Annotated in this window: 58 protein-coding genes and 1 pseudogene (1 of these 59 running past the window's edge); 25 read left to right on the forward strand and 34 right to left on the reverse strand. The window is 72.8% G+C overall.

Annotated features, from left to right (window positions below; all coding sequences use genetic code 11):
- Positions 1-205 precede the first annotated feature (205 nt).
- Entirely contained in the window at positions 206-1045 is an 840-nt protein-coding gene (locus tag ABZ858_RS28855; RefSeq protein WP_361384816.1) for an arylamine N-acetyltransferase, read from the forward strand.
- Between the two features lie 33 nt (positions 1046-1078).
- On the opposite strand, the gene ABZ858_RS28860 is transcribed toward ABZ858_RS28855, so the two are convergent.
- The 5 genes from ABZ858_RS28860 to ABZ858_RS28880 all read right to left on the reverse strand — a co-directional run bounded on the left by ABZ858_RS28860 (position 1079) and on the right by ABZ858_RS28880 (position 5193).
- Positions 1079-1861: an ABC transporter permease gene (locus ABZ858_RS28860; RefSeq protein ID WP_361384819.1), complete on the reverse strand. Its 783-nt coding sequence runs from the start codon at positions 1859-1861 to the stop codon at positions 1079-1081.
- Positions 1858-2931 carry an ATP-binding cassette domain-containing protein gene (locus ABZ858_RS28865; protein ID WP_361384822.1) on the reverse strand — a complete coding sequence of 358 codons (1074 nt, stop codon included), beginning with the start codon at positions 2929-2931 and terminating at the stop codon, positions 1858-1860. Before ABZ858_RS28865 ends, ABZ858_RS28860 begins: the two co-directional genes overlap by 4 nt.
- A gap of 109 nt (positions 2932-3040) precedes the next feature.
- A complete protein-coding gene (locus ABZ858_RS28870) occupies positions 3041-3883 on the reverse strand; it encodes a DUF4097 family beta strand repeat-containing protein (RefSeq protein WP_361384825.1) in 843 nt (280 codons plus the stop codon).
- Between the two features lie 124 nt (positions 3884-4007).
- Positions 4008-4544: a hypothetical protein gene (locus ABZ858_RS28875; RefSeq protein ID WP_361384828.1), complete on the reverse strand. Its 537-nt coding sequence runs from the start codon at positions 4542-4544 to the stop codon at positions 4008-4010.
- 82 nt (positions 4545-4626) lie between these two features.
- Positions 4627-5193: an NAD(P)H-dependent oxidoreductase gene (locus tag ABZ858_RS28880; protein ID WP_361385215.1), complete on the reverse strand. Its 567-nt coding sequence runs from the start codon at positions 5191-5193 to the stop codon at positions 4627-4629.
- A gap of 361 nt (positions 5194-5554) precedes the next feature.
- Here ABZ858_RS28880 and ABZ858_RS28885 point away from each other — a divergent pair, with 361 nt between their 5' ends.
- Entirely contained in the window at positions 5555-6124 is a 570-nt protein-coding gene (locus ABZ858_RS28885; protein WP_361384831.1) for a hypothetical protein, read from the forward strand.
- A 124-nt stretch (positions 6125-6248) separates the two neighbouring features.
- Positions 6249-6869, forward strand: a complete 621-nt coding sequence (locus ABZ858_RS28890) for a class F sortase (RefSeq protein ID WP_361384834.1) — start codon at positions 6249-6251, stop codon at positions 6867-6869.
- Between the two features lie 43 nt (positions 6870-6912).
- Here ABZ858_RS28890 and ABZ858_RS28895 read toward each other — a convergent pair whose 3' ends face one another.
- The 4 genes from ABZ858_RS28895 to ABZ858_RS28910 form a co-directional block, all read right to left on the reverse strand.
- Positions 6913-7695, reverse strand: coding sequence for a TSUP family transporter (locus tag ABZ858_RS28895; RefSeq protein ID WP_361384837.1), 783 nt, complete (start codon positions 7693-7695; stop codon positions 6913-6915).
- Between the two features lie 80 nt (positions 7696-7775).
- The gene (locus tag ABZ858_RS28900; RefSeq protein ID WP_361384840.1) at positions 7776-8429 is read right to left on the reverse strand and encodes a response regulator transcription factor; all 654 of its coding nucleotides are present in this window, start codon (positions 8427-8429) and stop codon (positions 7776-7778) included.
- A 29-nt stretch (positions 8430-8458) separates the two neighbouring features.
- The gene (locus tag ABZ858_RS28905; RefSeq protein WP_361384843.1) at positions 8459-9883 is read right to left on the reverse strand and encodes a sensor domain-containing protein; all 1425 of its coding nucleotides are present in this window, start codon (positions 9881-9883) and stop codon (positions 8459-8461) included.
- Between the two features lie 64 nt (positions 9884-9947).
- Positions 9948-10460: a hypothetical protein gene (locus ABZ858_RS28910; protein ID WP_361384846.1), complete on the reverse strand. Its 513-nt coding sequence runs from the start codon at positions 10458-10460 to the stop codon at positions 9948-9950.
- Positions 10461-10654: 194 nt separating this feature from the next.
- Between ABZ858_RS28910 and ABZ858_RS28915 the strand changes: the two genes are divergently transcribed.
- Positions 10655-11239, forward strand: a complete 585-nt coding sequence (locus ABZ858_RS28915; RefSeq protein WP_361384849.1) for a TetR family transcriptional regulator — start codon at positions 10655-10657, stop codon at positions 11237-11239.
- Positions 11240-11266: 27 nt separating this feature from the next.
- On the forward strand, positions 11267-12091 hold the full coding sequence (locus ABZ858_RS28920; protein ID WP_361384852.1) for an SDR family oxidoreductase: 825 nt from the start codon (positions 11267-11269) through the stop codon (positions 12089-12091).
- Positions 12092-12134: 43 nt separating this feature from the next.
- Here the strand turns inward: ABZ858_RS28920 and ABZ858_RS28925 are convergent, their stop codons facing one another.
- The 4 genes from ABZ858_RS28925 to ABZ858_RS28940 form a co-directional block, all read right to left on the reverse strand.
- The gene (locus tag ABZ858_RS28925) at positions 12135-12968 is read right to left on the reverse strand and encodes a carbohydrate ABC transporter permease (protein ID WP_361384855.1); all 834 of its coding nucleotides are present in this window, start codon (positions 12966-12968) and stop codon (positions 12135-12137) included.
- On the reverse strand, positions 12961-13863 hold the full coding sequence (locus ABZ858_RS28930; protein WP_361384858.1) for a sugar ABC transporter permease: 903 nt from the start codon (positions 13861-13863) through the stop codon (positions 12961-12963). Before ABZ858_RS28930 ends, ABZ858_RS28925 begins: the two co-directional genes overlap by 8 nt.
- Positions 13864-13988: 125 nt before the next feature.
- Positions 13989-15260 carry a sugar ABC transporter substrate-binding protein gene (locus tag ABZ858_RS28935; RefSeq protein WP_361384861.1) on the reverse strand — a complete coding sequence of 424 codons (1272 nt, stop codon included), beginning with the start codon at positions 15258-15260 and terminating at the stop codon, positions 13989-13991.
- A 144-nt stretch (positions 15261-15404) separates the two neighbouring features.
- Positions 15405-16340, reverse strand: a complete 936-nt coding sequence (locus ABZ858_RS28940) for an oxidoreductase (protein WP_361384864.1) — start codon at positions 16338-16340, stop codon at positions 15405-15407.
- A gap of 182 nt (positions 16341-16522) precedes the next feature.
- On the opposite strand from ABZ858_RS28940, the gene ABZ858_RS28945 reads away from it, so the two are divergent.
- Positions 16523-17260, forward strand: a complete 738-nt coding sequence (locus ABZ858_RS28945) for a PepSY domain-containing protein (RefSeq protein WP_361384867.1) — start codon at positions 16523-16525, stop codon at positions 17258-17260.
- Between the two features lie 146 nt (positions 17261-17406).
- On the opposite strand, the gene ppdK is transcribed toward ABZ858_RS28945, so the two are convergent.
- On the reverse strand, positions 17407-20154 hold the full coding sequence (gene ppdK, locus ABZ858_RS28950) for a pyruvate, phosphate dikinase (protein WP_361384870.1): 2748 nt from the start codon (positions 20152-20154) through the stop codon (positions 17407-17409).
- Between the two features lie 722 nt (positions 20155-20876).
- Here ppdK and ABZ858_RS28955 point away from each other — a divergent pair.
- On the forward strand, positions 20877-22472 hold the full coding sequence (locus ABZ858_RS28955; protein WP_361385218.1) for a CDP-alcohol phosphatidyltransferase: 1596 nt from the start codon (positions 20877-20879) through the stop codon (positions 22470-22472).
- A 67-nt stretch (positions 22473-22539) separates the two neighbouring features.
- Here ABZ858_RS28955 and ABZ858_RS28960 read toward each other — a convergent pair whose 3' ends face one another.
- Both ABZ858_RS28960 and dusB read right to left on the reverse strand, forming a co-directional pair.
- Positions 22540-23067, reverse strand: coding sequence for a hypothetical protein (locus ABZ858_RS28960; RefSeq protein ID WP_361384873.1), 528 nt, complete (start codon positions 23065-23067; stop codon positions 22540-22542).
- Between the two features lie 58 nt (positions 23068-23125).
- Positions 23126-24262, reverse strand: a complete 1137-nt coding sequence (gene dusB / locus ABZ858_RS28965) for a tRNA dihydrouridine synthase DusB (RefSeq protein ID WP_361384876.1) — start codon at positions 24260-24262, stop codon at positions 23126-23128.
- A gap of 132 nt (positions 24263-24394) precedes the next feature.
- Between dusB and ABZ858_RS28970 the strand changes: the two genes are divergently transcribed.
- Positions 24395-25840 carry an MFS transporter gene (locus ABZ858_RS28970; RefSeq protein WP_361384879.1) on the forward strand — a complete coding sequence of 482 codons (1446 nt, stop codon included), beginning with the start codon at positions 24395-24397 and terminating at the stop codon, positions 25838-25840.
- A gap of 6 nt (positions 25841-25846) precedes the next feature.
- Here the strand turns inward: ABZ858_RS28970 and ABZ858_RS28975 are convergent, their stop codons facing one another.
- From ABZ858_RS28975 to ABZ858_RS28985, 3 genes are all read right to left on the reverse strand, one after another.
- Positions 25847-26347, reverse strand: a complete 501-nt coding sequence (locus ABZ858_RS28975; RefSeq protein WP_361384883.1) for a hypothetical protein — start codon at positions 26345-26347, stop codon at positions 25847-25849.
- A gap of 62 nt (positions 26348-26409) precedes the next feature.
- On the reverse strand, positions 26410-26997 hold the full coding sequence (locus ABZ858_RS28980) for a hypothetical protein (protein ID WP_361384886.1): 588 nt from the start codon (positions 26995-26997) through the stop codon (positions 26410-26412).
- Positions 26998-27309: 312 nt separating this feature from the next.
- Positions 27310-27570: a hypothetical protein gene (locus ABZ858_RS28985; protein WP_361384889.1), complete on the reverse strand. Its 261-nt coding sequence runs from the start codon at positions 27568-27570 to the stop codon at positions 27310-27312.
- A gap of 103 nt (positions 27571-27673) precedes the next feature.
- Here ABZ858_RS28985 and ABZ858_RS28990 point away from each other — a divergent pair, with 103 nt between their 5' ends.
- The 5 genes from ABZ858_RS28990 (at position 27674) to ABZ858_RS29010 (ending at position 30091) form a co-directional block, all read left to right on the forward strand.
- Positions 27674-28501, forward strand: coding sequence for a helix-turn-helix transcriptional regulator (locus ABZ858_RS28990; protein WP_361384891.1), 828 nt, complete (start codon positions 27674-27676; stop codon positions 28499-28501).
- Positions 28501-28713 carry a DUF397 domain-containing protein gene (locus ABZ858_RS28995; protein WP_361384893.1) on the forward strand — a complete coding sequence of 71 codons (213 nt, stop codon included), beginning with the start codon at positions 28501-28503 and terminating at the stop codon, positions 28711-28713. Before ABZ858_RS28990 ends, ABZ858_RS28995 begins: the two co-directional genes overlap by 1 nt.
- A 54-nt stretch (positions 28714-28767) precedes the next feature.
- Positions 28768-28977: a DUF397 domain-containing protein gene (locus ABZ858_RS29000; RefSeq protein ID WP_361385221.1), complete on the forward strand. Its 210-nt coding sequence runs from the start codon at positions 28768-28770 to the stop codon at positions 28975-28977.
- A gap of 51 nt (positions 28978-29028) precedes the next feature.
- Positions 29029-29241, forward strand: a complete 213-nt coding sequence (locus ABZ858_RS29005) for a DUF397 domain-containing protein (protein WP_361384895.1) — start codon at positions 29029-29031, stop codon at positions 29239-29241.
- 64 nt (positions 29242-29305) lie between these two features.
- A complete protein-coding gene (locus ABZ858_RS29010) occupies positions 29306-30091 on the forward strand; it encodes an alpha/beta fold hydrolase (RefSeq protein WP_361384898.1) in 786 nt (261 codons plus the stop codon).
- 8 nt (positions 30092-30099) lie between these two features.
- Here ABZ858_RS29010 and ABZ858_RS29015 read toward each other — a convergent pair whose 3' ends face one another.
- Complete coding sequence (locus ABZ858_RS29015; RefSeq protein WP_361384902.1) at positions 30100-31044, reverse strand: helix-turn-helix transcriptional regulator; 945 nt, start codon at positions 31042-31044, stop codon at positions 30100-30102.
- 101 nt (positions 31045-31145) lie between these two features.
- Between ABZ858_RS29015 and ABZ858_RS29020 the strand changes: the two genes are divergently transcribed.
- From ABZ858_RS29020 to ABZ858_RS29030, 3 genes are all read left to right on the forward strand, one after another.
- The gene (locus ABZ858_RS29020; protein WP_361384905.1) at positions 31146-32579 is read left to right on the forward strand and encodes an MFS transporter; all 1434 of its coding nucleotides are present in this window, start codon (positions 31146-31148) and stop codon (positions 32577-32579) included.
- Between the two features lie 122 nt (positions 32580-32701).
- Entirely contained in the window at positions 32702-33841 is a 1140-nt protein-coding gene (locus ABZ858_RS29025) for a serine hydrolase domain-containing protein (protein WP_361384908.1), read from the forward strand.
- Between the two features lie 242 nt (positions 33842-34083).
- Entirely contained in the window at positions 34084-34515 is a 432-nt protein-coding gene (locus tag ABZ858_RS29030) for a hypothetical protein (RefSeq protein WP_361384911.1), read from the forward strand.
- A 60-nt stretch (positions 34516-34575) separates the two neighbouring features.
- Here the strand turns inward: ABZ858_RS29030 and ABZ858_RS29035 are convergent, their stop codons facing one another.
- Both ABZ858_RS29035 and ABZ858_RS29040 read right to left on the reverse strand, forming a co-directional pair.
- Complete coding sequence (locus tag ABZ858_RS29035) at positions 34576-35166, reverse strand: TetR family transcriptional regulator (RefSeq protein WP_361384914.1); 591 nt, start codon at positions 35164-35166, stop codon at positions 34576-34578.
- 49 nt (positions 35167-35215) lie between these two features.
- Positions 35216-36226 carry an aldo/keto reductase gene (locus ABZ858_RS29040; RefSeq protein WP_361384917.1) on the reverse strand — a complete coding sequence of 337 codons (1011 nt, stop codon included), beginning with the start codon at positions 36224-36226 and terminating at the stop codon, positions 35216-35218.
- 184 nt (positions 36227-36410) lie between these two features.
- On the opposite strand from ABZ858_RS29040, the gene ABZ858_RS29045 reads away from it, so the two are divergent.
- Entirely contained in the window at positions 36411-37499 is a 1089-nt protein-coding gene (locus ABZ858_RS29045; protein WP_361384920.1) for a chitinase, read from the forward strand.
- 106 nt (positions 37500-37605) lie between these two features.
- Here ABZ858_RS29045 and ABZ858_RS29050 read toward each other — a convergent pair whose 3' ends face one another.
- Positions 37606-38988 carry a glycine--tRNA ligase gene (locus tag ABZ858_RS29050; protein WP_361384923.1) on the reverse strand — a complete coding sequence of 461 codons (1383 nt, stop codon included), beginning with the start codon at positions 38986-38988 and terminating at the stop codon, positions 37606-37608.
- 184 nt (positions 38989-39172) lie between these two features.
- Between ABZ858_RS29050 and ABZ858_RS29055 the strand changes: the two genes are divergently transcribed.
- The 4 genes from ABZ858_RS29055 (at position 39173) to ABZ858_RS29070 (ending at position 42302) form a co-directional block, all read left to right on the forward strand.
- Positions 39173-40132 (forward strand): metal ABC transporter substrate-binding protein, encoded by a 960-nt coding sequence (locus ABZ858_RS29055; RefSeq protein WP_361384925.1) that lies wholly within the window; start codon positions 39173-39175, stop codon positions 40130-40132.
- Between the two features lie 20 nt (positions 40133-40152).
- The gene (locus ABZ858_RS29060) at positions 40153-40920 is read left to right on the forward strand and encodes a metal ABC transporter ATP-binding protein (protein WP_361384928.1); all 768 of its coding nucleotides are present in this window, start codon (positions 40153-40155) and stop codon (positions 40918-40920) included.
- On the forward strand, positions 40920-41810 hold the full coding sequence (locus ABZ858_RS29065; protein ID WP_361384931.1) for a metal ABC transporter permease: 891 nt from the start codon (positions 40920-40922) through the stop codon (positions 41808-41810). Before ABZ858_RS29060 ends, ABZ858_RS29065 begins: the two co-directional genes overlap by 1 nt.
- A 72-nt stretch (positions 41811-41882) precedes the next feature.
- A complete protein-coding gene (locus ABZ858_RS29070) occupies positions 41883-42302 on the forward strand; it encodes a transcriptional repressor (protein WP_361384934.1) in 420 nt (139 codons plus the stop codon).
- Positions 42303-42756: 454 nt separating this feature from the next.
- Here ABZ858_RS29070 and ABZ858_RS29075 read toward each other — a convergent pair whose 3' ends face one another.
- Genes ABZ858_RS29075 through ABZ858_RS29090 form a run of 4 tightly spaced genes read right to left on the reverse strand, consistent with a single transcriptional unit; the run spans position 42757 to position 44871 of the window.
- On the reverse strand, positions 42757-43596 hold the full coding sequence (locus ABZ858_RS29075) for an isoprenyl transferase (RefSeq protein WP_361384937.1): 840 nt from the start codon (positions 43594-43596) through the stop codon (positions 42757-42759).
- Between the two features lie 37 nt (positions 43597-43633).
- Complete coding sequence (gene recO, locus ABZ858_RS29080) at positions 43634-44380, reverse strand: DNA repair protein RecO (RefSeq protein WP_361384940.1); 747 nt, start codon at positions 44378-44380, stop codon at positions 43634-43636.
- A gap of 51 nt (positions 44381-44431) precedes the next feature.
- Positions 44432-44656, reverse strand: coding sequence for a hypothetical protein (locus tag ABZ858_RS29085; RefSeq protein ID WP_361384943.1), 225 nt, complete (start codon positions 44654-44656; stop codon positions 44432-44434).
- Entirely contained in the window at positions 44653-44871 is a 219-nt protein-coding gene (locus ABZ858_RS29090; protein ID WP_361384946.1) for a hypothetical protein, read from the reverse strand. The genes ABZ858_RS29085 and ABZ858_RS29090 overlap by 4 nt, the downstream gene beginning before the upstream one ends.
- A 139-nt stretch (positions 44872-45010) precedes the next feature.
- Here ABZ858_RS29090 and ABZ858_RS29095 point away from each other — a divergent pair.
- Positions 45011-45842 (forward strand): annotated as a pseudogene (locus ABZ858_RS29095) (helix-turn-helix transcriptional regulator); the annotation flags it as partial.
- Complete coding sequence (locus ABZ858_RS29100; protein ID WP_361384949.1) at positions 45827-46111, forward strand: DUF397 domain-containing protein; 285 nt, start codon at positions 45827-45829, stop codon at positions 46109-46111. The pseudogene ABZ858_RS29095 and the gene ABZ858_RS29100, both read left to right, overlap by 16 nt.
- 50 nt (positions 46112-46161) lie before the next feature.
- Here ABZ858_RS29100 and ABZ858_RS29105 read toward each other — a convergent pair whose 3' ends face one another.
- Complete coding sequence (locus ABZ858_RS29105) at positions 46162-46614, reverse strand: protein phosphatase (protein WP_361384952.1); 453 nt, start codon at positions 46612-46614, stop codon at positions 46162-46164.
- A 188-nt stretch (positions 46615-46802) separates the two neighbouring features.
- Between ABZ858_RS29105 and ABZ858_RS29110 the strand changes: the two genes are divergently transcribed.
- The gene (locus tag ABZ858_RS29110; RefSeq protein WP_361384955.1) at positions 46803-47000 is read left to right on the forward strand and encodes a hypothetical protein; all 198 of its coding nucleotides are present in this window, start codon (positions 46803-46805) and stop codon (positions 46998-47000) included.
- Positions 47001-47295: 295 nt separating this feature from the next.
- On the opposite strand, the gene ABZ858_RS29115 is transcribed toward ABZ858_RS29110, so the two are convergent.
- The gene (locus tag ABZ858_RS29115; protein ID WP_361384958.1) at positions 47296-47865 is read right to left on the reverse strand and encodes a TetR/AcrR family transcriptional regulator; all 570 of its coding nucleotides are present in this window, start codon (positions 47863-47865) and stop codon (positions 47296-47298) included.
- Positions 47866-48070: 205 nt separating this feature from the next.
- Here ABZ858_RS29115 and ABZ858_RS29120 point away from each other — a divergent pair, with 205 nt between their 5' ends.
- A complete protein-coding gene (locus ABZ858_RS29120; RefSeq protein ID WP_361385224.1) occupies positions 48071-49477 on the forward strand; it encodes an MDR family MFS transporter in 1407 nt (468 codons plus the stop codon).
- 10 nt (positions 49478-49487) lie between these two features.
- Here ABZ858_RS29120 and ABZ858_RS29125 read toward each other — a convergent pair whose 3' ends face one another.
- From ABZ858_RS29125 to ABZ858_RS29145, 5 genes are all read right to left on the reverse strand, one after another.
- Positions 49488-50708 (reverse strand): hypothetical protein, encoded by a 1221-nt coding sequence (locus ABZ858_RS29125; RefSeq protein WP_361384961.1) that lies wholly within the window; start codon positions 50706-50708, stop codon positions 49488-49490.
- A 74-nt stretch (positions 50709-50782) separates the two neighbouring features.
- The gene (locus tag ABZ858_RS29130) at positions 50783-51814 is read right to left on the reverse strand and encodes an SCO2521 family protein (RefSeq protein WP_361384964.1); all 1032 of its coding nucleotides are present in this window, start codon (positions 51812-51814) and stop codon (positions 50783-50785) included.
- Position 51815: 1 nt separating this feature from the next.
- Positions 51816-52781, reverse strand: a complete 966-nt coding sequence (locus ABZ858_RS29135; RefSeq protein WP_361384967.1) for an SCO2522 family protein — start codon at positions 52779-52781, stop codon at positions 51816-51818.
- Entirely contained in the window at positions 52778-53695 is a 918-nt protein-coding gene (locus ABZ858_RS29140) for an SCO2523 family variant P-loop protein (RefSeq protein WP_361384970.1), read from the reverse strand. The genes ABZ858_RS29135 and ABZ858_RS29140 overlap by 4 nt, the downstream gene beginning before the upstream one ends.
- Before the next feature lie 3 nt (positions 53696-53698).
- Positions 53699-54800, reverse strand: the 3' portion of a protein-coding gene (locus ABZ858_RS29145; protein WP_361384973.1) for an SCO2524 family protein. It continues 743 nt past the right edge of the window; 1102 of the gene's 1845 nt are visible here — the last part of the coding sequence; the start codon falls outside the window, past its right edge; its stop codon occupies positions 53699-53701.

Below are 54800 nucleotides of genomic sequence, written 5' to 3' on the forward strand. Positions count from 1 at the left end.
GGTGGGGCACGAGGGCCTTTCGGTCAGGTGTAGACGTCGCAATCCACACCGAACCGGAAGGCCCTCACCCATTCAAGACCCCTCAGCCGCGACCTACCTCACCCGTCCACAACCTCCCGGGGCAATACACCTAGGGCCACAGGAGGAGGGCGGGCCGGTCCGTGGGGGGCGGCGGGGGCGGGGCGGCCGGGCGTAGGTTCGAAGCATGTTCGACACCGAGACCGGCACCACCGCGCCCTTCGACCTCGACGCCTACCTGAAGCGGATCGGGTGGGAGGGCGACCGGCGGGCGGACCTCGCGACCCTGCGCGGGGTGCACCTGGCCCACTCCCTGTCCCTGCCCTTCGAGAACCTGGACCCGCTGTCCGGCACGGCGCCCTCCCTGGCACCCGCCGACCTGACCCAGAAGATGGTCCACGGCCGCCGCGGGGGCTACTGCTACGAGCACAACTCGCTCCTCGCGGCGGCGCTCGGCGCCCTCGGCTTCCGGGTGTCCGGTCTCGCCGGGCGGGTGCTGGTGGGCGCCGTCAGTCCGGAGAGCCGGCCGCGGACCCACATGATGCTGCGGGTCGAGGCGGCGGGCGGCCCGTATCTGGCGGACGTGGGCTTCGGGGGGACCGGCGCGCTGCTGGAGCCGGTGCCGCTGGTGCGCGGGGAGGAGTTCGAGGACGCGGGGCGCCGGCACCGGTTCACGCGCCTGCCGCACGAGGGGCCGCTGGAGCTGTGGGCCCTGGAGGCGTACGACCGGCGGGCGGCGGACTGGGCGGGCCAGTACGCCTTCACGCGGGAGCCGTTCACCGCGGCCGACTTCGAGGTCTTCAACTGGCATGTCGCCACCAACCCGCGCTCCCCCTTCACCCGCCGCGCCTTCCTCCAGCGGACCGTGCCCGGCCGCCATCTCCTCCTCGACGGGGGCCGGTTGACCGAGACCCGCCCCGACGGCACGGTCACCGAGCGCACGCTCAGCACCGAGGCGCAGGCGCGGCGCGTGGCGGAGGAGGAGTTCCGGATCACCGTGCCCGAGGGGCTGCGGCTGCTGGGCTGATCCCGCCGGAAGACCGGCGGGGGGGCGGCGCGCTCAGCGCTTGGCGGTGCTGTTGAACAGCGCGCGCGACCAGCCGTAGCCGACCAGCGCGATGCCGGCGCACCAGGCGAGCGAGAGCCAGCCGTCGTCGCCGACCGGCGTGCCGCGGAGCAGACCGCGCAGTGTCTCGGTCATCGGCGTGAACGGCTGGTTCTCGGCGAACCAGCGCAGCCCCGGCGACATCGAGCCGGCCGGTACGAACGCGGAGCCGAGGAACGGCAGGAACTGGATCAGCAGCGGCTTGTTGCTCGCGGACTCCACGGTCTTGGAGATCAGCCCGAGCGCCACCGACAGCCAGGTCACCGCGAACGCGATGGCCGCGAGCAGCCCGGCCGCGGCGAGCCACTCCAGTACGGTCGCCCCGGACCGGAAGCCGACCGCGAGGGCGACACCCACGACCAGGACCATGCACGTCATCGTCTGCAGGACGCTGCCGACGACATGGCCGGTCAGGAAGGACGAGCGGGTGATGGGCAGGGTGCGGAAGCGGTTGATGATGCCCTCGGTCATGTCGGAGCAGACGGCGATCGAGGTGGACATCGACCCGGCGGCCACGCCCATGACGATCACGCCGGGGGTGAGGTAGTCGACGTATCCGGCCCGGCCGCCGCCCACTTTCGCGCCGATCGCGTCACCGAAGGCGTACACGAACAGCAGCAGCATCAGGATCGGCATCATGGCGCTGCCGAAGCCCACGGCGGGGTAGCGGATCGCGTGCTTGAGGTTGCGCCGCAGCATCGTCGTGGAGTCGTGCACGGCGTGGGCGAGGGTGCTCATCGCGGGGTCTCCTTCATGCGCGGCGGGCTGTCGGTGGTGCCGTCCATGCGCAGCGGGCTGCCGGTGGTGCCGTCCATGCGCAGCGGGCTGCCGGTGGTGCCGTCGCCGGTCAGGGCGAGGAACACGTCGTCGAGGTCGGGGGTGTGCACGGAGAAGCCGGCGGCCCGGATGCCCGCGGCGTCGAGCCGGTCGAGCAGGGTGCGCAGCGCGTCGATGCCGCCGTCGCCCGCCACTCGCAGGGCGAGGTTCTCCTCGTCCCGGGCCGCGCCGGGGAAGGCACCGGCCGCGCGCTCGTACGCGGCGGTGTCGGTGAACCGCAGCCGTACGTGGCTGCCGGGGATCCGCGCCTTGAGTTCGTCGGCGGTGCCCTCGGCGACGATCCGGCCGCCGTCGAGCACGGCGATCCGGTCGGCCAGCTGATCGGCCTCCTCCAGGTACTGGGTGGTGAGGAAGACGGTGGTGCCGCCCGCGACCAGTGAGCGCACCGTGTCCCACATGGTGCGGCGGCTGCGGGGGTCGAGGCCGGTCGTCGGCTCGTCCAGGAAGATCACCCGGGGGTCGCCGACCAGCGTCATGGCGAGGTCGAGCCGGCGCCGCATACCGCCGGAGAAGGTCGCGGCCCGCTGGTGCGCGACGTCCGCGATGCCGAACCGCCGGAGCAGGTCCGCGGCGCGGGCGCGCCCTTCGCGTCTGCCCAGGCGCAGCAGGTCGGCCATGAGGAGCAGGTTCTCCTCGGCGGTGAGCAGGTCGTCGAGCGCGGCGAACTGCCCGGTGACGCCGATCGCGGCGCGCACCCCGTCCGGTGCCGTGGTCACGTCGTGGCCGGCGACCTGGGCCTGCCCGCCATCGGCGGCCAGGAGCGTGGACAGGATCTGCACGGTGGTGGTCTTGCCTGCGCCGTTCGGCCCGAGCAGCGCGAACACGGACCCGGCCGGGATGCGCAGGTCGATGCCGTCGAGGACGGTCTTGTCGCCGTACGCCTTGCGCAGGCCGAGAGCGGAGACGGCGATGGTGTCGGCGTCGGCGGGCGGCTGCGCGCCGCCGCCCGACACCGGCGTGGAATCAGGCATGGGCATGACAGATGAAGGCATGGAGTCCCCCGTTCGGAGGTGAGGTGAGGTGAGATGGCGTGTGAAGGCCGGGGCGGCCGAGAAGCGGGCTGCCCGGTGGGGGCGGCGTTCAGGCCCGGGCGCGGCGCACGTCGATGTTGCCGTAGCGGGTCCGGGCGTGGATCTTGACGGTGTCCACGGCGTCCTCCGGGGGCGCGGAGTCGGCGAGCGCGTGGTGCACCTGGCCGCGCTCGGAGCTGACATCGAGCCAGGCCGCGGTGCCCTCGCGGACGCCGATGTCGATGGCACCGGAGGCGGTCTCCAACTGGACCGTGCCGCGCGCGACTTCCATGACGCGCAGCGTCCCGTGGGCCGTGGTGGCGACGACCGAGCCCTCGGCGCGGGCGATGTCGATCTCGCCGTTGGCGCCGCTCACCCGCAGGTCGCCGAGTGCGACGCCGACGCTCGTGGTGCCGTGCGAGTTCTTCAGGACGGCCGGACCCTCGACGGTGCCGACGCGCAGGCTGCTGAAGCTGGAGGTGATCTCGGCCGCGCCCGCGATCCGGTCGACGGTGATCGAGCCGTGCGCGACGGTCAGCCAGAGCGACCCGGTCGCGTCGAGGCGGACGTCACCGCCCGAGGTCTTCACCCGGACCTCGCCGAGCCGGCCCTCGCCGACCACCTGGGCCCAGGAACCGGTCATGTCGACGCGTGAACCCGCGGGCAGTTCGACCGTCACGCCGACGGCCCCGGAGGGCCCGATGATGCGGCGCTCCTTCGTCCTGACGGTCAGCACCTGGTTCGCGTACGTGACCTCGGTCTGCTCGGCGGCCCGTACGTCCTTGTCGCGCTTCGGGTCGGCGGGCCGTACGTCGACGACGGTGTCGTGGCGGTCACTCGCGAGGAACCGGAGGGAACCGGCGCCCACATGGGCGGTGACCGCGATCGGTCCGGGAGTGTCGTAAGAAGGCATGGCTGTACCGTCCTCATGGGTCCGTGGAACGTCCCCGCCGGTGGGACGTGGTGTGGGTGAAGCGGTGCGGACGCGGGCGGGCGCGGCCGCGGGGGGGCGCGTGGGCGAGCCCGGGCGCGGTCGGTCAGCGCACCCAGCCCGTGAAGTTCTGTCCGACGGCGCGGGTCCTCTCCCGCGTACGCGGCTGCGTGCCGTCGTCGACCGCGGCCGAGACCGCCCGTACCAGCCAGGCGTTGACCGACAGGCCCTCGCGGCCCGCGGCCTCCTCGGCACGCGCCTTGAGCGGGGCCGGCAGCCGCAGATTGACGCGCGCGGTGGCCCCCTCGTCACTGTCCACGGGCGCCTGCGCCGGCGTGGGCGCCGGCGCCCGGAACGGTTCGGCGTGGGCGGCCGCCGGCTCCGTGACACCGCTGCCCGCGGGCGGTGGCGTCACCACGAAGTCCGGGTCGAGGCCGCGCAGCCGTACGTCGACCGAGCCGGGGGCCAGCTCGCGGGTGATCTCGTCCATCGCGGCGGAGAGCACGTTGAGCAGGGTCAGCCGGGCCGCCGACTCCAGCGGGGCGGTGAGCCGCTCGGCCAGCTCGCGCGCGTCCTCTCCGCCGGCTTCGGCGGCCACCGCCAGCTCACGGCGGAGGGTGTCGACATACGGGGTGAGGTCCATAGCGCCATCATGGCACCACTATGGCGCTATACACAAGAGAGGGTGGCACCTGGAGTGGTGCCACCCTGAGCGGAGCCGCCTCTCACCCGCCGTACGGCCTGCGCTCCCTGGCCTCCCGCAGGGCCTGGCCCCACCACACCAGTTGGTCCAGCATCGCCTTCGCCGCCGCGTCCGGTGCCGCCGCGTCCTTCGGGCGGCCCGCCTCGTCGAAGGAGTCGCCCGCGCGGTGGAAGGAGACCGTGTCGCGGACGGTGACCGCGTGGAGTTCGGCGAAGACCTGGCGCAGGTGCTCGACGGCGCGCAGGCCGCCGGAGACCCCGCCGTAGGAGACGAGGGCGACGGGCTTGGCCTGCCATTCGGTGAAGTGCCAGTCGATGAGGTTCTTCAGGCCGGCCGGGAAGGAGTGGTTGTACTCGGGGGTCAGCACCACGAAGGCGTCCGCCGCCGCCAGCTTCGGCGTGACCTCGGCGAGCGCCGCCGTGGCCGCGGGGGTGCGCTCCAGCGTGGTGGGCAGCGCGGCCGTCTCCGCCACGTCCACGACCCGTACGGCCAGGTCGGCGCGGCCTTCGAGGTGGCCGCGCAGCCAGTCGGCGACGACCGGGCCGAAACGGCCGTGGCGGTTGCTGCCGACGACGAGAGTGACGTTCAGGGGGGGCGGCGACGGGAGCGGTGGGCGCGGTCGGTGTGTTCATGCGGTACAGCCTGATACCTCGACCTTGCTTGAGGTCAAGCCCGGCCCCGCGCGCGGTGATCACCCGTTCACCCCCGCGCCCTGCGCCCTTCGGGTACTTTCCGACGCCCCGTCAGCACGGCCGCGCTGACCTGCCGAAACGTCCGCCGGCGGCCGTCCGCGCCCGGTGGTCCGGCACCCGTTCACCGTATTTCTGACGCTCCTTCAGGAAGCGGGCGGGCGCCGGTGCCACTTACCTCGGAAGGGCAAGGACGCGACGACGGCGGCACATGCGGGTGCCGCGGGCCGGGTCCCGACCGCCGAGCTCTAAGGAGCACCGATGCGACGTACCGCCCGACTGCCGGCCGTGACCGGGGCCGCGCTCGCCGTCGCCGCCGTGAGCGGGCTCGCCGCGCCCGCGTACGGCGCGGACACCGCCGCCGTCGCGGCGCGTCCCCTGGGCTCGGCCGCGGGGAACCTGGAGGTGTACCCGTCCTCGGCGGTGCCGGGCGGGCAGGTCAGCGTGAACACCAAGGCGTGCGGTGAGAAGTCTTCCGCCGCCGGGGACGCGAGCGCGGTGGGCGCCGGGCCCTTCCCGCTGGCGCCGAGCGCGCACGAGGGCGACGCGATCGGCCAGTTCCGGGTGCCGGAGAGCGCGCAGCCGGGGACGTACGAGATCGTCGCGCAGTGCGCGGAGGGCGGCCGGGAGGTCCGGGGCGATCTGGTCGTCACGCTGGCCGCCGTACAGGAAGGGGCGCAGGTGGAGCCCCGGGGAAGTGTGAAGACGGGGGTCGGCGGCGCCCTGGGCCGCGACCCCGCGCAGACCGCGGCCGGTGTGGCGGCGCTCGCCGTCGCCGCCGCGGGCGGTACCTGGCTCCTGCATCGCCGGGCGAGAGGCGACGGGATCTGACGGACACCCTCCGCTGTCCGTCCGCCGGTACCGCAGGTCCCCTCCCCCTCCGGGCGCGACGCCCCTCGCTGCCCGGAGGGGGCCGGGGACACGACCGCAGTGCCAGTTCGGAAGAGGGGTTCACATGCCCAGGATCGGCAACTCCGCGATAGCCGCCGTCACCGTGCTCAGTCTGTGCTGCGGCGCCTGGCTCCTGCACGGCGCGGGCACCACGCACGCCCCGCCGCAGCCCGCCGCGGCCGAGGGCATGCCCGACCCCGGTGAGGAGCGGCTCGCGGCGCCCGCGCTGCCGCCGTCCCCGCCCACCCGCGTCCGCATCCCCTCGATCCGGGTGGACGCGCCCCTGACCGGCCTGAGCCTGACGGCGTCCGGCAGCCTCGCCGCCCCGCCCGCCGCCGACAAGAACCTGGCCGGCTGGTACGAGGCCGGCACCACCCCCGGGGAGCGCGGCACCGCGGTCGTCGCCGGCCACGTCGACAACGCGCAGGGCCCCGCCGTCTTCTACGACCTCGGCGCCCTGAAGAAGGGCAGTGCCATCGAGGTGGACCGGCGCGACGGCGGGGTCGCGGTGTTCACGGTGGACGCGGTGGAGGTGTACGAGGCGAAGGACTTCCCCGACAAGAAGGTCTACGGCGCCGCCGGACGCCCCGAGCTGCGGGTGATCACCTGCGGCGGCGGCTACTCCAGGAGCACCGGCTACCAGGGCAACGTGGTCGTCTTCGCCCACCTGACCGGCAGCCGCTGAGCAGGGGGCCCGGGCGCCCCGGTGCCCCGCTGTCCCGGTGTCCCTAGGCCATCCACTGCTCGTACGCCAGGTTCACCACCAGGGCGGACACCACGGTCAGCAGGACGATCCGGACGAAGCCGCTGCCCTTCTTCATCGCGGTGCGCGCGCCCAGGGTGCCGCCGGCCAGGTTGAAGACGGCCATGACGGCCGCCAGTTGCCACAGGACCGTGCCCTGCCAGGCGAAGGTGGCCAGGGCACCGACGTTGGTGCAGCAGTTGACGATCTTGGCGGTGGCGGAGGCGGTCACCAGGTCCAGGTGCAGGACGGCGGTCAGCGCCAGCACCAGGAACGTACCGGTGCCGGGGCCGATGAAGCCGTCGTAGAAGCCGATGCCCAGGCCCGCGAGGCCGATCGCCGCGAGCACCTGGCGGCGGGTGGCGGGGCCGGGCGCGGGGGCCGTGCCGAACGCGGGCCGCAGGATCACGAAGGCTCCCACCACCAGCAGCACCACCATGATCACCGGCTTGAGCACGTCGGTGCTCATCCCGGCCGCGAAGAAGGCCCCGGCGCTGGACCCGGCGAGCGCCGCCAGGCCGATGCGCACGGCCGTACGGACGTCCACGGGCGCCCGGCGGGCGTAGGTGACGGCCGCGCCCGTGGTGCCGACCAGGGCGACCGCCTTGTTGGTGCCGAGCGCGGACGCGGCCGGGGTGGCGGCGGGCAGCCCGAGCAGCAGCACCGGCAGCAGCAGGAGCCCGCCCCCGCCGACCACCGCGTCGATCCATCCGGCCGCGAGCGCGGCGAGGCACAGCAGGACGAGTGTGGTCAGCGATATGTCGGGCATGATCATGACCCTAGGGAGCGGGCCCGCCCGTGGACCACGCATCTGAGGTACTTCTGAGGGACTTCCGGGGTACGCGGGGCTCAGGCCGCGCCCACGCTCTCCAGGTAGCGCAGCACCGCCAGCACCCGCCGGTGGCCCGTCTGGGACGGCGGCAGGCCGAGCTTGGTGAAGATGTTGGCGATGTGCTTCTCCACGGCGCGTTCGGAGACCGTGAACGCCTCGGCGATGGACTGGTTGGCGCGGCCCTCGGCCATCAGCGCGAGCACCTGCCGCTCGCGCGGGGTGAGCGCGTCCAGGGCGCAGGGCCGGCGGCTCGCGCCGAACAGCTGGGCGACCACCTCCGGGTCGAGCGCCGTACCGCCGGCCGCGACCCGTTCCAGCGCGGCGACGAACTCCCCGATGTCGACGACCCGTTCCTTGAGCAGGTAGCCGAAGCCCGCGGGTTCGCCCAGCAGCCGGGCCGCGTACGCCGTCTCCACGTACTGCGAGAACAGCAGCACCCCGGTGCCCGGGTGCTCGGCGCGCAGCCGCAGCGCCGCCCGTACGCCCTCGTCGGTCTGGGTGGGCGGCAGCCGGATGTCGACGACGGCGACGTCCGGCGCGTGCTCGGCGACGGCGGCGAGCAGCGTCTGCGCGTCGGCCACGGCCGCCACGGTCTCCACCCCGCGCAGCGCGAGCAGCTGGACCAGGCCCTCGCGCAGCAGCGCGGAGTCCTCGGCGACGACGACGCGCATCCCCGCTCCCCCTTCCCCTCGTATGCCCCTCACGGCCGCGCCAGCGGCAGGTCGACGGTGACCACCGTAGGCCCTCCGGGCGGGCTGTCGCAGGTCAGTGTGCCGTCCACGGTACGCACCCGGGCCAGCAGGCCGGTGAGTCCGGAGCCCGCGCCGACCGCCGCGCCGCCCCGGCCGTCGTCGGTGACCCGCAGCAGCAGCCGGCCGCCGCCGCTCGCGGCGCTGATCCGGACCTCGTCGGCGCCGCTGTGCTTGACGGCGTTGGCGAGGAGTTCGGCGGCGCAGAAGTAGGCGATGGACTCCAGGGCGGGGCTCGGCCGGACGGGCAGGTCGGTGGCCGGGACGACGGGCAGGGCGCTGTCGGCGGCCAGGGTGGCCAGGGCCGCGCCGAGGCCCTCGTCGAGGACGGGCGGGTGGATGCCCTTGACCAGGCGGCGCAGGTCGGCGACGGCCTGGGTGGCGCCGGAGCGCGCGGTGTCGACGGCGGCGAGGACGCGGTCCGGCGGCGCGCCCGCGGTGACCAGTTCCCGGATGACGGTGAGGTGCATGCCGAGGCTCACCAGGCGGGCCTGGGTGCCGTCGTGCAGGTCGCGTTCGATGCGGCGCAGGGTGGCGGCCGCGTCGTCGACGGCCTGGGCGCGGGTCTCCTCCAGGGTGCGGATGCGGCGGTCGGCGGCGCCGGGGCCGAGCAGCGTGGTGAGCAGGGCCCGGTGCGGGGTGAGGGCCCGGCGCAGCAGCCGGGGCGCGAGGGCCAGGAGCAGCAGCCCGGCGGCGAGGGGCAGTGTCCAGCGCGGCCAGCTGTCGAGCTGGACGCCGAGGACGCGCAGGGAGACGTGGGTGACCGAGCCGTCGGGGTGGTGGACCGTGTGGTAGTTCACGTACCTGAGCACCGGGTGCAGGGTGAACAGCACGCCGTAGACGTAACCGAGGAGCACGGCCGCGTAGCCGAGGACCGCGGTGAACGGTGTGAGCAGCAGGTACCCGACGGCCTTCCAGCCCGCCCGGCCCCCGAGGACGCCGCGCCGCCAGGCGAGCGCGCCGGGCGCCGCCGCGGGCGGGCGCGGCGGCTCGACGGCCAGGCCCAGCAGCCGGTGGGCCAGGGCCCGGTGCAGCGCGCCCAGCGCCAGCGCCGCGCGGACCGTGGCGGCCAGCAGCCACGGCCCCAGCGGGGTCACCGACAGCAGCGCGCCGAACACCAGCCCGGCGAGGACCAGCCAGCAGCCGGCCACGGCGAGCGGGAAGGCCAGCACCGCGTACAGCACGGCGGCGAGGGACCGGGGGCCGAAGGTGGCGGCGGCCAGGGCGCGGGGGCCGGGGAGGGCGGCGGCGAGGGCGCGGGGGCCGGATGCGGCGCCGGCGGTGCGGGGGCGGGGGTCGGTGTCGGTGTGGGTGTGGGGGCGGGGGTCGGTGTCGGTGTCGGTGTCGGTGAGGGCGTGGGGGCGCGGTCGGGGCATGGGGTCAACCTAGGGAAGGGGGCGGGGCGGCAGGCCGTTCACCGACACCGGCCCGCGGGCCGTATCAGGTCAGCAGCGCGCGGGCGACGCGGAGTTGGAGTGCCGCCATCGCCCGGCCCAGCCACGGCATGAGCAGCCCGAACCCGAGGCCGCCGACCGCCGCGTGGAAGGCCCAGGCGCCCGCGAAGGTGGGACCGCCCCAGGAGTCGGAGTAGTCGGAGCCGATGACGCGCAGCGGCCAGCCGAGGTTCATCGGGACGATCGACCAGCCGTAGCACGTGACGGCCGCGATCACGAGGTTCAGCGGGGTGGCGAGCAGCGCGTGCAGCAGCGCGCGCGGCGCCCCGCGGCCGGTGCCGGGCAGGTCCACGTCCAGGAAGCGCCGGACGAGCCCCCGCTGGAGCCGCCCGGCCGGGCCGCCGACCAGGGCGAGCGGGACGCTGACCGCGCCGACGGGCAGGGCGAGCACCGCGTAGGCGGCCCGCCGCCAGGTCGCCGCGGTGAACGGTGCGCGCAGCACCCGCCGGGCGAGCGCGGCGCGGCGGCCGTACGGGGCCGGGGTGTGGACGGTGGTCATGGTGTTTCCCCCTGAAGGTGATTGGAGGTGATTGGAGGTGACTGGAGGTGAGCGGGTCGGGCGGATGCCTCCAGCCTTCCGCCGCGGCGGCCCGGCGGCGATCGTGCCTGTACGGAACCGGGGGTTCGGTTCACCCCACCCCTTGGACTCCACTTACTTGACCGACCGTTCCAGACAGATCTAGGCTGCCGTACGTGGCCAGGACCAAGGAATTCGATCCGGACGCCGCGTTGCAGTCGGCCCTGGAGCTGTTCTGGCGGCGCGGCTACGAGGCGACGTCGATGGCGGACCTCGTCGAGCATCTCGGCATCGGGCGCGCCAGCCTGTACGCGACCTTCGGCAGCAAGCACGAGCTGTACCTGAAGGCGTTCGACCGGTACGGCGAGAACAGCGACGCGGTGCTGCTGCGCGAGCTGTCCCGGCCGGGGCCCGCGCTGCCCGCGGTACGGGCCGTGATCCGGCGGTTCGCCGCCGAGGCCACCACCGGGCAGCGGCGGGAGTGCGGCTGCCTCGTCACCAACACCGCCGCCGAGCTGGCCCCGCACGACCCGGAGGCGGCGCGCCGCGTCGAGCGGAGCTGGGACCGCCTGGAGACGCTGCTGCGGTCGGCGCTGACCCGCGCGCAGGGCCAGGGCGAGCTGGGCGCCGACCGCGATCCGCGCGCCCTGGCCCGGATGCTGCTGGTCCTGACGCAGGGCGTACGGGTGGTGGGCAAGGCGTCCCAGGACCCGGCCCGCGTCCGGGAGGCGACCGAACAGGCCCTCACGCTGCTCGACTGAACCGACCGGTCAAATAAAGGGGAGATCATGACCACGCAGTACGGCGCCCGGACCGCGGGCCGCTTCGCCGGCCGGACCGTGCTCGTCACCGGCGCGGGCTCCGGCATCGGCCGCGCGGTGGCCCTGGCGTTCGCCGCCGAGGGCGCCCGCCTCGTCGCCGCCGGGCGCCGCCGGGAGCCGCTGGACGAGACGGTCGCGCTGATCGGGAAAGCGAGCGGCGAGGCAGGCGGGGAGGGGGGCGGGGCAGCGGGCGGCGAGGCGCTCGCGGTGACCGCCGACGTCTCGCGCGCCGCCGACGCCGAGGCGCTGGTCGAGGCCGCCGTGGACCGCTTCGGCTCGCTCGACGTCGCCGTCAACAACGCGGGGGTCTTCCGCGGCGGCACGCCCCTGGCCGAGCTGCCCGAGGAGGACTGGCACACCCAGCTCGCCGTCAACCTCACCGGCGTCCACTTCGCCCTCCAGGCGCAGATCCGCCGGATGCGGACCCAGCCCCGCGGCGGCGCGATCGTCAACGTCTCCTCCAACTTCGGCGCGCACACCGCCTCCCCGGGCGCCGCCGCCTACTCCGCCACGAAGGCCGCCGTGACCGCGCTCAGCCGGGGCGCCGCCCTGGACCACATCCGCGACGGCGTCCGGATCAACGTGGTGAGCCCCGGTGCCACCGCCACCCGGATGTCGCTGCGCCCCGGCGAGTCGGAGGCGGGCCGCGTCGCACGCGCCCGGGACACCCTTCCCCTCGGCCGGGTCTGCGCCACCGAGGAGATCGCCGCCGCGGTGCTGTACCTGGCCTCCGCCGACGCGGCCTCGCTCGTCGGCACGGATCTGGTGGTGGACGGCGGGGCCTCGCTGTGACCCCGTAGCCGCGTACGGGCCGGCCACCGACCACGGTGACCGGTCAGTCGATCCCGGACCGCTCCACCCCCGCCACGATCCACCGCTGGAAGCACAGGAACACCACCAGCAGCGGCAGGATCGAGACGGCCGCGGCCGTGAACAGCTCGTGCAGGCGGACCACTTGCGCGGTGGTGAAGGAGGACAGGGCGACCTGGACCGTCCAGGCGCTCTGGTCCTGGCCGATGACCAGCGGCCACAGGAAGGCGTTCCAGGCGCCGATGAAGACGATCGTGCCCACCGCCGCGAACACCGGCCGCGCGTTGGGCACGACGACCAGCCAGTACGTCCGCCAGTAGCCGAGCCCGTCGACCTGGGCGGCGTCCTCCAGTTCGCGCGGGAAGCCCAGGAAGTACTGCCGGAAGACGAAGCAGGCGAAGGCGGAGAAGAGGGTGGGGACGATCAGGCCGCGCAGCGTGGAGATCCAGCCCAGCGAGGACACCAGCACGAAGCTGGGCACGAAGGTGACGGCGGCCGGGACCATCAGGGTGCCCAGGACGGCGTAGAAGACCTTGTTCGCGTGCCGGTAGGGGATGCGGGCCATCCCGTAGCCGGCCAGCGAGGCCAGGACCAGGGTGCCGAGCGTGGTGGCGACGGCGATCAGCGCGGAGTTGAGCAGCGAGCGGGCGAACGGGACGGAGCTGTCGGCGAAGAGTTCGCGGACGTTGCCCCAGCGCAGGGTGGCGGGGAAGAAGGTCCACTCGGGCGAGGTGATGTCCTGCTCGGTGGAGAGCCCGTCGCGCACCAGCAGGTAGAAGGGGACCAGGAAGAGCAGGGCGAGCGCGATCAGCAGGGCGAGCCGCAGCGCCCGCCCCACCCGGACCAGGGCGTCATCCATCGGTGTCCGTCCTTCCCAGCCCGAACCAGCGGGCCTGTCCGATGGTCACCACCGCGATGATCAGGGCGAGGATCACCGCGCCCGCGCTGCCCAGGCCCAGGTTCTGCCCCTGCCCGAGGGCGGTGTAGTAGAGGTAGACCAGCGGCGGGCGGGCGTAGGGCGGGTAGCCGCGGGCGTCGGAGAGCAGGTTGTAGAACTCGTCGAACGCCTGGAAGGCGTTGATGACCAGGAGCAGCACCACCGCGACCGAGGTGGCGCGCAGTTGCGGCAGGGTGATGTGGCGCAGCACCTGCCAGCCGGGGCGGGCGCCGTCCACGGCGGCGGCCTCGTAGAGGACGGGGTCGATCCGCTGGAGTCCGGCCAGCAGGAGCACCATGTAGAACCCGGCCTGGAGCCAGAGCCGTACGGTCACGATGACCAGCCAGTACCAGGGCGGGTCCGTGGTGGACAGCCAGGCGACCGGGTCGGCGCCGAACACGTCGAGGACGGTGTTGGCCAGGCCGAACCGCACTCCGTTGAAGATCGACATCTTCCAGATCAGGGCCGCGACGACGTAACTGCACGCGGCCGGCAGGAAGAACACCGACCGGAAGAACGCCCGCGCCCGGCGCACCCGGTTGACCATGAGGGCCAGTGCGAGGGAGAGGAGGTAGGTGGCCGGGACGATGAACGCGGTGAACAGCACGAAGGTGCGCAGGCTGTCGAGGAAGGCGTCGTCGGACAGCATGGCCGTGTAGTTGTCCAGGCCGACGAAGCGGTGGGGTGTGACCGTGTTGTGCGCGTCGAAGAAGCTGAGGGCCACGCTCCACAGCAGCGGGACGTAGGTGAACAGCGCGAGCCCGGCCGCGAACGGACCGACGAAGACCCAGAACCAGCGGGCGCGCCGCCGCTCCACGGCCGTACGCCGCCGGTCCGCAGCCGTACGCCGTCGCCCCGCGGCCGTACGCCACCGGTCCCCACCTCTACGCCGCTGGTCCCCAGCCGTCCGCCGCCGCTCCTCGGCCGTACCCGTACGGCTGCTCACCGCTTCTTCCGCACGCGGTCGAGTTCGGCCGACACCTTCCGTACGACCGCCTTCAGTTCGCTCTCCGGGTTCGCGCCGTCCTTGATGATCCGGCTCAGCGCGTCCTGGTAGGCGGTCTGGGCGGCCGGGGTCCACAGCAGGGGCTGGGCGTGGCCGTGGTCGGTGGTGAGGCGCACGGCGTCGGCGGCGGCGCCCGTGCGCAGCTTGGCGGCCTTCTTCGCCAGCGAGATCCGGGCCGGGATGTGGAAGCCGTAGGAGAGCGCGAAGTCCTCCTGGTCGTCGGTGCGGTCCACCCACAGCCACTTCACGTACTCCTCGGCCGCGTCCCGGTGGCGGCTGCGGGCGCTGACGGCGGCGGCGTACGCGCCGACCGGCACGGCGGGCCGCCCGGCCGGACCGTCCTGCGGGAACGGCAGGACGCCGAAGTCGTCGCCGAGTTCCTTCCGCACCTGGGGCAGCGCCCACAGCCCCGACCACTGCATGGCGGTCAGGCCCTGGAGGAAGGCGGACGGGTCGGACCAGTCGGCGGGCGCGCCGAGCAGCAGGGACTTGTCGGCGTAGAGCCGGCGGAGCTTGGCGAGGGTGCGGGCGGCGGCCGGGTCGTCGAAGCCCACCGTGCCCGCGTCGGTGACGAGCTGGAGTCCGGCCGCGTACAGGGGCGTTCCGCCGAGGACGCCGGCGCCGCCGTCGTTGCCGAGGAAGAGGCCCTTGGTCTTCCGGGTGGTGAGCTTCTTCGCGGCGTCGACGAGGGCGTCGAGGGTGGCGGGCGGCTCCACGCCGGCGTCCTTGAGCGCGCTCTTGCGGTAGTAGAGCAGCTGCATGTCGATGACCTGCGGGACGCCCCAGATCTTCCCGTCGTACGTCTTCGGGGTGAGCACCGCCGGGTTGATGTCGTCCTTGACGCCGGCGAGGAGGCCGGTGAGGTCGGCGACCTGGCCGCCCTGGATCTGGTCCAGGGTGGGTCCGTTGACCTCGAAGACGTCGGGCCCGGAGTCGGTGAGCAGGGCGGCGGCGCTCTGCTGGTCGTAGTCGCCCGGCCGCCACTGGACGGTGACGTGCGCCTTCTTGTACGCGGCGGCGTACCGCTTCACCGCCTGCTCGGTGCCCGGCTCGCCGTACTGGTGGTACCACTGCGAGAGGGCCGGCCCGGAGCCGCCGCCCCCGTCACCGCCCCCGTCGCCGCGCCCGGTGTTGCTTCCGCAGGCGGTGAGCAGCCCGCCGCCCGCGACCGCCCCGGCGGCGAGCAGTGCCCTGCGGCTGATGGTCATGCGCTCCCCCTGACGCTCGTCCCGCGGGCCGGTGCCCGCGCACGGCCCAACGATCAACCATGCGCGGCGATCACGACAGGCGTGTTGCGGCAGTGTGCCGATGTCAAGAGCGTCGAACCGGCCACGCGCGAGGGGCGGCCCCGCTCACGCGCCCAGGGCGGTGTACGCCACCCCGGTCAGCTCCTCGGAGGCGGCCCACAGCCGGGCCGCGGCCCGGTCGTCGCGGGTCCAGGGCGCCCGCGGGGAGGGCGCCGGGGCGCCGCGCCACATGGCGAAGGAGGGGCCGGTGAAGGAGTCGGGCCGCACGCCGGGCGCGGTGGCCGCGTACAGGGTGGGCAGGGCGCCGGCCTCGGCGGGCTGGGCGACGGCCCGGTTGGCGAGTTCCATCAGCCGCTCGGCCCCGCGGCGGCCCTCGGCGCGCGGCCCGGCGGTCTGCAGGCCGGTCGCCGCGTACCCCGGATGCGCGGCGGCGGCGACCGGGTCCGCCCCGGCCGCCGCGAGCCGGCGGGCCAGCTCGTGTGTGAAGAGCAGATTGGCGGTCTTGGACCGGGCGTAGGCGGTCCAGCGCCGGTACGCGCGCTCGCCGCCGAGGTCGCGCGGGTCGATGTTCGCCAGCACGTGCAGCATGCTGGAGACGGTCACGACGCGGGCCCCGGGCGTGGCCAGCAGCGTGGGCAGCAGGAGCCCGGTCAGCGCGAAATGCCCCAGGTGGTTGACCCCGAACTGCGTCTCGAATCCATCGGCGGTCCGCCCGTACGGCAGCGCCATCACGCCCGCGTTGTTGACGAGCAGGTCGAGCCGGTCGTACGGGTACGCCCGCGCGAACTCCCGTACGGAGGCCAGGTCGGCGAGGTCCAGCGCGGCGGCCTCCACCCGGGCCCCGGGGGCCTCCCGCCCGATCCGCGCCACCGCCTCGCTCCCCCGCGCCGCACTGCGGCAGGCCAGCACCACCCGGGCGCCCTTGCGGGCCAGCTCCCGGGCCGTGACGTACCCGAGACCGCCGTTGGCTCCGGTGACGACGGCGGTACGGCCGCGCAGGTCGGGAATGTCACCGGCGTTCCAGCCGGACCGTTTCCGCATGGACATCACCGTACTTCCGTATGCGGTCGCCCACGGACAGCGAGGGGGCAGGCAGGGACGGAGACGAAGGGGCGGGCAAGGAGGGAGACGGAGGGGCGGACAGGGTGGACCTACCCGGCCATTCCGGTGATTCCCCCCGCGTGTCGGTATCAAGGTCCGGCGGGCCGGTTACCCACAGGAGTATGACCACTGCACGCCGTCTGCCGCCCCCGCGCTCGCTCGCCGCGATATGCGCCCTGGGCGGTTCCGCTCTGCTGCTGACCGCCTGCTCGGGGACCGGGACGACCGGTTCGAGCGCCGAGGCGGCCGAGGCCAGCCCCACCTCCTCGATGTCCGCCCCCATGTCCTCCCCCTCACCCTCCGGTTCGCTGACGCAGGACCAGACCGAGCGCCGGGATCTGATCCCGAAGGCGCACGTCACCTGGGACAAGGCCGCCGACACCGCCGTCAAGGAGGTCTCCGGCGGCAAGCTCGTGGGGATCGAGCTGAAGTCCGTCTCCCACGACACCATGAACTCGTCGGGCTCGCCCAGCCCGAGCATGCCCAACCCGGCCCCCTCCCAGGGCGCGGCGGAGTGGGTGGCGAAGGTCGCCGCCGCCGACGGCACGGTGCACCGCGTCGACGTGGACGCGGCCAACGGCAAGGTCTTCCGCAGCCAGGCCGAACCGGGCCAGGACTCCGGCGACAAGAGCAAGATCGCCGACCGCCTGAAGAAGGCCGCCAAGACCCCCGCGCAGGCGGCGAAGACGGCCACCGACAAGACCAAGGGCACCGTCACCGCCGTCTCCCTCGACGAGAACAACTCCCACAAGCTGGTCTGGTCCGTCGACGTCGTCGACACGAAGAACTGGAACAAGACGACGTACGACGTCGACGCGGCCAACGGCAACGTGCTGCGCCAGCACGTCGACCGCGACTGAGACGCCACCGGCCCGCGGAAGCACGACACGAGAGGAGGGACGGCACCCCGCACAGGGTGCCGTCCCTCCTCTCGTGTGCCGGAGTCCCCGTCGCAATCGGTAGTGAGGGTCGGGGACTGCGTCGGGGACTCCGGGGTCCGGCGGGGCTAGCGGTGGTCGCTGCCCTGGGACTGGCTGGCCGCGCGGCCCGCTTCCAGGCGGGCGACCGGGATGCGGAACGGGGAGCAGGAGACGTAGTCGAGGCCCGCCTCGTGGAAGAAGTGGACGGACTCCGGGTCGCCGCCGTGCTCGCCGCAGACGCCGAGCTTGAGGTCGGGGCGGGTGGCGCGGCCGGCCTTGGCGGCGGCCTTCACCAGGGAGCCGACGCCGTCCTTGTCGATCGTCTCGAACGGGCTGACGCCGAAGATGCCCTTCTCCAGGTAGGCGGTGAAGAAGCTCGCCTCCACGTCGTCGCGGCTGAAGCCCCACACCGTCTGGGTCAGGTCGTTGGTGCCGAAGGAGAAGAACTCCGCGGCCTCCGCGATCTGCCCGGCGGTGAGCGCGGCCCGTGGCAGCTCGATCATCGTGCCGATGGCCAGCTTGAGTTCGGTGCCGGTGGCCGCCTCGACCTCCGCGATGACCTTGTCGGCCTCGTCGCGGACGATCTCCAGCTCCTGGACGGTGCCGACCAGCGGGATCATGATCTCGGCGCGCGGGTCACCCTTGGCGTTCCGGCGCTCGGCGGCGGCCTCCGCGATGGCGCGGACCTGCATGGTGAACAGGCCGGGGATGACCAGGCCGAGGCGGACACCGCGCAGGCCCAGCATCGGGTTCTGCTCGTGCAGCCGGTGCACGGCCTGGAGCAGGCGCAGCTCGTTCTCGTGCGGCTCCTGGCGGGACTCGGCCAGGGCCACGCGGACCGACAGCTCGGTGATGTCGGGCAGGAACTCGTGCAGCGGCGGGTCCAGGAGGCGGACGGTGACCGGGAGGCCGTCCATCGCCTCGAAGAGTTCGACGAAGTCCTTCTTCTGCAGCGGCAGCAGCTGCTTGAGCGACGCCTCGCGCTCGTCCTGCGTGTCGGCCAGGATCAGCCGCTCGACCAGTTCCCTGCGGTCGCCGAGGAACATGTGCTCGGTGCGGCACAGGCCGATGCCCTGCGCGCCGAAGCGGCGGGCGCGCAGCGCGTCCTCGGCGTTGTCGGCGTTGGCGCGCACCCGCAGCCGGCGCTTGCGGTCGGCGAAGGCCATGATCCGGTGGACGGCCTCGACCAGCTCGTCGGCGTCGTCGGCGCCGGCGTGCATCCGGCCCTCGAAGTACTCCACGACCGGGGACGGGACCACCGGGACCTCGCCCAGGTAGACCTTGCCGGAGGAGCCGTCGATGGAGATGACGTCGCCCTCCTCGACGACGTGCCCGCCCGGTACGACCATGCGGCGGCGCTTGGTGTCGACCTCCAGGTCCTCCGCGCCGCAGACACAGGTCTTGCCCATGCCGCGGGCGACCACGGCCGCGTGGGAGGTCTTGCCGCCGCGCGAGGTCAGGATGCCCTCGGCGGCGATCATGCCGTCCAGGTCGTCGGGGTTGGTCTCCCGGCGCACCAGGATGACCTTCTCGCCCGAGCGGGACCACTTGACGGCGGTGTACGAGTCGAAGACCGCCTTGCCGACCGCCGCGCCCGGGGAGGCGGCGATGCCGCGGCCGACCTGCTCGACCTTGGCGCCGTCGTCGAAGCGGGGGAACATCAGCTGGGCGAGCTGGGCGCCGGTGACCCGCTGGAGCGCCTCGGCCTCGTCGATCAGGCCCTGGTCCACGAGCTGGGTGGCGATCCGGAAGGCCGCGCCCGCGGTGCGCTTGCCGACCCGGGTCTGCAGCATCCACAGCTGGCCGCGCTCGATGGTGAACTCGATGTCGCAGAGATCCTTGTAGTGGTTCTCCAGGGTCTCCATGATCTGCATCAGCTGGTCGTACGACTTCTTGTCGATCTGCTCCAGCTCGGCGAGCGCCACGGTGTTGCGGATGCCCGCCACCACGTCCTCGCCCTGCGCGTTCTGCAGGTAGTCGCCGTAGACGCCCTGGTGGCCGGAGGCCGGGTCGCGGGTGAAGGCGACGCCGGTGCCGGAGTCGGGGCCGAGGTTGCCGAAGACCATCGAGCAGACGTTGACGGCGGTGCCCAGGTCGTGCGGGATGCGCTCCTGGCGGCGGTAGAGCTTGGCGCGCTCGCCGTTCCAGGAGTCGAAGACCGCCTTGATGGCGAGGTCCATCTGCTCGCGCGGCTCCTGCGGGAAGTCCCGGCCGGCCTCCTTCTTGACGATCTTCTTGAAGGTGGTGACCAGCTTCTTGAGGTCGGCGGCCTCCAGCTCGGTGTCGACCGTGACCTTCTTGGCCGCCTTGGCCGCCTCCAGCGCGTCCTCGAAAAGTTCGCCGTCGACGCCGAGGACGGTCTTGCCGAACATCTGGATGAGGCGGCGGTAGGAGTCCCACGCGAAGCGGTCGTCGCCGGCCTGCTTGGCCAGGCCCTGTACCGACTTGTCCGACAGGCCGATGTTCAGAACGGTGTCCATCATGCCGGGCATGGAGAACTTCGCCCCGGAGCGGACGGAGACCAGCAGCGGGTCGCCGGCCTGGCCGAGCTTCTTGCCCATCTTCTGCTCAAGGGCGTCGAGGTGCGCACTCACCTCGTCGCGCAGGGCCGCCGGCTCCTCGCCGCTGTCGAGGTAGACCTTGCAGGCCTCGGTGGTGATGGTGAAGCCCGGAGGGACGGGCAGGCCGAGGTTGGTCATCTCGGCGAGGTTCGCGCCCTTGCCGCCGAGGAGGTCCTTGAGGTCCTTGTTGCCCTCGGTGAAGTCGTAGACGAACTTCACGCCCTCAACACTGTTGCCGCGTTCGGCTACCTGGGGGTCTTTGTTTTCCGACACGGGTCTCGACTCCTACGAGGACGCGGTGGCTGCCCTGACGGCGAGGAACATACCCAGATCGAAGGCATCGCGGTACGTCCACTCGTGCGTCATGTGCGCGTAACCAGTGGTCCGCCAGCGGATCGAAAGTCAAGGCTTGGCAAGCCATCAGGGCGTGGTGTTTTCACTTCTTGAACGAATCAACCTCCACAGATGGGTCTAAGCGCTCACATGAGCGCCTCTGAGCACGGTTGAGTTTAATCGATGAACGATCAAGCCATGGCACTGAGTGCCACTCCTTGGAGAAGTGCAGTCGCGCATGATCCGCTCATCTGAGCGCAGCCCTTATCAAGGGTGGCGAGAATCACGCTGCCACAGGCGGCGGAATTCCACCATGCGGACAGTGAACGGGGGCGCCGGGCGAGCCGTACGGGAGTGCGGCGGCGGGCCTCCTCCTCTCCCCGGGCGGCCCGCCACCGGCCGCCACCGGCCGCCTCACTCCGCGACGCCGCGCACGGAAGGACCTCCGGGTGCCTCAGCAGACGAGTACTACACGTACACAGCCGCTTCGCTCCCCGGGCTCCTCCGGCTCCCCCGGCTCCCCCGGGCGCCCCCGATTCCTCCGGTTGCTCCGATTCCCGCGGCCCCCTCGGCCCACCTGGCTCCGCCGCCTCCCCCGTCCCTGTACCGCGCGGGCCGCCCACCCGGCGCTCGCGCGCGCCCTCTCCCTCACGGTCACCGCCCTGGCCCTCGCGCTCGTCACCGGCGCGCTGCTGCTGCCGGACCGGCAGGAGCAGCTCCAGCCCGCCGCGTTCCTGCGGGTGCCGGTGGAGGGGCTGCTCGGGGCGGCCGCGCTGACCGCGCTGCCGCGCGGGCCGCGCACGGCCGTGGCGGCGCTCGGCGGGGTGGCACTCGGTGCACTGACCGTGCTGAACGTGACCGACATGGAGTTCCAGCAGTACCTCGGCCGGGACTTCGACGTGATCCTGGACTGGCAGCTGCTCGGCGACGCCCGGTCCTACCTCGCGGACACCCTGGGCGGCACGGTCGCGGTGCTCGCCGCCGCCGGGGCGGTCCTGCTGGTGCTGGTGCTGCTCGCCGTGATGGCGCTGGCGGTGGTCCGCGTCGGCGGTGTCCTCGGCCGCGACACCTCCCGCGCGACGGCCGCGCTGCTGGTGCTGAGCACGGTGTGGATGAGCTGCACGGCCCTCGACCTGCGCGACTCCGGGGTGCCGGTGGCCTCCGAGCACACCGTCACCCTGCTGGGGCAGCGCGAGCGGGCGGTGCGGGCGACGATCCGCGACGAGCGGGAGTTCGCGCGGACGGCGCGCGCGGACCCGTTCGGCGCCACCCCGCCCGCGCAGCTCGTGCCCGCGCTGCGCGGCAAGGACATGATCTTCACGTTCGTCGAGAGCTACGGCCGCAGCGCGATCGAGGACCCGGTCGAGGCACCCGGTGTCGACCGGACCCTCGCCGCGGGCACCCAGGCCCTCGCCAGGGCCGGGTTCCACGCCAGGAGCGGCTGGCTGACGTCGGCGACGTACGGCGGCGGCAGCTGGCTGGGGCACTCCACGTTCATGTCGGGCCTGTGGATCGACAACCAGAACCGGTACCGCACGGTGACCTCCGGCGACCGCCTCACCCTCACCGAGGCGTTCAGGAAGACCGGCGCCTGGGACACCGTCGGCATCATGCCGGGCGTGCAAAAGGGCTGGCCGGAGGCGAAATGGTACGGCCTGGACAAGGTCTACAACGCCTTCCGGCTGGGTTACGCGGGCCCGAAGTTCAGCTGGTCCACGATGCCCGACCAGTACGCCCTGGAGGCGTTCCAGCGGCTGGCCCACGGCACGCCGCACGACAAGCCGCTGGCGTCGTTCGTCATCCTCACCTCCAGCCACCAGCCCTGGGCGCCGGTGCCGACGATGACCGACTGGGACCGGCTCGGCGACGGCGCGGCCTTCCAGGGCGTCGAGGCGGCCGGCGCCAAACCCCAGGACGTCATCGCGGACCCGGCCCGCTCCCGCGCGGCGTACGGCACGTCGATCCAGTACTCGGTGACCGCCCTGACCCAGTGGCTGGAACGCTACGGCGGCGCGAACACCGTGCTCGTCCTCCTCGGCGACCACCAGCCCATCGCCCGGGTCAGCGGCGAGCACGCCGGCCGGGACGTGCCGGTGTCCGTCGTCGCCAAGGACCCCGAGGTCCTCGACCGGATCTCGGACTGGGGCTGGAGCGACGGGCTGCGCCCCGCGCACGACGCCCCGGTATGGCCGATGAGCGCCTTCCGCGACCGCTTCCTGACGGCGTACGGGTCCGTACCGCATCCGTCGAAGGGGTGAGGGGGCGCGGCGGCGCGGGGCCTTCCCAGGGCCGCGGCGCCGGGAGCCTCGCGGGACTCGGCGGGTCTCAGGACGCCTCCAACGCCGCCCGGGCCGTCTCGGTGAATTGCTCCAGGCAGGTCAGATACGCCTGGCGGGCCGCGCCGAACCGGTCCCGGGCGCCCGCCTCGCCGAGGGAGACGTGCCACAGGGACCGGCTCACCTCGGTGGCCGCCGCCTGCACGGCCCGGGCCGCCGCCGCGGTCCCCGCGGGACCCTCCAGCGCCAGGGCGCGCACCGCGTGCATGAGCGGGTCGTACGCCTCGCGCACCGCGCCACGCAGCTCCTGCACACGGGCCAGGAACCGGTCGCCGTCACCGTGCCGGAAGTGCGCGTCGAGGACCGCGCGGTACAGCTCGCCCAGGGTGTGGGCCCGCTCCAGCAGCTCCAGGCAGGCGGCTCGCCGCGCCTCCCGTACGCGCCCGCGATGCTCGACGTCCGCCGCCACCCGGGCCTGCGTCCGGGCCGTGCGCACGTTCCCCAGGCTCGTCACCCAGCTCGCCAGTACGGCCGTGCCGCTGGTGAGCGCCGCCACCCATAACGCGCTGTCCGCCACGCGGACCAGTGTCGGCGGGCCGCGCCACCGCTGTCGAGAGCCCGGCGCGGCCGGCCGGTCAGCCGCCGGAGGTGTCCAGTTCCGCGTCCTCGGTGACGCCCGCGCAGTCGTACGGGTCCTTGAGCCAGCCGTCCGGCAGGACGACCCGGTTGTTGCCGGAGGTGCGGCCGCGGGGGCCGTCCGCGCCGGCCGGCCAGGGCTGGTCGAGGTCCAGCTCGTCCAGGCCGGCGCGCAGCGCGGCCAGGGAGGAGGTGACCGCGAGCCGCTTGCGCATCTCGGAGCCGACCGCGAAGCCCTTGAGGTACCAGGCGACATGCTTGCGGAAGTCGATGACACCGCGCGACTCGTCGCCGAGCCACTCGCCGAGCAGCGTGGCGTGCCGGACCATGACGTCGGCGACCTCGCGCAGGGCGGGCCGCGCACGGTCGTCCGTACGGCCCTCGAAGGCGGCCACCAGATCGGCGAAGAGCCACGGCCGGCCCAGGCAGCCGCGGCCGACGACCACGCCGTCGCAGCCGGTCTCGCGCACCATCCGCAGGGCGTCCTCGGCCGACCAGATGTCGCCGTTGCCGAGCACCGGGATCTCCGGCACGTGCTCCTTGAGGCGGGCGATGGCCTCCCAGTCGGCGGTGCCGCCGTAGTGCTGGGCGGTGGTGCGGCCGTGCAGGGCGATGGAGGTGACGCCCTCCTCGACGGCGATCCGGCCGGCGTCCAGGTAGGTGAGGTGGTCGTCGTCGATGCCCTTGCGCATCTTCATGGTGACCGGCAGGTCCCCCGCGCCGCTGACCGCCTCGCGCAGGATCGAACGGAGCAGGTGGCGCTTGTAGGGGAGGGCGGAGCCGCCGCCCTTGCGGGTCACCTTGGGGACCGGGCAGCCGAAGTTGAGGTCGATGTGGTCGGCGAGGTCCTCCTCCGCGATCATGCGGACGGCCTTGCCGACGGTCGCCGGGTCGACGCCGTACAGCTGGATCGAGCGCGGCCGCTCGCTCGCGTCGAACCGGATGAGCTGCATGGTCTTCTCGTTGCGCTCGACCAGGGCCCGAGTGGTGATCATCTCGCTGACGAACAGGCCTTTGCCGCCGCTGAACTCCCGGCACAGGGTACGGAAGGGCGCGTTGGTGATGCCGGCCATGGGGGCCAGGACGACCGGGGGCCGGACGGTGTGCGGACCGATCTGGAGGGGGGACTCGGGCATGGGCATTCCCCTATTGTCGCGTATCCGCGTCACCCGTCCGCGCCGTGCCCGCATCGCATCGCGTCGCGTCCACCAAGGATCATGTAACAGTCATTAGTTAACCGCACTATCGAATCACGTACGATGGAACGCATGCCCGAGCTGAGTCACCGCCGGCGTCTGCTGGTGCTCGCGATCTGCTGCATGAGCCTGCTGATCGTGAGCCTGGACAACACCGTCCTGAACGTCGCCCTGCCCTCGATGCAGCGCGAGCTGCACGCCAGTACGTCCGGTCTGCAGTGGACCATCGACGCCTACACGCTCGTCCTGGCGTCGCTGCTGATGCTCTCGGGCTCCACGGCCGACCGCATCGGCCGCAAACGGGTCTTCATGGTGGGGCTGGCCGTCTTCGGCGTCGGCTCGCTGCTGTGCTCGCTCGCGCCCAGCCTGGAACTGCTGATCGTCTTCCGGATGGTGCAGGCGGTGGGCGGCTCGATGCTCAATCCGGTCGCCATGTCGATCATCACCAACACCTTCACCGACCCGCGCGAGCGCGCCCGCGCGATCGGCGTGTGGGGCGCCGTGGTCGGCATATCGATGGCCGCCGGGCCGCTGGTGGGCGGGCTGCTGGTGGAGTCGGTGGGCTGGCGCTCGATCTTCTGGCTCAACCTGCCGGTCGTCCTGGTCGCGGTCCTGCTCACCCTCCGCTTCGTCCCCGAGTCCCGCGCGCCCCGGGCCCGCCGCCCCGACCCGGTCGGGCAGGTGCTGGTCATCGCCCTGTTCGGCGCGCTGACGTACGCGATCATCGAGGCGCCGGACGCGAGCGCCGCCGTGGCCGTGCCGTTCGCCGTCGTCGCGCTGGCCGCGCTGGCCGGCCTGCTGTGGTACGAGCCGCGCCGCGCCGAACCCCTCATCGACCTGCGCTTCTTCCGCTCGGCGCCGTTCAGCGGGGCCACCGTGATCGCGGTCAGCGCGTTCGCGGCGCTCGGCGGCTTCCTGTTCCTGTCCACGCTGTACCTGCAGAACGTGCGCGGCCTGGACGCCCTGCACGCCGGGCTGTGGATGCTGCCCATGGCGGCGCCGACGTTCCTGTGCGCGCCGCTGTCCGGACGGCTGGTCGGCACCCGGGGGCCGCGGCTGCCGCTGCTGGTGGCCGGGACCGCCATGACGGTGAGCGCGGTGCTGTTCGCGGCCTTCGAGGCGGAGACGTCGAACCTGACCCTGGTCATCGGCTACGTCCTGTTCGGCATCGGCTTCGGCTTCGTCAACGCCCCCATCACCAACACCGCCGTCTCCGGCATGCCCCGCGCCCAGGCCGGGGTGGCCGCCGCCGTGGCCTCCACCAGCCGCCAGCTCGGCCAGACCCTCGGCGTCGCGATCGTCGGCGCCCTGCTGGCCTCCGGCGTCGGCTCCTCCCCCTACAAGGACACCTTCGTCTCGGCCGCCCGCCCCGGCTGGTGGGTCCTGGTGGTGTGCGGCGCGGCCGTCCTCACCCTGGGCGCGATCACCTCCGGCCGCTGGGCCCGCCGCACCGCCGAACACACCGCCGACCGCCTCCAGGAGAACGAGGTCCGCGAGGCGGCGGGCGTCAGCGCGTGAACCGGCTCACCGGAGAGCGGCGAGGACGCGGGCCCGCAGGAGCGCGTCGGTAAGGAGGTCAGGACTCCGCCACTCCGAGGCGCTGATTTCCTCCTCCTGCAACGTCATCTCCACGGGGCCAGTGGTGCGGAACAGGTACCGGACGTCCGCGTGCCGGTGCGCCGGCTCACCCTTGGCGTCGTTCGCGGGAATGTCATGCACATCGATGTGGACGGGACCGGGCAGCAGTGGCGCGATGCCCGCCCGGACGGGGTCCGCGAATCGTTCGCGGGACAGCTCGTCCACGGCGAACGTCCGTTCCACCTCGCGTTTCGCGCCACGGTCGACGGACTTGGGCTTGGGCAGCACCCCTCGCAGGTTCGAGACAGCGCCGACCGCGCGCACGAACGCGGGCCGTTCGGGCAGGAGATGCGTCACCAGCAGCGAGGCCGGTATCGCGGGAGGTGCGAACTGCCGTGTGATGCGGGCGAAGTACGCGTTCAGCCGGGCACGTTCCCGGGTCTCCATGGGACATCCCTCCTTCATGAGCGGAACGAGATCGAAGCGGATGGGTGAGGGGCGGAGTCTCACTACGGGCGTGTCCGGTTGCCGCGCAGGGCTGCGGCAGCGGCCCGGTCGCGGCGAGGGGTCTTCCACTCGTCCAGCCGCTCAGCGACCCACCTGCGGGTCACGGCGAACTCGCGGGCGAGGGACGCGACGGACGCCAGACCCTCGCGGTACCGGTCGATCACCTCGGCACGGCACTCGATGAAGCGCGCGCGGGCCGCCTGCACCTCGTCCGCCGTCCGGCGTGGCATCCGCCCCCGGAAGACGTATCCGGGACGGCACTGGCGCAGATGCGTCATCTGGCGGGCCCGGCGGGTGACGCCCCACTCGGCCAGCCGGGCCCGCAGCCAGGTCTCGGACACGCCGTAGTCCTCCGCGATCCGGAGCAGGGGCGCGCCGGCCCGGTAGCGCGCGATGATCTCCTCCTGGCCGGCTCGGGCGGCCTCCCGCGCGGCGGCGGCCCGGACCGGGCGGACGGACAAGGTGGAGGCGCAGTCCACGTCCGGCACCTCCAGCATGAGCGGGAAGCCGCCCTTGCCGTCCGGCTGGGGGACGGTGGCCACCCGCATGGCCGGCGTCGGCTCGGCCCACCGTGAGCGGTCACTTTCCACGGCTGCACCCCGATCGCCGGGCCTGCTCCATACCGCTCAGCACCGCCTGTGCCCGGCGTACCGCCGCGCGACGCTGCCGGGGCGTGGCGAGCCACCAGTCGGCGGACGCTCGCGCCCGCCGCCACAGCGAGCGAACGCCACCGCGCGTGTCCTCGCACCAGTCCCGGACCCTGGCGAGCCGGGTCCGCTGGGCACTCGGTTCCACTTCCGCTTCGGCAAAGACGGCCGCCAACAGGTCGATCCGGTTCTGCCCGCAGTAGGCCGCCAGGTAGCTCACGCGTACGGCACGGCGCTCGTGCTTCCGGCGGCGGCTCACAGGATCTCGCCCCGGCTGCGGGCGTTCGCGCGGGCGGTCCCGGCGCGCAGGCGCTCCGCGTCGTTCGCGAGGCGCACGCGGGCGGGCTCCGCCTCCCACTCGGCGCCGCCGCACACCGGCCGCAGCGACCAGTAGGGGCCGGCCACTCCACGGAACTCCCCTATGGCGTCGTCCCGGCCGGCGTCCACCATGAGGGTGCCCACGGCCGGAAGGGTGCGGGGCTCTCGCGGGTCGGCAGGGCTGTGCGTGCCGGACATGGCCGTTCCTCTCCGTAGCGGTTTCACTACCAAGCGAAATCAGCGTGGCGTAAAGTCAGAGGTCACTCAACGTGTCAGTCCTGGCGGGAGAGTTGGTGCCGCGTTGGTCAATCGCAAGGAGCTTCGACCCGAGAGCAGCCCACAGGCCGGCTTCGGCGCACAGCTGCGCAGTTGCCGGGAGAACAGGGGGTGGAAGCAGGAAGATCTGGGCGAGGAGATGGGGTACTCCAGCACCCATGTCTCGGCTGTGGAAACTGGTCGCAAGATGGCGACTTTGCGCTTCTCGCGCAGTGCCGACCGGGCGTTGGGCACAGGGGACTTGTTCGAGCGCAAGTACCGCGAGATCAAGCACGGGGTTCTGCTGGAAGGCTTCCCCGAGTACGTCGGACACGAAGGCCGCGCGGTCGAGATCCGCCTGTACGAGATCGGGATCATTCCCGGTCTGTTGCAGACACCGGAGTACGCGCGGGTGTTGGCCGACAGCGCGGTGGGGCGGGGGGCCATCACAGCCGATTACGCCGCCGAGCGCGTCGCAGTTGTCGCCGAGCGCCAAAAGGCTCTAGAGCGACGCCATCCACCGATGATCTTCGCGGTGATGGACGAGAGTTGCCTTCGACGCCCCATCGGAGGCTCCGCGGTGATGCGCGCCCAGTTCGACCGGCTGATCGAGTTCGCCGAACGCCCCAACACGGTGTTGCAGGTGGCGCCGTACGGGCTGGGTGAACGTCGCCCCTTCGACCTGCCCGTCTATTTACTGACCCTGGCGGACCGGTCCATGATGTGCTATGCCGAGTCCCAGACGCAGGGACACCTTGATCGCGAAACCACGTCCGTGCTACCGGTCCTGACGGCCTACCATCAACTACAGGCCGAAGCACTCTGCCAGGCGGCATCCGTGGAATTGATCGAAGAGCTTCGAAGGGGCACCTAGTGACGACGACCGACTCTCCCCGCTGGTTCACGTCCTCCTACAGCAACAACGGCGGCGCCTGCGTCGAGGTCGCCGTCAACCTCACCACCTCCCACGGCATGGTCCCCGTCCGCGACTCCAAGAACACCACCGGCCCGGTCCTGAACATCCCCGCCGACTCGTTCTCGTCCTTCGTCGCGGGAGTCAGGACCGGACAGTTCGGCACCGTCTGAGTCCGCAGCGGCATCCGTGACCGTGACCGAGCAGCTACGAAAGGGCACCTCATGGTGACGACCGACACCCCCCGCTGGTTCACGTCCTCCTACAGCGACAACGGCGGCAACTGCGTCGAGGTCGCCGTCAACCTCACCACCTCCCACGGCATGGTCCCCGTCCGCGACTCCAAGAACACCACCGGCGCGGTACTGAACTTCCCCGCCGACTCGTTCTCGTCCTTCGTCGCGGGTGTCAGGGCCGGGCAGTTCGGCACCGTCTGAGTCCGCAGCGGCATCCGTGACCGTGACCGAGCAGCTACGAAAGGGCACCTCGTGACGACGACCGACACCCCCCGCTGGTTCACGTCCTCCTACAGCAACAACGGCGGCGACTGTGTCGAGGTCGCCGTCAACCTCATCCCCTCCCACGGCGTGGTCCCCGTCCGCGACTCCAAGCACACCACCGGCGCGGTACTGAACTTCCCCGCCGACTCGTTCTCCTCCTTCGTCGCAGGAGTCAAAGCAGGCGAGTACGGGAGCATCTGACTCCGACGCGCTACCCCCTCGAATCCAGTCGCCCCCTCCCCCACCCCCCTGCCATCATCCACGCATGATCACCCTCACCGATGACCTCGGACACCTCTCCTACGACACAGCCGGTGACGGACCCCCCGTCGTGCTCGTGCACGCCGGTGTCGCCGATCACCGGATGTGGGACGGGGTCGTGCCCGCGCTCGCGGAGCGGTACACCGTGATCCGGTACGACCTGCGGGGCTTCGGTGAGTCGGGGCTGCCGACGGGGCCGTACCGGGAGACCGGCGACCTGGGCCGGCTGCTGGATCACCTGGGGCATGAGCGGGTACGGATCGTGGGCGCGTCGTGGGGTGCCCGGGTGGCCCTGGACTTCACGCTCACTCACCCGGAGCGGGTCCACTCGCTGGCGATGCTCGCCGCGCCCTGGCCGCGCTACGACTGGTCCGCGGAGATGATCGCGTACGACGAGGCCGAGACGGCGAGCCTGGAGGCGGGCGACCTCGACGCCGCCGTACGCGTCAACCTGGACATGTGGCTGCGCGGGCCCGCCCGCCACTGGGACGACGTACCCGAGGCACTGGCCGACCGGCTGCGCGGCCCCCTGCGGACCTCGCTGGCGAACCAGGCCATCGTCGGGGAGTACTCCCAGGGGCCCGCGAGCGGAGACCTCGCCGCCGTCCGCGTGCCCACGCTCGTCGGCGTCGGCACGCTCGACGTCCCCGACTTCCAGGACATCGCCCGCCGCTACGCGGCCCAGATCCCCGGCGCCACCCTGGTCGAGTTCGCCGGGGCCGCCCACCTCATCGCCCTGGAGGCACCCACCGAGGTCAGCGCGGCCCTCGGGCCGTTCCTCGCGCGGTAGGCCGCACCCTACGGCCGCCGCTCCAGCGCCAGCGCGTGCAGCTTCTCCAGGCGTTCGCGTGAGTCATCGTCCGCCGGGACGTACGTGACCAGGCGCGGGCCGGTCTCCGGGCTGAGCCACAGGTCGGTGTGGTCGACGACGACGCGGCCGACGTGGGCGTTGCGGAACTCCTTGCGCTTGCCCGAGGGGGCGACCACCTCGTGGCGGTCCCAGGCCGCGCGGAACTCTGGGGACTGGTCGCGCAACCTCTTGAGCAGGCACTTCCAGGCGGGCTCGGCGAGATGGCCGGCCATCGCGGCGCGGAAGCGGGCCGCCATGAGCCGGGTGGCCTCCTCCAGGTGCACCATCGAGGAGCGCCACCCCGCGTGGGTGAAGGCGAGGATCATGCAGTTGCGGTCCTCGGGCGGCACCGCGTCCAGGTCGCAGAAGAGCAGGCCGTAACTGCGGTTGTAGGCCAGGATGTCGTACCGGCTGTTCTGCAGGCAGGCCGGGAAGGGGTCCATCTGCTCCAGCAGCGCCCGCAGCGCGGGGGTGACCGACGGGCAGACCGTGAGCGGCGCCGGGTCGGCGGCGCCGGCCAGCTGGAAGAGGTGGGCGCGCTCGCTGGGGTCCAGCAGCAGGGTGCGGGCGAGGGCGTCCAGGACCTGCACGGAGACCTGGATGTCCCGGGCCTGTTCCAGCCAGGTGTACCAGGTGACGCCCACCGACGAGAGGTGCGCGACCTCCTCGCGGCGCAGGCCCGGGGTGCGGCGCCGGGAGCCGCGCGGCAGGCCGACCCGCTCGGGGGTGATGTGCTCGCGGCGGTGGCGCAGGAAGGCGGCCAGTTCGTGCCGCCGGATCTCCGCCTCCCGCACCGGCGGGGTCCCGGCCGCGCCGGCCGGCGCCGGGGTCCGCTCCCGGACCGCTCCGCGCGCCGGTTCCCGTACGGGCGTCGCCTGCGCCATGGTGGTCATGCCTCCAGTCTGTCCGCCCGCGGACCCTGTTGCCAGGTACTTCCGCTACCAGGATAACGACACTCTGGTACCCGTCTCGGGAAGAGCGCAGGCTCGACGGCGTGACCACCCGAACCCTCCCCTCACCCGTCGTCCGGACCGCCGTCGAGCAGCCTCCCGCACTGGGCGGGCTCGGCCTGTTCACGGTGCTGCTGGGCGCGGCGCTGCCCCTCATCGACTTCTTCATCGTCAACGTCGCCCTGCCCACCATGGGCAGGGACCTGCACGCGAGCGAGTCCGTCCTCGAACTCGTGGTCGCCGGGTACGGGGTGGCGTACGCCGTCCTGCTGGTCCTCGGCGGCCGGCTCGGCGACACCTTCGGCCGGCGCCGGCTCTTCCTCGCCGGCATGGCCGCCTTCGGCCTGACCTCGCTGGCCTGCGGGCTCGCGCCGGACGCCTGGTCGCTGGTGGGGGCGCGGATCGCGCAGGGCGCGGCGGCCGCCGCGATGCTGCCGCAGGTGCTCGCCACCATCCAGGCGGCCACGGCCGGCCGCCGCCGCGCCAAGGCGATGGGCCTGTACGGGGCGACGGCCGGCCTGTCCATGGTGGCCGGGCAGATCCTCGGCGGCGTCCTGGTCGCCGCCGACCTGTGGGGCACCGGCTGGCGCTCGGTCTTCCTGGTGAACGTGCCCGTCGTGATCGCCGGCCTGGTCCTGGCCTCCCGGGCCGTCCCGGAGACCCGCTCGCCGCGCCCCGAGCCGGTCGACGGCCCCGGCACGGTGCTGCTGGCGGCGTCCCTGCTGACGCTGCTGGTGCCGCTCACCGAGGGCCGCGCGGCGGGCTGGCCGCTGTGGACGTGGCTGTCGCTGGCCGCCTTCCCCCTGGCGGCGGGCGCGTTCTACGCGGTGGAGCGGCGCGCCGATCGGCTCGGCCGTACGCCGCTGGTGCCGCCGAGCCTGTTCCGCCTGCTGTCCCTGCGCCGCGGCCTCACGCTGATCGTGCCGTTCTCCATCGGCTTCAGCGGCTTCATGTTCGTCATCGCGGTGGCCCTCCAGCAGGGCGCGGGCCTCGGTCCGGTCCCGGCGGGGCTGGCGCTGGCCCCGATGGCGGTCGTCTTCTTCCTGGTGTCGCTGGCCGGTCCCCGGCTGGTCGCCCGGTTCGGCACCCGGGTGGTGACGGCGGGCGCCGTGGTGCAGCTGGCGGGCGTGGGCCTGATGGCGCTGGCCGCGCACACCTCCTGGCCGCATCTCGGTCTCGTGCAGCTGCTGCCCGGGACGGCGCTGGCCGGTGCGGGGCAGGCGCTGCAACTGCCCATCATCTTCCGGATCGTCCTCTCCGAGGTGCCGGCCGCCCGGGCCGGGGTGGGCAGCGGGGTCATGGTCACCACCCAGCAGTCGGCGCTGGCCCTCGGCGTGGCCACCCTCGGCACGCTGTTCCTGTCCCTGGTCCCCGCCCACGGCATGGGCGCCGCCCTGGTGATCACGCTGCTGGCGCAGCTCGCGGGAATCGTCCTGACCGGGCTGCTCAGCCTGCGGCTGCCCCGCACGATCGGGTGATCCCGGCGGCGGGCGGGGCGCCGTGCGATGACTTTCCGGCACGGCGGCGGTCGTAAGGGGGACGGACAGCGACTGCGTGGACGGAAGGCCGGCCGATGACTCCTTTGCATCCTTTGTCTCCTTTGCATCCTTTGCCCGAGACCCTGCGGCGGCATGTCGAGGACGGCACCGTGCCCGGCGCGGTGGGCCTGGTGGCCCGCGGCGCCGACGTCGAGGTGGCGGCGGCCGGCGCCGCGGACACCGAGGGCACCGCCCCGATGGCCCGGGACACCCTCTTCCGGATCGCCTCGCTGACCAAGCCGGTCACCGCGGCGGCCCTGCTGATGCTGGTGGACGAGGGCCTGATCGGCCTGGAGGACCCGGTGGCCGACTGGCTGCCGGAGCTGGCGCGTCCGCTGGTGGTGCGCACCCCCTCCGGCCCGGTGGACGACGTGGTCCCGGCGCGCCGCCCGGTCACCATGGAGGACGTGCTCACCTCCCGTACCGGCTGGGGCCTGCACGCCGACGCCTCGCTCCCCGCGGTGCGCGCGCTGAACGCCATCCAGAAGAACCCCCTCGCGATGCAGGACCGGCCCGACCCGGACACCTGGCTGGCCGAGCTGGCCCGGGTCCCGATGCTGCACCACCCGGGCGACGCCTGGCTGTACGGCACCTCCTCCACCCTCCAGGGCCTGCTGGTCGCCCGCGTGTCCGGGCGCCCGCTGCCGGAGTTCCTGGCCGAGCGGGTCTTCGCGCCGCTCGGCATGCGGGACACCGCTTTCGCGGTGCCCGCGGCCGAGCGCCACCGCTTCACGAGCCTGTACCGGCCCGGCGAGGACGGCGGCCTGGTCCTGGTGGACGCCCCGGACGGCGAGTGGAGCAGCGTTCCGCTGTTCGCCTCGGGCGCCGGGGGCCTGGTCTCCACGGCCGACGACTGGCTGGCCTTCGCCCGGATGCTGCTGAACGGCGGCACGGCGGACGGCCACCGGCTGCTCCGGCCCGGCTCGGTGGCCAGGATGACCACCGATCACCTCACCGCGGACCAGCGCGCGGCGGGCACGCTGTTCCTGGAGGGCCAGGGCTGGGGGTACGGCGGCGCGGTCGACGTCGCCCGCACCGATCCGTGGCGTGTGCCCGGCCGTTACGGCTGGATCGGCGGCACCGGCACCACCGCCCACCTCGTCCCGTCCACCGGCACGGTCACGATCCTGCTGTCCCAGGTCTGCATGACCGACCCCGCACCGAACCGGCTGATGCGCGACTTCTGGCGGGCGACCGGGTGAGAGGCCCGGAATCCCGGGCTCGGTGACGCTGGGTGACCGAGAAGGTCAAGGTAAGAAACCGGTGAATCGGCCACCCCTGCTGAGCTGCGCGTTTGTCATGGCTTCGTACTTTTCCGCACCGGTTCTGACCTCTCTCGGGTCGCCGTACCGGCGATCCCGGGCAAGCCTGGAGGGGCGCGACCGGCCCCGGCCGGATGCGATCGCGCCCCAGGGGGACATCCGTCGAACAACGGGAGACCACCATGCTTGCCACTCACCGCCGCCGCACTGTCCGGGCGCTCGCCGCGGGCGCCGTGACCGCCGCGCTGCTGTCGGCCGGATCGGCCGGCGCCCTCGCCGCGGACAACGCCCCGGTGGCGAAGCCGAGCCCGATGCACACCACCATGCCGATGACCAAGGGCTCGATCACGGTCAAGGCCAACCACACGACCGTGAAGGCCGGGGAGAACGTCGTGTTCGCCGGTCACGTCAAGGGCGTGAAGACCGGCACCAAGCTGGTCCTCCAGCACCAGCACAACGGCAAGTGGACCACGCTGCACGCCAGCACCACGGTCAAGAAGGGCGGCGTCTTCTCGCTGTCCGGCAAGCTCAACACCAAGGGCACCGAGCACCTGCGGGTGGTGACCTCGGACGGCAGGACGCACTCCTCGACGACGACCGTCAAGGTGCACTGACGCCCGAGGGGGCGGTCCCGGCCCCGGGCGACGGCATGCCGACGACGGCAGCCGGCCCGCCTACGGCCGCAGCCCCCTGAGCAGCAGGTCCAGGACCGCGTCGAACTCGCCCTGGACACCCGGCCGCTTCCACTCCCGCGCGTAGCAGGGGTCGTGGAAGCGGCCGGTGGCGTGGAAGAGGGCGGTGGCGGTGGCCGCCGGATCGGCGGCCGCGAGGACTCCGGCGGCCGCTCCCGCCTCGATGATCCCGGCGAGCTGGGCGGTCAGCTCGGCGATGTGCTCCGCGACCGCCTCGACGTTCTCCTCGGCGAGGACCGAGTAGGTGGCGAACAGCTCCGGGTCGTCGCCCGCCTTGCGGCGCTTGGCCTCGAAGAGGGCCTGGAACCAGGCGCGCAGCCGCGCGCGGGCGTCGGCCCCGTCCCCGGCGGCTATCGCGGCCAGGGCGACCGAGGTCCGGTCCAGCCACCGCTTGGTGACCGCCTCCCGCAGCGCCGCCTTGGTGCGGAAGTGGCGGTAGACGCTGCCGTGGCTGACACCGAGCGCGCGGGCCACGTCCACCACGGTGGCCTTGGCCGGTCCGTGGCGGCGCAGTACCTCCTCGGTGGCTTCGAGGATGCGCTCGGCGGTCAGGGTCTCGGTGGTCGGTGCCATGCCCTAGACCGTACCCGGCGCGGTGTTCACCGCGGTGGCCGCTTGCTGGTCACCGTTCACTGTCGAGCATGGCCATCTGCTCCGGCGCGTACCGCTCACCCGCGGCGGCACCGGCGGGCACGGCGGCCTCGATCGCGGCGAGGTCGGCCTCGGTGAGGGTCACCTCCAGCGCGCCGAGCGCCTCGGCCAGCCGCTCGCGGGTGCGGGCGCCGACCAGCGGGACGATGTCCTCGCCGCGGGAGAGCACCCAGGCGATGGCGATCTGGGCGACGGTGGCGCCCTTCTGCCCGGCGATCTTCCGGAGCGAGTCGACCAGGGTGAGGTTGTGCCGCAGGTTGTCGCCCTGGAAGCGGGGCGAGAAGGAGCGGAAGTCACCGGCGGCGAACTGCCGGTCCCCGGTGAGGTGGCCGGAGATCAGGCCGCGGGAGAGGACGCCGTACGCGGTGACGGCGATGCCCAGTTCGCGCAGGGTGGGCAGGATCTCCCGCTCGGGGCCGCGGGAGATCAGCGCGTACTCGATCTGGAGGTCGCTGATCGGGGCGGTGGCGGCGGCCCGGCGGATGGTCTCGGGGCCGACCTCGCTCAGGCCGATGTGCCGCACCCAGCCCTTCTCGACCAGTTCGGCGATGGCGCCGACGGTCTCCTCGACCGGTACGTCCGGGTCGAGGCGGGAGGGGCGGTAGACGTCGATGTGGTCGACGCCCAGGCGCTGGAGCGAGTACGCGGCGAAGTTCTTCACGGCGGCGGGGCGGCCGTCGAAGCCGGACCAGCCGCCGTCCGGGTCGCGCAGCGCCCCGAACTTCACGCTGACCAGCGCTTTCTCGCGCCGCGCGGCGGGGGCGGCGCGCAGCGCCTCGCCGATCAGCAGTTCGTTGTGGCCCATGCCGTAGAAGTCGCCGGTGTCCAGGAGGGTGACGCCGGCCTCCAGGGCGGCGTGGATCGTGGCGATCGACTCGGCCCGGTCGGCGTCGCCGTACATCCCGGACATGCCCATGCAGCCCAGGCCGAGGGGGAAGACGCGGGGGCCGGTGTTTCCGAGGGAGCGGGTGTTCGTGGTCATGGCTCCACTCTCGCATGACAGGTGACAGATTTCAATATCTGTCACCTGTCATGCGAGAGTGTTGTGCGGTCACCCCGGTCCAGACCTCTTGACGAAAGGTCTGGACCAGAGCACTGTCATGGCCGAGAAGTGTCATGCCTGCGTCACTTCAGCCACCTCGCCGCACCCCACCGGGAGGCCGCACATGATCCGCCGGACGCTCCGGACACCCCGTCTGCTCGCCGCCGCGCTGGCGGCCGCCTGCCTCGCCCCGCTGGGCCTCGCCCTGTCCCCCGCCGCCGCGGCCGCCACCACCCCGGCCGCCGCCCCCGCGGCCGCCACCTGCGCCGTCAAGTCCCGGCCGGCCGGCAAGGTCCTCCAGGGCTACTGGGAGAACTGGGACGGCTCGGCCAACGGCGTGCACCCGCCCTTCGGCTGGACCCCCGTGACCGACTCCCGGATCGCCGCGCACGGCTACAACGTGCTGAACGCGGCCTTCCCGGTGATCCTCTCCGACGGCACGGCGCTGTGGCAGGACGGCATGGACAGCGGCGTGAAGGTGGCCACCCCGGCCGAGATGTGCGCGGCCAAGGCGGCCGGGCAGACGATCCTGCTCTCCATCGGCGGCGCGACGGCCGGCATCGACCTGAGTTCGCGGACGGTGGCCGACCGGTTCGTCGCGACGATCGTGCCGATCCTGAAGACGTACAACTTCGACGGCATCGACATCGACATCGAGACCGGCCTGACCGGCAGCGGGAACATCGGCCAGCTCTCCGCCTCGCAGGCCAACCTGATCCGCGTCATCGACGGCGTCCTCGCCCAGATGCCGTCCGACTTCGGCCTGACGATGGCCCCGGAGACCGCCTACGTCACCGGCGGCAGCATCACCTACGGCTCGATCTGGGGCGCGTACCTGCCGATCGTCAAGAAGTACGCCGACAACGGCCGCCTGTGGTGGCTGAACATGCAGTACTACAACGGCAGCATGTACGGCTGCTCCGGCGACTCCTACGCGGCCGGCACCGTGCAGGGCTTCACCGCGCAGACCGACTGCCTGAACAAGGGCCTGGTGATCCAGGGCACCACGGTCAAGGTGCCCTACGACAAGCAGGTGCCCGGACTGCCCGCGCAGCCCGGCGCGGGCGGCGGCTATATGGCACCGTCGCTGGTCTCCCAGGCCTGGCAGCACTACGGCGGCTCGCTCAAGGGCCTGATGACCTGGTCGCTCAACTGGGACGGCTCGAAGAACTGGACCTTCGGCGACAACGTGAAGGCCCTCCAGGGCCGTTGACGGCCGGGCCCCCGGGCCAGGAGAAGCGGAACGCCGTACGGCCGCCCCCCGGCGAGGGGGCGGCCGTACGGCGTTCTCGTACCCGTCCTCTGGTACCGCTACCCGATCAGCAGCCCACCAGGCGCGCGGCCAGGTAGCCCTCGATCTGGTCCAGCGACACGCGCTCCTGCTTCATCGAGTCGCGCTCGCGGACGGTGACCGCGTTGTCGTCCAGGGTGTCGAAGTCGACCGTCACGCAGAACGGCGTGCCGATCTCGTCCTGGCGGCGGTAGCGGCGGCCGATGGCGCCGGCGTCGTCGAACTCGATGTTCCAGTTCTGCCGCAGCGCCTGGGCCAGGCCCTTGGCCTTCGGGGACAGCTCGGGGTTGCGGGAGAGCGGGAGCACCGCGGCCTTCACCGGGGCCAGGCGGTGGTCCAGGCGCAGCACGGTGCGCTTCTCCATCTTGCCCTTGGCGTTGGGCGCCTCGTCCTCGACGTAGGCGTCGAGCAGGAAGGCGAGCATCGCGCGGCCGACACCGGCCGCGGGCTCGATGACGAACGGCGTCCAGCGCTCGCCGGCCTCCTGGTCGTAGAAGGCGAGGTCCTGGCCGGAGGCCTTGGCGTGCGAGGAGAGGTCGTAGTCGGTGCGGTTGGCGACACCCTCCAGCTCGCCCCACTCGCTGCCGCCGAACCGGAAGCGGTACTCGATGTCGGCGGTGCGCTTGGAGTAGTGGGAGAGCTTCTCCTTCGGGTGCTCGTACCAGCGCATGTTCTCCTCACGCAGGCCGAGGCCCGTGTACCAGTTCCAGCGCTGCTCCATCCAGTACTCCTGCCACTTCTCGTCCTCGCCCGGCTTGACGAAGAACTCCATCTCCATCTGCTCGAACTCGCGGGTGCGGAAGATGAAGTTGCCCGGCGTGATCTCGTTGCGGAACGACTTGCCCATCTGGGCGATGCCGAACGGCGGCTTGCGGCGCGAGGTGGTCTGCACCTGGGCGAAGTTGGTGAAGATGCCCTGGGCGGTCTCCGGGCGCAGGTAGGCGACGGAGCCGGTGTCCTGGGTGGGGCCGAGGTGGGTGGAGAGCAGGCCGGAGAACTGCTTGGGCTCGGTGAACTGGCCCTTGTTGCCGCAGTTGGGGCAGTTGACGTCGGCCAGGCCGTTCGCCGGGGCGTGGCCCTTCTTCTCCTCGTACGACTCTTCCAGGTGGTCCGCGCGGAACCGCTTGTGACAGGCGGTGCACTCGGTCAGCGGGTCCGTGAAGGTGGCGACGTGACCGGAGGCCACCCAGACCTCGGAGGCCAGGATCACGGACGAGTCGATGCCGACCACGTCCTCGCGGGACGTCACCATGTAGCGCCACCACTGGCGCTTGAGGTTCTCCTTGAGCTCGACACCCAGCGGGCCGTAGTCCCAGGCGGCGCGCTGGCCGCCGTAGATCTCACTGCAGGGGAATACGAAGCCACGGCGCTTGCTCAGGCTGACGATGGTGTCGATCTTGTCGGCGGCCACGGTGCTCTCTTCATTACGACGACGGGCGACGAAGCGAGACGCTTCAGAGCGAATGCTTCAGAGTACCGGCGCAGGCTCCCCCTCAATCAAATCGGTGCCGGACAACGGGCCGGTCCGGACCGCGGCGAAGGCTTTCCCGGCAGCTTGTTGACAACGGTTTCCATTTTTGTTGAAAATGACTGTCATGAACGTACGACGACACCTCATATCCGGCACCGCGGCCGCCGCGGCCTGCGCCCTCGGCCTCGGCGCCCTCAGCGCCTGCTCCTCCTCCGACGCGGCAGCCGGCGGCAGCGGGAAGTACGACGTCGTCGCGTCGTTCTATCCGATGGCCTTCCTCGCCGAGCGCATCGGCGGCGACCACGTCCACGTCACCAGCCTCACCCAGCCCGGCCAGGAGCCGCACGACCTGGAGATCAGCGCGAAGCAGACCGCGCGGCTCCAGGAGTCCGACGCCGTCCTCTACCTCAAGGGCCTGCAACCCTCCGTCGACGAGGCCGTGGCCCAGTCGGACGTGAAGACCAAGGTCGACGCCGCCGCCCTGACCACGCTGGAGGAGCACGGCAACGAGGTCGGCGGCCACGCCGCCGCGCACGACACCCACCAGGGCGAGGAGTCCGGCGGCAAGGACCCGCACGTCTGGCTGGACCCGGTCCGCTACGCGCAGATCGCCCAGGGCGTCGGCAAGGCCCTGGAGAAGGGCGACCCGGACCACGCGGCGGACTACAAGAAGAACACCGCCGCCCTGGTCCAGCAGCTCGACCGGCTGGACACGAGCTTCAAGAACGGCCTCGCGCACACCAAGTCCAAGGTCTTCATCACCACGCACGCCGCCTTCGGCTACCTCGCCGAGCGCTACGGCCTGACCGAGGAGGCCATCAACGGCCTCGACCCGGAGTCCGAGCCGAGCGCCGCCCGGGTCAAGGACCTGGAGAAGATGGCGAAGGCCGACGGCGTCACCACCGTCTTCTACGAGACGCTGGTCAGCGACAAGACCGCCAAGACCATCGCCGCCGACGCGAGCCTGAAGACCGACGTCCTCGACCCGCTCGAAGGCATCACGAAGAAGTCCCGGGGCACCGACTACTTCTCGGTCCAGGAGGCCAACCTCAAGGCCCTCCAACAGGCCCTGGGCGCCAAGTGAGGGACACCGGGGAGCACACCATGGGCGAGCCCGTCATAGCCATGCGCCAGGTGCGCGCCGACCTCGGTGCCCGGCCCGTCCTGCGCGGCATCGACCTCACCGTGCGCCGCGGCGAGGTGGTCGCGCTGCTCGGCGCCAACGGCTCCGGCAAGTCGACGGCCGTGCGCGGCGTCATCGGCCAGGTGCCGCTGGCCGGCGGCACCATCGAGCTGTTCGGCACCCCGCTGCGCCGCTTCCGCGACTGGGTGCGCGTGGGCTACGTGCCGCAGCGCACCACGGCCACCGCGGGCGTGCCCGCGACCGTCACCGAGATCGTCTCGGCCGGCCGGCTCGCCCGCACCCGCTTCGGCCTCTTCCGCAAGGCGGACCGCCGGGCCGTGCGCCACGCCCTGGAGCTGGTCGGCATGGCGGACCGCGCCAAGGACTCCGCGTTCGCCCTCTCCGGCGGCCAGCAGCAGCGCGTGCTGATCGCCCGCGCGCTGGCCGCCGCCCCCGAACTGCTGATCATGGACGAGCCGATGGCCGGCGTGGACCTCGCCAGCCAGGAGGTGCTGGCCCGCACCCTTGAGCAGCAGGTCGCCGCCGGTACGACCGTCCTGCTGGTGCTGCACGAACTGGGGCCCCTGGAGCCGCTGATCGACCGGGCGGTCGTCCTGCGCGACGGCTGCGTCCTGCACGACGGCCCCCCGCCGAAGGCGGTCGGCCAGCACGCCCTGCCCGGCCACGACCACGTACACCCGCACGACGCCGCCGGCGCCGATCCGATCCGCACGGGACTGCTGAGCTGATGGACTTCCTGAACTTCGCCTTCATGCAGCGGGCGCTGCTGGCCGCCGTGCTGGTCGGCGTCACCGCGCCCGCCATCGGCATCTACCTCGTCCAGCGCCGCCAGGCCCTGATGGGCGACGGTATCGGCCATGTGGCGATGACCGGCGTCGGCCTCGGCTTCCTGCTCTCCACCTCCCCGGTGTGGATGGCGACGGCGGTCTCCGTGCTCGGCGCGGTGCTCATGGAGCTGATCCGCTGGTACGGCCGTGCCCGCGGCGACATCGCGCTCGCCATGCTCTTCTACGGCGGCATGGCCGGCGGCGTGATGTTCATCAACCTCGCCCCCGGCGGCTCCAACGCCAACCTCACCTCGTACCTGTTCGGTTCCCTCTCGACGGTCTCCCCCTCGGACGTCTGGGCGATCTGCCTGCTGGCGGCCTTCGTGGTGCTGGTCACCCTCGGCCTGCGCCGCCAGCTGTTCGCGGTCAGCCAGGACGAGGAGTTCGCCCGGGTGACCGGCCTGCCGGTGCGCGCCCTGAACCTGCTCACCGCCGTCACCGCCGCGGTCACGGTCACGGTCGCCATGCGCGTCGTCGGCCTGCTGCTGGTCAGCGCCCTGATGGTGGTCCCGGTGGCCGCCGCCCAGCAGCTCACCCGCAGCTTCGCCGCGACCTTCGCGGTGGCCGTCGCCATCGGGGTGAGCGTGACGATCGGCGGCACGGTCACCTCGTACTACCAGGACGTGCCGCCCGGGGCGACGATCGTGCTGCTGACCATCGCCGCGTTCATCGCGCTCACCGCCCTCGCCACCCCGCTGGCCCGGCGCCGCGCCCGGGCGCTCGCCGCGGCACGGCCCGCCGGGGACCCGGCGGAGTGCGCGATTCCGGCCGCGCGGGGGTCGGGCGTCTAGGTCTGCGTCTGACCTCGCGGGGCCGGGGCTGGCACAATGGCCCCGGCAGGCGCAGCGTTGAGGAGGCAATCGGTGACGACCGCTGGACCGCCCGTGAAGGGCCGCGCCACCCGGCAGCGCGCCGCTGTCGCCGCGGCCCTCGACGAGGTCGACGAGTTCCGCAGTGCGCAGGAACTCCACGACATGCTCAAGCACAAGGGTGACTCGGTGGGCCTGACCACGGTCTACCGCACCCTGCAGAACCTCGCCGACGCCGGCGAGGTCGACGTCCTGCGCACCTCCGACGGCGAGTCCGTCTACCGCCGCTGCTCCACCGGCGAGCACCACCACCACCTCGTCTGCCGCGTCTGCGGCAAGGCGGTCGAGGTGGAGGGCCCGGCCGTGGAGAAGTGGGCGGAGGCGATCGCCGCGGAACACGGCTACGTCAACGTCGCCCACACGGTGGAGATCTTCGGCACGTGCGCGGAGTGCGCGGCGGCCGCCGGCGGCTGAGCGAAACCACGGCGCTGCCGCGCTGGGTGCGGGTGCGGGTGCGGTCCGAGCCGGACCACACCCGGGGGCGTACCCCCGGCCCCCACTCCGGCCTGACGGCCCGACCCGCCTCCGCGGCGACGCGCGCGGGCGCGGCGGGGCCGAGCCGTCGCAAAGCTGAGAACACCCGACGCGGCCGGGCAGCCGGGCGAGGCGCGGCGCCGGGTACCGGGGCGCAGCCCCACCACCGGCACCTGCCCCGCCGGGCCTCGGAGAACCCAGCCCCGCCCCGCCTCCCGCAGGTCCCGCCCGCCGGGCGTCGCGGGCGGCCCCGAGCCCCGGGAGTCCGGGGGCGCGGCCCCCGGCGGGGTCGAAGGGGCAGCGCCCCTGGGAAGGGACGGGTAAGGGCGGCGGGGGCGAAACCCTCTCCGCGCACCCCGCACCCGCCGGGCCCGCCGGAACCCGCCCCCTCCCGTCAGTCCTCCTCCACGCGGCCTTCCATCGCGAGCAGCTCCTCGTTGGGGATCGCGCCGCCGAAGCGCCGGTCGCGGGAGGCGAACTCGATACACGCCCGCCACAGATCGCGCCGGTCGAAGTCCGGCCACAGCACGTCCTGGAAGACCATCTCGGCGTACGCGCTCTGCCAGAGCAGGTAGTTGGAGGTGCGCTGCTCACCGCTGGGCCGCAGGAACAGGTCCACGTCCGGCATGTCCGGGTAGTACAGATACCGCTGGATCGTCTTCTCGCTGACCTTGGACGGGTCGAGGCGCCCGGCCCGCACGTCCTCGGCCATCGCCTTGGCCGCGTCCGCCAGTTCGGCCCGGCCGCCGTAGTTCATGCAGAAGTACAGCGTGAGCAGATTGTTGTCCTTGGTCTGCTCCTGGGCGATCTGGAGTTCCTTGGCGACCGACTTCCACAGCCGGGGCATCCGCCCCACCCAGCGCACCCGGACCCCGAGCCCGTCCAGCTGGTCGCGGGACTTGCGGATGAAGTCCCGGTTGAAGTTCATCAGGAAGCGCACCTCCTCGGGCGAGCGCTTCCAGTTCTCGGTGGAGAAGGCGTACAGGGAGATGTTGCGCACACCGATCTCGATGGACCCCTGGAGCACGTCCAGCACGCGTTCCGCGCCGACCTTGTGCCCCTCGGTGCGCGGCAGTCCGCGCTGCTTGGCCCAGCGGCCGTTGCCGTCCATGACGATCGCCACGTGCTCCGGGACCAGCTCGCCGGGGAGCTTGGGCGCCCGCGCGCCGGACGGGTGCGGCTGCGGCGCCTGGTGATCGCGCCGCCGGCCTCCCAGGATTCCGCGTACGGCCATGTGCTCCTCGTCTCCCTCTTGTCCCTCTTGCTTGCTTCTACTTCTCGACGTACCTGAGCGAGCGCAGCCCGCGCTCCAGGTGCCAGTGCAGATAGGCGGACACCAGCCCGCTGCCCTCCCGCACGTACCGGGCCTCGCAGGCGTCCGCGGTCGCCCAGTCCCCGGTGAGCAGCGCCCCCAGCAGGGTCAGCGCCTGCGGCGAGGGTACGACACTGCCGGGCACCCGGCAGTCGGCGCACACCGAGCCGCCGGAGCCCACCGAGAAGAACCGGTTCGGCCCGGGCATGCCGCACTTCGCGCAGTCGCCGAAGCTGGGCGCGTAGCCGTTGACCGCCAGGGAGCGCAGCAGGAACGCGTCCAGCACCAGATGCGGGGCGTGCTCACCGCGGGCCAGCGTGCGCAGGCCGCCGACCAGCAGCAGGTACTGCTGGACGGCCGGCTCGCCCTCGTGGTCCGTGAACCGCTCGGCCGTCTCCAGCATGGCCGTCCCGGCGGTGTAGCGGGCGTAGTCCGTGACGATCCCGCCGCCGTAGGGCGCGATGGTCTCGCTCTGCGTGCACAGCGGCAGCCCGCGCCCGACCAGCTCGCTGTTGCGGGCGAAGAACTGCACGTCCACGTGCGAGAACGGTTCGAGGCGGGCGCCGAACTTCGACTTCGTGCGGCGCACGCCCCGGGCCACGGCACGGACCCGGCCGTGGCCCCGGGTGAGCAGGGTGATGATCCGGTCCGCCTCACCCAGCTTCTGGGTGCGCAGCACGATGCCGTCGTCGCGGAACAGGCTCATGGGGCCCATTCTCCCCCACGGCGGCCCCGCCCCGGGCCCGGGCGGCCGTCCTCACGGCACCTCGCCGCGGCTGCGGGCGTTCGCGTACGCGGTCGCCGCGCTGATCCGCTCGGCCGGGGTGGCGGGCCGCACCGAGTCCGGGGCGCAGTCCCACTCGCGGCCGCCGCCGAGGGGGCGCAGCTGGATGTACGGGCCCTCCTGGCCCATGACGACGCCGACCCGGCCGGTGCCGGTGTCCAGCGCGTAACTGCCGACCGGGGGGCACGGGCCGCTCACCGCAGGACCGCGGCGAGCCGGGCGGCCGTCTCCACGGAGCAGCGCCCCAGGTCGATGAGCGGACAGGGCGCCTCGCGGGCCAGTCCGCCCGGGTCGAGCCCGAGTGAGGGCAGGGTGATTCCGGCCTTTTCCAAGGCGGTACGCAATTCAACGAGAGTTTCCTCCGCCTCCTGAACACAGACCGCCGAGTGAGGGGGGTGTTGCCGTGCAGCCACTATCTGTTTCCTCCCTTTCCCTTAACCGGGATTTCCGCTGTTCCCGGTTTTTACTCTTCGTATCTCCACGGTGACGGTCCGCGTCTACACTCGGAAGGGTTTCGGGCCCTACAGGAGCAGGGCTGAGTGAGGGGCGGCGATGGCCAATGGTTCACGCCCAGGCGGCGTGGGAGTTCTTCGGCGCGGAGCTGAGACGACGCCGGGAGGAGGCGGGGCTGACGCAGGTGGAACTGGGGGCGCGGATGTTCGTGTCCGGCGGTTACGTCGGCCAGTTCGAACAGGCGATCAGAAAACCCCAGTTGGACGTGGCCCGGCGGATCGAGGAGATCCTGCAAACCGATGGTATTTTCGAGCGGCTGCGCAGGCAGTTGATCGACGATCCGCGCTATGCGGATTACTTCGCCGAAGTGGTGGAACTGGAGCGGCTGGCCACCAGAATCTGCGAGTTCGCGCCGACGGTCGTTCCAGGTCTGCTTCAGACGCAGGCGTACGCCGGCGCGGTCACGGTCGCCGCCAATCCATTCAAGACCGACGCGTATGTCGATGAGATCGTCACCGCACGACGGGAGCGGTCACTGATCCTGAACGACGCCGCCCGACCCGAGTACTGGGTGACCCTGCACGAGAACGTGCTGCGCGTTCCGGTGGGCGGCGCGCGGGTGATGGCGGCCCAACTGGACCACATCGCCACGTTGCTGCGGCAGCGCACGGCGTGGGTGACGGTGATCCCGTACGCGACCGGTGCACACGCGTCCATGAGCGGGGCGCTGAAGCTGATGGACTTCGAGGACGCGCCGCCGGTCGCCTATACAGAGACCTCGTTTTCGGGGACGTTGATGGATGATCCGGCTGTGGTGAAGCGGGCACAGCGCGCATACGCTCTGCTGAGGGTCGCCGCGCTGTCGCCGGAGGCGTCCCGGGTCCTGATCGAGTCGGCGGCTGAGGACTACAGACGATGCACGAGTACGACCTGGGCAACGCCAGTCGGCACAAGAGCAGTTACAGCAACGGCGAGGGCGGCGACTGCGTCGAGGTGGCGTACGACTTCCCCGGCGTCGCCCACTGGCGCAAGAGCAGCTACAGCGGCGGCAGCGGCGGCGAGGACTGCGTCGAGATCGCCCACGGAGTCCCCGGTGTCGCCCCCGTCCGGGACAGCAAGGTCCCGGACGGCGCCGTGCTCGTGGTCACCGGCGGCGCCTGGGCGGAGTTCATCGGCGCGGTGGGGACGGCCGGCCTCTAGCGGCGTCGCGGACGGCCCGCCCCCGAGGCCACCGACCGGCCCGCAGCCTGTCAGCCCCGTGGGGTGAAACGGCGTACGTACCGCTTCTGCCAGGGGGTTTCCACCGCGCGGTGGTCGTAGTGGGTGCGGACGTAGGCGACGGCCTCGGCCGGGGGTACGCCGTCGAGGACGGCGAGGCAGGCGAGGGCCGTGCCGGTGCGGCCACGGCCGCCGCCGCAGGCCAGTTCGACGCGTTCGGTGGCGGCGCGCTCCCAGGCGTCCAGAAAGGCCGAGCGGGCCGCGGCACGGTCCGCCGGGAGGCGGAAGTCGGGCCAGCGCAGCCAGCGGAACTCCCAGGGCACCTCGGGCGGTTCCTCACCGAGAAGGTAGAGGCCGTACGCCGGGACCGGGGCCGCCGGGTCGAGGGGGCGGCGCAGCCCCCGCCCGCGCACCAGCCGTCCCGACGGGAGCCGCAGCACCCCCGGAGCCTGCTCGTCCCAGAGCCGCTCGCACTGGTCCTTCATGGGCTCGGCGCCCTCCCTCCGGCGTACGGTGTCCGGGCGCGGCGACTGTACAAGGCACGTGCAGCCGGCCGCCACCGCGGCGCATCGATGCGGTGGAGACGGCCGGCCTCCGGGCTCGGTCGCCCGCGGCGGCAGTGGACCGGCCGTATGCTGGGGCGGAGCGGTTTCCGTGCCTGGTGGAGGTCCCGATGAGTACGCCCGCACCGGAAGACTGCGGCTATCCGTCGCCTCGGCCGCGCCTGTCGGTCGAGGAACTGCCGGCGGCCGAGAACACGCAGCCGATCCGTTCCCTGGAGGACCTGGCTGCCGGCACCTTCGAGTCGGACCAGGAACTGGAAGAGTTCCTCGCCTTCACCTGTGCCGAGCGCCGCCGAGACGTCGCCTGAGACCAGATGCAACCCGTCATCCTCGACACCGATGTCACCTCCCTGTCCCACAAGCGCAAGCTCACCGGCCCCCTGGCCACCCGCCTCATCGGCCGCAAGCCGCTGATCACCTTCGTGACCTACGGCGAACCGACCAAGTGGGTGGAGATCCGCCACTGGGGCACCCGCGACCGCCAGGAACTCGCCGACCGGCTCGCGGACATCCCCGTACTCCCCGGCGACGAGGCCGTCGCCACCACCTGGGGACGGCTTTCGGCAGTCTCAAGGACCACGAGGACTGCCGCCTCGGGCGCGCTCAGCCGACCAGCGGCAGGAAGATCGTGTCCACGATCTCTTCGAGGACCTCGTCCGGCACCGGGGCGGAGGTGACCAGGATCTCCTGGCGGAGCAGGTCGAACGGGAGTGACTTGATGCGTTCGGTGAGGCGGTCCGGAGTCACCTCGCCGCGCTCGGCCGCGCGGCCGTAGAGGACGTCGAGAGCCTGTGCGCGGCCCGTCGCGAGGGGGTCGCGCAGCTCGCCGGGGCTGGTTCCGGTGCCCTGGTGATAGTCGGTCAGGTGCATGTTCATGACCGTGATGAACTGGACGCGGGTGGAGTTGATCTCCCGCATGACGGCGAGGACGTCCCCCCGCAGGCTCCCCGTGTCGGGGAGGTCGAACCCGGCCCCCTTGAGGGCGTGGACGATGGCGGCCCGGACGAGTTCGTCACGGCCGGCCCAGCGGCGGTAGAGGACGGGCGGACTGGTGCCCGCGCGCTTGACCACGGCGTCCATGGTGAACCTGGCGTAGCCGCCCGCCGCGAGTTCCTCCCAGGCCGCGTCCAGGAGCGCCTTCTCCAGTGCCGCTCCACGGCGTCGCTCGGCCATGCGCCTCTCCTCCGTCTCAGCCTTGGTCTCGACCTCAGCCTTAGATAGACTTGCCTTTCTTATCCTAGCGCCCTACCGTGGCCGCCGTAAGATACATAACCCTATCTTAAGGCGGCTGTTCGTGCGTACTTCCCGCACCTCCCACCACCGGACCGAACCCGATCCCCCTTCCCCGCCCCCGGTCCCCGCCCGGACCGACCCCGCCGTGTGGCGCATGGCGGTCACCCTCGTCGTGGGCGCCCTCGCGGTCGTCTTCGACACCACCGTCGTCAGCGTCGCGCTCGACGACCTGTCGAGGGACCTGGACGCCCCGCTGTCCACGGTCCAGTGGGTGAGCACCGGCTACCTGCTGGCGGTGTTCGCCACCATCCCGCTCGCCGGCTGGGCCCAGTCCCGGTTCGGCGGCCGGCGGCTGTGGATAGGGGCCCTGGGCGGCTTCCTGCTCGGCTCGGTGCTGAGCGCGCTGGCGTGGAACGCGGCCGGCCTGATCGTCTTCCGCGTCGTCCAGGGCCTGGCGGGCGGCCTGATGATGCCGCTGATGGCCACGCTGCTGATCCAGGCCACCAAGGGCCGCGACATCGGCAAGGTCATGGCGGTCATCACCGTGCCCACCGCGCTCGGCCCGATCCTCGGCCCGGTCCTGGGCGGCCTGATCCTGCACCTGGCCGACTGGCGCTGGATGTTCTTCGTCAACATCCCCTTCTGCGTGGTCGGCGTCCTGCTCGCCCGGCGCGACCTGCCCGACGACCGCCCCGCCCCCGGCGCCCCCCGCGCCCGCCTGGACGTCGTCGGCCTGCTCCTGCTCTGCCCGGGCGTCGCCGCCCTCATCTACGGCCTCTCCCAGGTCGAGGGCGGTACGGGCGCCACCGGCGCCCGGGTCCTCGTTCCCGTCCTCGGCGGACTCGCCCTGGTCGCGGGCTTCACCGCCCGGTCCCTGACCCGCACCGGCGGCGCCGCCCTGGTGAACGTACGGCTGTTCCGCCACCGCGCGCTGGCCTCCTCGGCCACCCTGATCTTCCTGGGCGGCATCTCCCTGTACGGGTCGATGACGCTGCTGCCCCTGTACTTCCAGCAGGTGCGCGGCGAGGACGCCCTCGGCGCGGGCCTGCTGCTCATCCCGCAGGGCCTCGGCGCGCTCGTCGCCCGCGGCCTCTCCGGCCGGTACACCGACCGCGTCGGCCCGCGCCGGGTCGCCCTCGCCGCCTTCGTGTTCGTCGCCGCGGCCACCGTGCCGTTCGCCTTCGTCACCGCCGCCACCAGCGAGATCTGGCTGATAGCCGCGCTGTTCGTCCGGGGCGTCGGCCTGGGCGCCGCGATGATCGCGCCCATGGGCGCCGCCTACGCCGGCCTGGCGCACGAGGAGATCCCCGACGCCAGCATGATCACCCGCGTCGCCCAGCAGATCGGCGGCTCGGTGGGCATCGCCGTCCTCACCGTCGTCCTCCAGCACGCAGCGGGCGCCGCCCGCACCCCGGGCGCCCTGGCCGACGGCTTCGGCACCGCCTTCTGGTGGTCGGTGGCGCTCACCGCCGCCGCCGTACCGCTGTGCCTGCTGCTGCCGGGCCGTCCGGAGATCCGCTCCGGGGGCAGAACACATAGAAGAACACCTTGACGGGGCCCGCTCAGCCCCGGTCCACCATCCAGGTGCCGTCCTCCTCGTCGTCCACCCGCACCTCCAGCTCGCGCAGGCTCATCCCCGCCTCCCACAGCTCCCGGAACCGCTTCATCCGGTCCTGGACGTGACCCTGACGGGCGATCAGGCGGGTGCGGACGTTGACGTCCCGCAGGTCCTGGTCGATCTCGAAGGAGACCTCCTCGTCGTAGACGATGAAGTCGTTGGTGGTGCCGCGCTGGAGGTGCGGCGGCAGCTCGGGCAGCACCGAGACGCGCACCTCGATGCCGAGCAGCTCCTGCTCCTCGCACAGCCGCAGCAGCCGGTCGTCGAGTTCGCGCGCGCTCTCCAGCAGGAACAGGCGGCGCACCGGCACCCCGCGCTCGGCGATCGCCTCGTGCTGGGCCTGGAGGTAGCGGCTGGCCGGTTCGCTGTTCCAGAACTCCCGGTCCACGGACGTACTGGTGGCGCAGATGGACCGCTCGGCGGCGCGGGTCAGGGAGAGCATCCAGTCGTGGTTCTCCCCGGCGCACTCGGCGCTCAGACTGGTCAGCTCCGTCATGTGCCCGACCACCCGCTTCAGCTCCAGGCGGACGAAGGTGAAGAGGATCGGCGGACCGGGCGCCAGCACCTCGGCGAACCCCTTGGCCAGTTCGGGCACGCTGTCGATACGGGCCCGCTCCGGCCGGGGCGGGGCGGGGGCGACCCGGTCCGTCTCGGTCAGCCGGCTCTCGACCAGCTGCCGCATGTCCTCGGCGTGCCGGGTCAGACCGGTCCGCAGCGCGTCGTCGTGCCGTCGTAAGCCGTCCCGCAGCGCGTCGTCGTGATGTCGTAAACCGTCCCGCAGTACGTCGTCGTGATGTCGTAAACCGTCCCGCAGTACGTCGTCGTGGCGGCGCAGGCCGTCCCGTACCGTGGCGGCGGTCTCGGCCAGCAGGTGCTCCGCGCGCCGGGACCGCTCCCGCGTCCGCGGGTCCGGGCCGGTCAGGTGCTGGACGGCCGGCGCGGCCCCGGCGCACAGGACGGCGGCCACCGCCTGCCGCCACAGCGCGGCGTCCGGGCCGAGCAGCGCGGCCAGGCACCAGGCGAGCGCGCCGGTGACCAGACCCACCGCGGCCCGCCGCCCCCAGCGGGGCAGGCCGGCCCAGCGCCCGGGCGCGGGCGCCGGGCCCTCGGGTGTGCCGGCCACCGGGTCGCTCTCGTCGGGCCGGGCTGACTGTGCCGTGCTCATCTCGCTTCTCCCCCCGTTGGGATACGCGTCGGATGGGGCGGATGGTGCGTGGGGGACGTCGCCAGGGCGTCCGGTCAGCGGACCGGCTGCACCTCCCGGTACGGCGACGGGATCGCGTGCAGGGTGAGCTGGTCGCGGATGCGCTGCACCAGCGCCTGCCACTGGCGGGTGAAGCCGGGCCGCTCCTCCAGCGCCTCCCACAGCGGGGCCAGCTCCCGCGCCACCCGGGCCCGCGGCATCCACAGATGCAGCAGATGGTCGACGGCGGGCCGCAGCGCGGCGACGACGGTCGGCCGGTCCCGGGCGGCGGCGGACCCCGGCCGGGCCGGGAGCGGCTCGGCGCCCAGGCTGATCCCGTCCAGCAGCCGCACCACCGTGGTGAGCAGCCAGTCGTGCAGGGCGAGGTCGTCGCAGAGCCCGGCGATCTCAGTGCCGGAGAAGCCCTCGGGCACCCTGAGCAGGACGGTGCGCAGCTCGTCCTCGGCGAGGGTGAACCGCTCGATCGACGGCCCGCCGTCCCCCTCGGCGGGCAGCGCGGCCCAGCGCAGCCGGGTGGGCCGCGACCGGAGCGGCGGACGCTGGTCGAGCAGGGGGTGGCGCAGCAGCCGGGTGAGCAGCCCGTCGGCGATCAGCCCGACGTCGAGTTCACCGGGCCGCCCGCCGGCCAGCACGCCTTCGGCGACCGCCTGGTGGGGCAGCTTCCCGAACGGCTCGACCACACCGGGCCGCACCAGATAGTGGCCCCAGGGGCGGCGCCGGTCCGGGCCGGCGGCGGGCAGCCGCAGATGCGCGGAGGTCTGCAGGACGCGGCCCTCGGTGAGCGCGGCCCGCGCGGCGACCGTGCCGATGGCGCGGACGCGGGCGCCGTTGGCGCTGGGCAGCGGGCAGTCCACGCCGGTGAGGGTGTCGGGGGAACGCGCGTAGAGATTGGGGCGTTCGGAGAGCAGGACACGTTCGTCGGCGCGTACGCCGAGCAGTTGGGCGGCGGCCCGGATGTCCAGCGCCTGCCAGGTCGGCAGCAGACAGGTGCGGACCTCGCCGCAGGCCAGCACGGTGCGCGGCGCGGCCGGGGCCGGTCCGGTGTCCGCCAGGTCGGGGTCCCGCATGTCAGGGTCCCGGGTAGAAGACGTAGGAGACGCGGTCGGCCACGGACGCCGGGACGGCCGCGTCCTCCCGGGCGGACCGCTCGGCGACCTGGCGCAGCGCCGCCCGGTCCACCTCGGTCTGGTCGAGGATGACCCGGACGGCGTGCTCGACGGGCAGGAACCGGTTGGGCAGCACCGAGCAGGTCCGGTAGGCGGCGAACGGGTCGGCCCGGGGAGTGAGCCGGACCAGCGCGGGCAGCTCGTCCCAGTCGTCGGGGAAGGCGTCCGCGGTGTGCGGGTGCGCTTCGAGGACGGCCTCGCCCTCGTTGCGCAGCAGCCCGAGGCGGGCGAGCTGCCAGACGGCGGCGAGGAACGGGCAGGACCAGGTGCGGTGCCCGTCGCCGTCCTCGCTCCACAGTTCCACGTCGAGGAAGACGGAGTGGCGGCGGGCCGCGGTCTCCCTGGGCGGCTGCCAGGCGGCGGCCGTCTTCATGGCCTGCGGGGCGCGGGCGACGGGGCTGCGCTCGCCGTTGGCCAGCCAGCCGGTCTGCGCGGCGGGCGGCCGCAGCCCGTAGCTGCCGGGCGGCGGCTCCTCCACGATCCGGCCGGCCACCGCCTGCGCGACGGGCACCTTGCCCGCGGTGGCGCAGCCGGACTCGCGGGCCAGGTAGTCGACGCCGAGCCCGGCCCGCTCGGCCTCCGCGAGCAGCAGCGGGACCAGTTCGGCGGGGCTGGAGAACCGGGTGAAGTAGTCGTCGATCAGGAAGCAGGTGCTGATCCGGGGGCGCCGGCCGCCGGTGCGGGCGGCCGCGGCGGCGCGCGCCGCGTCCGCCCACGGGCGGACCCGCGCGAAGTGCTCGCGCAGCCGGTGCGGGCCGGCCTCGAAGTCCTCCATGTAGAGGTGGCCCAGCTCCAGGGAGAGGTGGGACAGCGGCACCGCCTGGGTGCGGGGGTCGGCGGTGGTCTCGCGGAACACTGCCTCCGTCACGGCCGCCCCCAGTACGCGTCGTCGGTCAGGCGCAGCGCGATCTCCTCCAGCGCCTCCAGCGTCTCCTTGTTGGCGATCTGGGTGGACAGCACGTCCTCCTCGGTGATCAGCTGCTCGCGCCATTGCAGGATGGGTTCCAGCGGTACGACGCCGAGGACGACGCTGTCGCCGATGCGGTGCTCGGCGGCGAGCCGGCGCAGCGCCTCGTCGCAGGACTGCATCCAGGCGGCCTGGGCGGGCGAGCCCTGGGCCCACAGCGGCGACTCCGGGTCGGGCACGGCGGCCCGCACGAACCGGACCGCGGCCCGCAGGGTGTCCTCGTCGTGGCCGCGTTCGACGCCGCCCTTGATGATGCCGTGCTCCTTGTGCACCAGCCCGGCCGCGGCGATCACATGCTGCCGGGTCCAGCGGTGGAAGACCAGCCAGCGGAAGGGCACGGTGCGCATCCGCGGGTGGGCGGTGGCCGCCAGCACCATGTCCACGGCGTAGCTGCGGCCGGCGCTGAGGTCGACCACGGTCAGGTCGAACTCGCTGTTGAGCCGCAGCAGCAGGTCGATGCACCGCTCCAGCGCCTCCTCGCCGGTGGCGAACTCGCCGCCGCCCGCGTCGCCGGGGAACAGGACCAGCCGGCCGGACTGGTTGGGCCGGGCGCGCAGCAGCGGGTGCTCGGTCTGCCGCCAGATGTCGATCCTGGCCGGCTCGGTGATCCCGCCCTCCAGATAGGAGTGCAGGCCGCGCTCCTCGGTGCCGCGCACCGCGCCGGGCACGTCGAAGACGGCGGCGGCGGTCGGCGAGCCGAAGTCGAAGTCCACATAGGCCACGTGGTCGCCGGTGAGGGCACGCTGGTAGGCCAGGTTGGCGCTGGTCACCGAGCGGCCCGTGCCTCCCTTGTCGGAGGCGGCGAAGACGAGCACGGCTCACACCTCCTGGGCGGCTGCGCCCCTGGCCTGGGCCAGCGTGTCGAGTTCCTGGAGCACGGGCAGGGCCAGCGCGAAGGCGGTGGCGGGCCGTTCGTCGATCAGGCCGCGGGCGCGGTCGAGGCGGCTCTCCAGGCTGCGCATGGCCCGGGCCCGGCTGCCGTCGGAGCTGTCGGACGCCTCCAGCTGCTCCTTGCCGAACAGGTGGGTGGCCTCGCTGAGCAGTTCCCGGGCGAGCTGGGCGAGTTCGGGGCTGCGGATGGGCTGCTGCTCGTACAGGTTGCGGGCGGCGACCAGGCATTCGGTGACGCGCTCGGTGATGCTCCAGGACATGCGCTGCGGGGCGCCGCGGGCGTCCGGGTAGACGGCCTGGGCGTTGTCCCACAGGTCGATGCCCTCGCCCTCCTCGATCCGCCGGTTCCACAGGTGCTCGAAGGTCTGCTCGGCCAGCCGCAGCAGGCGGTCCTGCGCGTCGATGTTCCGGGACAGCTCGGCGAGCTGGATGATCCGCTTGAGGAGTTGCGCGGAGAAGTCGGTCATCCGCCACAGCAGCGGCGCGCCGGAGTGCTCGGAACCGGCGAGCGGCATGGTGACGCCGGGGTTGTGCAGCCGGATCACGGGGTCGTCGCGGGTCATCCGGCTGGTGACCCGGCCGCGGTCGGCCAGGCGCTCCATGATGGCGACGGTGCGGGTGAGGTCGTCGTCGGTGGCCTTCCGGCGGACCAGGTCGTGCACGAGGATGGCGGCGACGGTCAGCGAGAAGTACTCGGACTCCAGGCGCAGTCCGGTGGTCTGCCAGGGCAGGTCCTCCAGGGGCCAGCGGTCGGCGCCGAACCGGGCGACGGCCGACCAGTACTGCTGGCTCAGCTCCCAGCGCAGCCGTAACGCCTCGGCCAGTTTCTGCTGGTCGGCGTCGAGCAGGCCGAGGGTGAGGGTGCGGTCGGAGAACAGGTCCTGGATGCCGTCCAGGGCGACCACGGTGAAGTAGACGTAGGGCAGCCGGTCGGCGATGCCGTCGGGCTGGCCGGGGACCGCGCCGTCCAGGTCGGTGACGCGCGGCGCGTCCCGCACCACGCCCCAGGCCCAGCCGCACTCGAAGAGC

It is taken from the genome of Streptomyces sp. NPDC047017 (assembly GCF_040644175.1).
Classification (GTDB): domain Bacteria; phylum Actinomycetota; class Actinomycetes; order Streptomycetales; family Streptomycetaceae; genus Streptomyces.

Excerpts from the sequence above, each read along its gene's own strand:
- ABZ858_RS29100 (WP_361384949.1), top strand. The coding sequence starts at position 45,827 with ATGCACGAGTACGACCTGGGCAACGCCAGTCGGCACAAGAGCAGTTAC.
- ABZ858_RS28920 (WP_361384852.1), top strand. The coding sequence starts at position 11,267 with ATGACCACGCAGTACGGCGCCCGGACCGCGGGCCGCTTCGCCGGCCGG.
- ABZ858_RS29075 (WP_361384937.1), bottom strand. The coding sequence starts at position 43,596 with ATGGCCGTACGCGGAATCCTGGGAGGCCGGCGGCGCGATCACCAGGCG.
- ABZ858_RS29130 (WP_361384964.1), bottom strand. The coding sequence starts at position 51,814 with ATGCGGGACCCCGACCTGGCGGACACCGGACCGGCCCCGGCCGCGCCG.
- ABZ858_RS28985 (WP_361384889.1), bottom strand. The coding sequence starts at position 27,570 with ATGTCCGGCACGCACAGCCCTGCCGACCCGCGAGAGCCCCGCACCCTT.
- ABZ858_RS28910 (WP_361384846.1), bottom strand. The coding sequence starts at position 10,460 with ATGACCACCGTCCACACCCCGGCCCCGTACGGCCGCCGCGCCGCGCTC.
- ABZ858_RS29110 (WP_361384955.1), top strand. The coding sequence starts at position 46,803 with ATGAGTACGCCCGCACCGGAAGACTGCGGCTATCCGTCGCCTCGGCCG.
- ABZ858_RS29125 (WP_361384961.1), bottom strand. The coding sequence starts at position 50,708 with ATGAGCACGGCACAGTCAGCCCGGCCCGACGAGAGCGACCCGGTGGCC.
- ABZ858_RS29030 (WP_361384911.1), top strand. The coding sequence starts at position 34,084 with ATGCTTGCCACTCACCGCCGCCGCACTGTCCGGGCGCTCGCCGCGGGC.
- ABZ858_RS29060 (WP_361384928.1), top strand. The coding sequence starts at position 40,153 with ATGGGCGAGCCCGTCATAGCCATGCGCCAGGTGCGCGCCGACCTCGGT.
- ABZ858_RS28970 (WP_361384879.1), top strand. The coding sequence starts at position 24,395 with ATGCCCGAGCTGAGTCACCGCCGGCGTCTGCTGGTGCTCGCGATCTGC.
- ABZ858_RS28890 (WP_361384834.1), top strand. The coding sequence starts at position 6,249 with ATGCCCAGGATCGGCAACTCCGCGATAGCCGCCGTCACCGTGCTCAGT.
- ABZ858_RS28935 (WP_361384861.1), bottom strand. The coding sequence starts at position 15,260 with ATGACCATCAGCCGCAGGGCACTGCTCGCCGCCGGGGCGGTCGCGGGC.
- ABZ858_RS28865 (WP_361384822.1), bottom strand. The coding sequence starts at position 2,931 with ATGCCTGATTCCACGCCGGTGTCGGGCGGCGGCGCGCAGCCGCCCGCC.
- ABZ858_RS29015 (WP_361384902.1), bottom strand. The coding sequence starts at position 31,044 with ATGACCACCATGGCGCAGGCGACGCCCGTACGGGAACCGGCGCGCGGA.
- ABZ858_RS28905 (WP_361384843.1), bottom strand. The coding sequence starts at position 9,883 with ATGCCCCGACCGCGCCCCCACGCCCTCACCGACACCGACACCGACACC.
- ABZ858_RS29065 (WP_361384931.1), top strand. The coding sequence starts at position 40,920 with ATGGACTTCCTGAACTTCGCCTTCATGCAGCGGGCGCTGCTGGCCGCC.
- ABZ858_RS28870 (WP_361384825.1), bottom strand. The coding sequence starts at position 3,883 with ATGCCTTCTTACGACACTCCCGGACCGATCGCGGTCACCGCCCATGTG.
- ABZ858_RS28875 (WP_361384828.1), bottom strand. The coding sequence starts at position 4,544 with ATGGACCTCACCCCGTATGTCGACACCCTCCGCCGTGAGCTGGCGGTG.
- recO (WP_361384940.1), bottom strand. The coding sequence starts at position 44,380 with ATGAGCCTGTTCCGCGACGACGGCATCGTGCTGCGCACCCAGAAGCTG.
- ABZ858_RS29105 (WP_361384952.1), bottom strand. The coding sequence starts at position 46,614 with ATGAAGGACCAGTGCGAGCGGCTCTGGGACGAGCAGGCTCCGGGGGTG.
- ABZ858_RS28975 (WP_361384883.1), bottom strand. The coding sequence starts at position 26,347 with ATGGAGACCCGGGAACGTGCCCGGCTGAACGCGTACTTCGCCCGCATC.
- ABZ858_RS28885 (WP_361384831.1), top strand. The coding sequence starts at position 5,555 with ATGCGACGTACCGCCCGACTGCCGGCCGTGACCGGGGCCGCGCTCGCC.
- ABZ858_RS29045 (WP_361384920.1), top strand. The coding sequence starts at position 36,411 with ATGATCCGCCGGACGCTCCGGACACCCCGTCTGCTCGCCGCCGCGCTG.
- ABZ858_RS29010 (WP_361384898.1), top strand. The coding sequence starts at position 29,306 with ATGATCACCCTCACCGATGACCTCGGACACCTCTCCTACGACACAGCC.
- ABZ858_RS28940 (WP_361384864.1), bottom strand. The coding sequence starts at position 16,340 with ATGCGGAAACGGTCCGGCTGGAACGCCGGTGACATTCCCGACCTGCGC.
- ABZ858_RS28855 (WP_361384816.1), top strand. The coding sequence starts at position 206 with ATGTTCGACACCGAGACCGGCACCACCGCGCCCTTCGACCTCGACGCC.
- ABZ858_RS28925 (WP_361384855.1), bottom strand. The coding sequence starts at position 12,968 with ATGGATGACGCCCTGGTCCGGGTGGGGCGGGCGCTGCGGCTCGCCCTG.
- ABZ858_RS29035 (WP_361384914.1), bottom strand. The coding sequence starts at position 35,166 with ATGGCACCGACCACCGAGACCCTGACCGCCGAGCGCATCCTCGAAGCC.
- ABZ858_RS29115 (WP_361384958.1), bottom strand. The coding sequence starts at position 47,865 with ATGGCCGAGCGACGCCGTGGAGCGGCACTGGAGAAGGCGCTCCTGGAC.
- ABZ858_RS28860 (WP_361384819.1), bottom strand. The coding sequence starts at position 1,861 with ATGAGCACCCTCGCCCACGCCGTGCACGACTCCACGACGATGCTGCGG.
- ABZ858_RS29040 (WP_361384917.1), bottom strand. The coding sequence starts at position 36,226 with ATGACCACGAACACCCGCTCCCTCGGAAACACCGGCCCCCGCGTCTTC.
- dusB (WP_361384876.1), bottom strand. The coding sequence starts at position 24,262 with ATGCCCGAGTCCCCCCTCCAGATCGGTCCGCACACCGTCCGGCCCCCG.
- ABZ858_RS28945 (WP_361384867.1), top strand. The coding sequence starts at position 16,523 with ATGACCACTGCACGCCGTCTGCCGCCCCCGCGCTCGCTCGCCGCGATA.
- ABZ858_RS29055 (WP_361384925.1), top strand. The coding sequence starts at position 39,173 with ATGAACGTACGACGACACCTCATATCCGGCACCGCGGCCGCCGCGGCC.
- ABZ858_RS28895 (WP_361384837.1), bottom strand. The coding sequence starts at position 7,695 with ATGCCCGACATATCGCTGACCACACTCGTCCTGCTGTGCCTCGCCGCG.
- ABZ858_RS28900 (WP_361384840.1), bottom strand. The coding sequence starts at position 8,429 with ATGCGCGTCGTCGTCGCCGAGGACTCCGCGCTGCTGCGCGAGGGCCTG.